The organism is Sporosarcina saromensis (assembly GCF_033253735.1).
In the GTDB taxonomy this organism is placed as follows: Bacteria; Bacillota; Bacilli; order Bacillales_A; family Planococcaceae; genus Sporosarcina; species Sporosarcina saromensis.
The window spans coordinates 1-57,671 of record NZ_JAUBDI010000020.1; the positions used below are offsets into that span (position 1 = coordinate 1).

Sequence of the window (57,671 nt, forward strand, 5' to 3'; positions counted from 1 at the left end):
CTTGCTGGCATCATTTAAGATGTCAATTTTGAATCCGAAGATTCGAGTTGTTCGTTCACCGACAAGTCGGCTTCAGAACTTTATTTGTTGACGTTTTGCTGTTCAGTTTTCAAGGTTCATGTTTGGTCGCTTCGTTCAGAAGCAACTTTTATATAATACCATGTTGCTCATTTCGATGTCAACAACTTTTTTAAAAAAGTTTTTTAACCTGTTTTCAAGTCGTTTTCGTTTATCGGAAGTGCAACGTTATCTAATATACCACCGGTTCTTTTTGATTGCAATACTTTTTATCAAAAATAATTTCATTTGATTCTAAGAGGAGGTTGAAGCCGCACAAAACTAGAACCTATGCGGCTTCAACAGTATTATTCTTTAGATCTCATTTGTGGGAACAGGAGCACATCACGAATAGATTGTGCGTTCGTCAATAACATTACAAGACGATCGATCCCTATTCCAAGTCCACCTGTTGGCGGTAGACCGTATTCCAGCGCCTCAATGAAATCTTCATCCATTTCATGCGCTTCATCGTTTCCTTGCTCCTTCTCGACAAGCTGCGCTTCAAATCGTGCACGCTGATCGATTGGATCGTTTAATTCAGTAAATGCGTTTGCATGTTCACGTCGTACAATGAACAATTCAAAGCGATCTGTGAAGCGAGCATCTTCTGGATTTTTCTTTGCAAGTGGAGAAATCTCTACCGGATGTCCATAGATGAACGTTGGTTGAACAAGTTGTTCTTCTACTTTTTGTTCAAAGAATTCATTTAGAACATGTCCAACTTCCATCATAGCCGTTACTTCAACACCATGTTCTTTTGCAAGTGCATGGGCTTCTTCTTTCGTCATCTCTTGCCAGAAGTCTGCGCCTGTGAATTCTTTAACAGCATCTGCCATATGCATGCGTTTCCAGCCTGGTGATAAATCAATAATGTCTTCACCGTACTGTACTTGCGTCGTTCCAAGCACATCTTGAGCCATGTAGGAAATCATGTTTTCCGTTAGTTCCATAATATCGTTGTAATCTGCATACGCTTCATATAACTCCATCATTGTGAATTCAGGGTTATGGCGCGTAGAGATTCCTTCGTTACGGAATACACGACCGACTTCATACACCTTCTCAAGTCCACCAACGATTAGGCGTTTCAAATGGAGCTCGATTGCGATTCGCATGTAAAGCGTCATATCCAATGCATTGTGATGTGTAATGAAAGGACGCGCTGTTGCACCGCCTGCAATTGAATGAAGCATTGGTGTTTCAACTTCCAAAAATCCTTGTCCATCCAAATAACGACGCATCGATTGGATGATTCGGCTTCTTGTAATGAAAGTATCCTTGCTCTCTTCTGAAGAGATTAGGTCCAAATAGCGTTGACGATACCGTTGTTCAATATCTTTTAAGCCATGGAATTTATCCGGTAACGGGCGAAGTGCTTTTGTCAGGAAAGTAAATTCCGTTGCTTTAATAGAAAGTTCGCCAACTTTCGTTTTAAAGACATTTCCTTTCACACCGACGATGTCACCTAAATCTGCACTGTTGAACAAAGCATATGCTTCTTCTCCGATTGCATCTTGACGTACGTAGATTTGAACTTGGCCACCGAGGTCCTGGATGTGTGCAAATCCAGCCTTCCCTTTGCCTCGCTTCGTCATAATACGGCCTGCAATTTTCACTTCATGCACCGTTTCGTCCAATTCTTCTTTCGTTAAGCCCTCATAAGCTTCACGGATTTCATTGGAAAGATGCGTCCGTTCAAATCTTGAACCGAATGGATCAAGTCCGTTTTCGCGTAATTCATCCATCTTCTGGCGTCTCACCAAAAGCTGGTCGTTCAATTCATCCAAATGGGACATTTCCTTCACTCCTTCATCAGTTATCCCTCACGCCCGCTGGCATGGTTCTATTGTACACAAACTCCTTATGTAAAAAAAGCCGCCACGTACATGACGACTTGTACTAAGACAATACGTACCCTATCCAATTGGCTGTTCTTCATCTAGCCACAGAGCTAGTTTTCAGCATTACCATGAACGTCTTTTAATTATACAGGGATGAATGTCGAGACCGTTCATTTCCCTACACGCAAGAAATTGTCGACATCCGATACCTCTTGCCAACGCATAACGCCACTGCCATCCACTTCAATAGGTACTAAGGTAGGTGCAATTTCCAATAGAGGCACAAGAACAAACGCACGTTCGCGCATGCGCGGATGCGGCACGATTAAGTTCTCTGATTCAATATTGTCGTTATTATACAGTAAAATGTCAAGGTCAACAGTCCGAGGACCCCATCTAATAATTCTCTCACGACCTAGTCCATTTTCGATTTCTTGACACACTGCCAATAAATCGTGTGCATCCAATGTAGTTTCCAAACAGACAACTATATTGAGAAAATCTGCTTGGTCCGTATAGCCGACAGGTTTTGTTTCGTAAACAGAAGACACCTTCACAACATGTATTTCAGCATGCCCATGAAGTGTACTGACAGCTTCAGTCAAATGGTGCAACCGGTCACCTATATTAGAACCGATTGAAAGGTAGGAGACGTTCACACAAATTGCCCCCTTGTAATGTCTACAGATACAGATGCATAATGACCGCGAATCGGCGGATCGGGTTTGATAAGCACAACGCGCACACCTCGTACTTGCGCGGCAAATTGACTAAGAATCACGTCTGCGATGTTTTCAGCGACCGTTTCAATCAACTTCCTCGGCTCCCCTTCGACAACGTCACGACATAGATCGAACACCTCAGCGTAGTTGACGGTCTTTGCCAGATCATCTGTCTTACCTGCATCCGCCAAATCGACCGCTAACGAGACGTTCGCCCGAAAACGCTGCCCTAACACTGTTTCTTCCTTTAAAGCTCCATGGTATCCGTAAAACTCCATTTCATTCACATGAATATAGTCCACTACACATTCACCCGCTTTCTAGTCAATTCACACCTACAGCAACTTTGGCTGATAGAACATCCATCATTTTTACCATGCGTGAAACCTCTTTCACATCATGTACGCGCATAATATGACACCCATGATCGATACCATAGCAAACTGTAGCGCCTGTTCCTTCCATTCGTTCATCGACCGGCAAATCCAAAATTTTTCCGATCATCGACTTGCGTGAAGTCCCAAGCAAGACAGGATACCCCATATTCGAAATTCGACGTAAACCTTGCATCGTTAATACATTTTGCTCAACACTTTTCGCAAAACCGATTCCTGGATCTAACCAAATATCCCCTTCAGGCACACCTGCATTCCTTGCAATGTTCACACTTTCTTGTAAATCTGCAAGCACTTCCTCCATAAAATCTCCGCTATATTCAGCTCTCTCACGGTTATGCATAAGAATAATAGGTGCACCATACGCAGCCGCCACATCCGCAATACGCGGCTCACGTTTCGCGCCCCATACATCATTAATGATTCGAGCGCCCGCTTTTAACGCCTCTTCCGCTACCCCCGCTTTATACGTATCGATTGAAATGACACAATCTAGTTCACGAGCCAATGCTTCAATGACTGGGACAGTTCTTTCCAACTCTTCCTCCAGCGGAACAGGAGCATGACCCGGTCGAGTCGACTCTCCGCCAATATCAATAATTTTCGCGCCATCTCGCAACATTTGTTGAGCGTGTAAAAGCGCTGCATCGATTTGCCCGTATTTTCCTCCATCTGAAAACGAATCCGGCGTAACATTCAAGATTCCCATTACAACCGTTTCCCGATGAAAATCAATTGTCGTCTGACCGAAACGATACGTGTCTCTCGCTTTCATTAATTCCATCACGTTAACCTTCTTTCCTATCAGCAATCGCCTGAACATATCGTTCATGCAGTTTGTTAGTATAAACACCCGATGCACCCGGCAATGGTGTGTCTCCTATTTGAAACAAAGGCACAAGTTCTTGGACTGCATTCGATATGAACACCTCATCCGCTTGCTCCACAACACTTTTTGGGAAGAAACCTTCATGTACCCGCATACCGGCTTCCTCAGCAATCGCCAACACAAACGTGCGCGTAATTCCGGGTAAGATGCCTGTTTCAATGGCAGGCGTATATAACACGCCATCTTTTATCCAAAATACATTTGAAGTAATCCCTTCTGCCACATAGCCTTCTGCAGTGACAAAAATTCCTTCCTGTTCTTTTAGCGACGGTAATTCCAATCGTCCCTTTACATTGTTCATGTAATTATGCGATTTGTGCCGCACACTACTTTCCGGAAGATTGCGCGGAGTTTCAAGCCACACACCCTTCTTCGGTGTCCCTCTCTCTACTTGGGGCAACTCTTTACGGAATAAAATGACGTTTGGTGAGTCATATCGTGAAGGGGCAAGTCCAATTTCGTGGGTCCCAGCCGAGATATTCAGACGGAAATACCCGTCGCGATCAGCTGACAAAGCTGTTAGCCTTTGAACTGCCGCACGAATCTCTTCAGTCGTATAAGGCATTGAAATGCGGTACTCTTCTAACGCGCGGGCTAGTCGTTCCATATGTTCCTCGAATAAAAACACATGCCCGTCATACGTCCTAAACGTTTCGAAAAAGCCAATTCCATATAAAAAACCGTGATCAAACGGTGAAATGAGCAATTCTTCTGCCCGCTTGTATTCACCGTTCATCCAACAGTATTGCATGGGGAAAACCTACCTTTCACGCCTTATCAACCTATGCTTTTTCAGCCATTTCTTTCGCTTGCCAAAGTGCTTTCGCTTTGTTCAACGACTCCACATATTCTGCTCGCGGATTAGAATCAGCAACTAATCCCGCCCCCGCTTGAATATGCGCAACACCGTCTTTGATATAAGCAGATCGAATGACGATATTCAATTCTAAATCACCGTTAAAACCGATCCAACCGATAGAACCGGTATACAAACCTCTACGTGTCGGTTCCAACTCTTCAATAATCTCCATCGTCCGCAGTTTCGGTGAACCCGTAATGGATCCGCCCGGAAATACCCCTTTAATAATTGCAGCAGTAGACAAGTCAGGCGCAGCGGTTCCTCGGACATTTGAAACGAGATGCATGACGTGTGAATACCGTTCGATTACCATGAATTCATCCGTTTCGACGGTTTCTGGAACACAAACTTTACCGAAATCCTCAAGCTCTTGCTCAACAAGCATAATGTGTTCGCCTTTTTCCTTCTCGTTTGACAGAAGTTCCTGTTCAAGCGCTTGATCTTCCTGCAAAGATGCACCTCTAGGACGGGTACCACCAATCGGGCGCGTGCTCAATTCATTGCCTCGTTTTTTCAGCAATAATTCGGGAGAACCCGAGACAACCGCAAACTCTTTCGCTCCAATGGACGCCATATAAGGGGACGGGTTAAATGAACGCAATGCTTCGTACATAGCAAGCGGTTCAACCTCTAGCGCTTTTGATTGGCGGACGGAAAGATTCACTTGATTGACTTCTTGCAACTCAATGTAGCGTTGAACGTCCCGAACCATTTGTTCAAATTGAGGACCTGTTACTGAAACGTCAATATTTTCGGGTCTGTTGAATTCTACAGCAGTACCACCCGCTTCATGGACACGTTTTTTCTCACCGATTGCAGCAGCTTGCAACCACTCCGCTTCCACTACTTCAGGATTTAGTCCGCGTTCAGGTAACGTCATGAACGTCACGACTTCATCTTCAACGTCCAATACTGCCCAACGGTCAAACAAACAGAAGAATAGATCAGGAGTGTCGAGGTCATCTTTCGCAATCTCGGGAATTGGCTCATATGTTCTCGCATAGTCATAGCTTACGAAACCAATGACACCACCTTGGTAATCTGGTAGTTCTGGAAGGTAATCCACATTCATCGAACGGACGAAATCAGCTACCAGTTCAAGCGGTTCACCCGTTCTCACTTCCGTCGCCCCATCCCGCCATACCAACTCAAGTGATTGCCCATCTGTACTTTTCATCGTTACAAGGGGGTCTACACCAGCAATACATAACTTCCCGACGCGCCCACTTTCCAATAGCACATGCTCTTCACTCGTTTGGGCAAGTTCTTTATACGCATAAAAGAATTGCTCTTTTGTCATATTTGCTTTCTTGTAATCCGGAAACACACGCTTCATATCGTTTTCCCCCACATCTCGTAATATCATTATCTTACTATCTGAAGAACTGTTTAGGCTACAAAAAACGACATGTGCAATGATTCCCATATACAAAAAAGAGAGCACTTAGGCTCCCTCTTTCTACTTATTCTTCTTCGAATTGATAAAGTGGTGTACTTAAGTACCGTTCACCATTGGAAGGGAGCACAGCAACAACCGTTTTCCCTTTTCCGAGTTGTTCTGCAACTTGTAGTGCTGCAAAAATTGCTGCGCCGGATGAAACACCACCCAAAATCCCTTCTTCGCGAGCTGCCCGTCTTGCTAGATCATACGCATCTTCGTTGGACACTTGAATAATCTCGTCGTACACATCCGTATCAAGAACTTTAGGCACAAAACCTGCACCAATCCCTTGTATCTTATGTGGTCCTGGTTGACCACCTGACAATACCGGTGAATCTGCGGGCTCAACAGCAACAATTTTCACCCCTGGAAAACGTTCTTTCAACACCGAACCGACTCCTGTTATAGTGCCCCCTGTGCCGATTCCAGCAATAAATGCATTGACTTGGTCGAATGCATCTGCAATTTCCGGTCCCGTCGTCAAGCGGTGTACTTCCGGATTATGTTCATTGTTAAATTGCTGCGGCATGAACCAACCGTTTTGCGCGGACAGCTCCTCCGCTTTCGCAATGGCCCCTTTCATCCCTTCAGCACCAGGTGTCAATACAAGATCAGCACCATATGCACGAAGAAGATTGCGTCGCTCCATGCTCATAGTGTCTGGCATGACGAGTACAGCTTTGTACCCTTTTGCCGCCGCAATCATAGCGAGACCAATCCCCGTATTGCCGCTCGTCGGCTCAATAATCGTGCTTCCTTCTTTCAAATCGCCCGTCTTTTCAGCAGCTTCAATCATCGCAAGCGCAATGCGGTCTTTCACACTGGAACCCGGATTGAAGTATTCCAATTTCAAATAAATATCTGCACTATCTGCGTTCCCCATACGATTCAATTTCACGAGTGGCGTTTTACCGACAAGATCCGCTACTGTATTTCCGACTCTACTCATGCATATCCTCTCCCAATTCCTACTTATTTGATATGTTTTATAGTATTAATTGTATACCGCTTTTGTGATACGTGTCAAACGATACCTACATACATTATTTCCGATTTCCCTATCTCGATTCGGCAACTCTGTACCCCTTCAACCTTCAAAAAATAAAAAACTGTCTTGACCCAACATGTTTAGTAGGTCGAGACAGTCATCAGTTACTTTCCATAATACCATTCTGCGTCAAATTCTTTCCAAAACGCTTCAGGATTCACCGTTTGAGGCAATTGTTCAAGCGCTAGTTCTCTTCGGATATGTTCTTCCACTTCTTTGAAGTCGAATGATCTCCCTTTAATAATTTCATTCACTTGAATGAGCGCATATGTACCATCTTGAAGATGTACTAATTTACCGACTTTGCCCTCTTTCGTCTTAACAGCAGCTTCATAGATTGCAGGATCGATCGTTTCTGTGTCTGCATTAATGTAGCCAATGTCACCACCTAGACTTGCGGAAGCTAGATCGGTTGACAGTTCCTTCGCCAAAGCGTCAAAGCTGGAGCCTTTCGCTATTTCATCCAATGCTTGTTCTGCCTCTTTTTTCGTCGGCACAATAATGACCGATGTCCGGTAAGCGGTTAATATGTTAAACAGCGATTCGTTCTCCTTATAAAAAGACCGCACCGCATCGTCTTCTATGAGGACATCATGTGTAAGCACTTTGTCTAAAATAAGCGAGGAACGGATTCGTTGTCGCGTTTGCTCGATGTCCAAACCGGAATGGGAGCGCCCGTCAACAGACGTGATGAGGGCGAGTTCCAAGTCAATTTCCTTATCCGTCACGTCGATGCCGTATTTCTCTGCCGCCGTTTCCATCACTTTATGGTTCACAAGTTCGAGTAACACTTCCCGACCGACTTCCTTTTCCATCGCTGTCATCCATTGTTCCCTCGTAATCGGGTCACCCGCGACCGAAGCAACCACTTCTTCCGGTTGCTTCGATTTATTTGGGATTAACCATCCAATGAACCACAAGAGGTTGCAGACAAAAAGAATTGCAATTAAAACGAGCAATGGCTTCGCTTTTAACTTCCTTCTTTGAGGCGCCATCTCCTGGGCGTTAGGATTTCGACTGTATTTCATCGATAAAACCTTCTAATTCTTCTTGAGGGAACAAGTATCGTTCATTACAAAAATGGCATTCCGCTTCGGCTTGCCCATCCTCATCGATCATCTCTCGAATTTCCTGTTCGCCAAGACCGATAATTGCGTTGCCAAAACGCTCTTTGGAGCAGTTACATTGGAAAGAGACATCCATTTTGTCGAGAACTTCCACGTTGCCTGCACCAAGTACTTCTTCCAATACTTGCTCAGGCGTTAAACCGCGGTTGATCATACTGGAAATCGGTTCGATAGAAGCAAGCTTTTCTTCAAGCTGACTAATCGTTTCCTCGGTAGCCCCTGGCATTACTTGAATGATGAATCCACCCGCTGCCTTTATTGTATTATCCGGATTCACGAGTACACCTAGCGCTACAGCAGAAGGCACTTGTTCAGACACAACGAAGTATTGTGTGAAGTCCTCTGCAATTTCTCCAGAAACAATCGGAACTTGTCCTGTAAAATAATCCCGGAGACCAAGATCTTTCACGACTGTAATCATACCTTCCGTCCCGACAGCACGACGGACGTCCAACTTCCCTTTTTCATTTAAATCAAAGTGCGTTTGTGGATAAGTAATGTATCCTCTCACTTCTCCACGCGCATTCGCATCGACGACAATCGGTCCAGCTGGTCCGTTCCCTTCGACTTTCACCGTCAGCTTATCGTTCCCTTTCATCATGACACCCATCATCAATCCAGCGGTCATCGTTCTGCCTAACGCAGCAGCCGCAGTTGGCCAAACGTTATGTCTTTTCTGCGCTTCCGCAACCGTTTCTGTCGAATCGACTGCATATGCACGAATCGTCCCATCAAAAGCCAATGCTTTTAGTAAATAATCACTCATTCATTTCTACTCCTTTTAAACGTTTCTTTCGTAAATTAAGTGCAATCCTTTTAACGTAAGGAAGTTATCGACAATATCGATCACTTCTGTTTCACTAGCAATCAGCTCCGCCAATCCACCTGTCGCAATAACAGTCGGCTCAACCTTACTGTGTGCCTTCATCCGATTAACAATACCTTCAACAAGCCCTACATACCCATATACAATCCCCGCTTGCATAGCAGAAACTGTATTCTTCCCAATAATATGATCCGGACGCGTCAATTCAACACGTGGCAACTTGGACGCCCTGTCAAATAGAGCCTCCATGGAAATACCAATACCAGGTGCGATCGAGCCTCCCATGTATTCACCTTTTTCATTCACATAACAAAATGTTGTAGCCGTTCCAAAATCCACGATAATGAGCGAATTGCCGTACTCATGGATCGCCGCTACCGCATTCACAATCCGGTCAGCTCCAACTTCACGCGGGTTCTCGTATTTAATATTCAAGCCTGTTTTCACACCTGGCCCCACAACGAGCGGACGCATATTAAAATACTTCCGACACATCTGCTCAAGCGGAAACATAACAGGCGGAACAACAGAAGAAATAATAATGCCTTTAATATCCTCAAATTTTAGTCCGACGTGAGAGAAAAGCGCCTTTACAGACATCGCATACTCATCTTCCGTCTTTTGTCGATACGTTTCCATGCGCCAATGATATTTCAGCGCGCCATGTTCATATACACCAAGGACGATATTCGTATTACCCGTATCCAATACTAAGATCATTTTCATTTCCTCGCTAACATTCGTCATTTTCCAAAACATCATAACATAATACAAAAGCGGAGGGTGGCGTCTAGGCTCGACAGGCGCTGGAAGAAATGAAAAAAAGGCGCTCTTTGCCTTTATTTTATTTCTGAAGCGACCCGAGAGACTGCCACCCGGAGTCTGGATGACACAAAAGCGGAGGCAGCCTGGTAGACCCGACAAGCGCTGGCCGACTAAGTTCGTCACGTCCTGTGACAACGTCGGCACTAGCACATCCTGTGCGTCGGAAGAATTGAATAAAAGGCGCTCTTTGCCTTTTAATTCAAGTGCGAAGCGACTCGAGGGGCTGGCCGCCGCAGCTGGATGATACAAAAGCGGAGGGTGGCGTCTAGGCTTTACACATTAAAAAACAGCCGACTGCCTTTAAAAAGCAGCCGACCGTCGCAAGTCATTTTATTCGGATCAATCTCTTCGCTGTTCATCGATCGGAGGAAGCGTCGTGTCGCCTTCATTCTCCTTTGGCAGATCGCCAGTCGATGGATCAGTTGGAGCACCCGTAGAATCAGGGTTTACTTCATCTTTCACTTCAGATTCTTCATCTGCTTTTGCAGCTGCACCATTGCCATTTTGCTCATAAGCACGTACCGGCAATGTACCATGATCTTTCAAGTGATTGATTTGTTCAGCATCCAACGTCTCAACTTCAAGAAGTGTATTTGCGATCAAGTCAAGAAGCTCACGGTTTTCCGTCAGGATTGTTCTTGTACGCTCATACTGTTCCTTAATAATACGTTGCATCTCTTGATCAATTTCGTACGCAATCGACTCAGAGTAGTTTTGTTCGGAATTAAAGTCTCTTCCAAGGAACACATTTCCACCTTGCGCCTGACCAAATTGCATCGGTCCGAGCTTATCACTCATCCCATATTCCGTTACCATGGAACGAGCAATGCCCGTAGCACGTTGGAAGTCATTATGTGCCCCAGTTGATACTTCGCCAAGAACGATTTCTTCCGCAACACGCCCGCCGAGTAAGCCGGCAACTTTATCGAGAAGCTCAGGCTTCGTCATGAAGTAACGGTCTTCTTTCGGAAGCATGACTGCATATCCACCCGCCTGGCCGCGAGGTACAATTGTAACTTTATGGACGATTTCGGCATCATCCAACATAAGACCAACTACGACGTGTCCCGCTTCGTGGAACGCTACAATATTTCTTTCTTTCTTTGAAATAACTCGTGTCGTCTTAGCCGGACCTGCGATGACGCGATCTGTCGCTTCATCGATATCTGCCATATCGATTTTCGCTTTTCCTCGTCTTGCCGCAACAAGTGCCGCTTCGTTCAGTAGGTTTTCAAGGTCTGCACCCGAGAAACCTGGTGTACGTTGTGCTAACGCCTTCATGTTGACAGTATCGTCAAGAGGCTTATTGCGCGCATGCACTTTGAGTACCGCTTCACGTCCTTTTACATCCGGACGACCGACCGTAATTTGACGGTCAAAACGTCCTGGACGAAGAAGTGCAGGGTCTAGAATATCCGGACGGTTCGTAGCTGCAACGATGATAATCCCTTCATTGCCATCGAATCCATCCATTTCAACTAATAGTTGGTTCAACGTCTGTTCACGCTCATCGTGTCCGCCACCGAGACCAGCGCCACGTTGACGACCCACTGCATCGATCTCATCGATAAAGATGATACATGGAGCATTCTTTTTCGCATTTTCAAACAAGTCACGCACACGGGACGCACCGACCCCGACGAACATCTCAACGAAATCCGAACCGGAAATCGAGAAGAACGGAACGCCGGCTTCACCAGCAACTGCTCGCGCCAAAAGTGTCTTACCTGTACCCGGAGGACCTACTAACAAAATACCTTTTGGAATACGAGCCCCAAGTTCAGCAAACTTACGTGAATCCTTTAGGAAGTCAACTACTTCTTCAAGCTCTTGCTTCTCTTCATCCGCACCCGCTACATCCGTGAATCGGACTTTCTTGCGGTCATCCGAGTGAAGCTTAGCCTTACTCTTACCAAAGTTCATGACACGGCCGCCACCGCCGCCTTGCGCTTGATTTAACAAGAAGAAGAACAGGATGATAATAATGATAAAAGGAACTAACCCTGTGAAAAAGGCTACCCATGCACTGGTTTCAGGCATTTTTTCAACAACGATTTCGGGGTTGTTCGATTCACCGATTGCTTCTAGCTTCTCCATAAGCGTTGTATCGTTATGCAGGACATTCGTAGTGAATTTCTCCCCTTCTTTTGCCCCTTTCATAACACCTTCAACTGTCAGAACGCCAGCGTCCGGTTGCAACGTCATAGACGCAATATCGCCTTTTTCTAACGCATCGTAAAATTGATCGTACCGAATCACTTCCGTCTTCGGATTCGGATTATTTAGTGAACTGAATATCCCCATTATTGCAAGGAAAATCAATCCGTATAATAGAAAGTATCGAAGTATACGATTCATCCCAAGCCTCCTCATTTCTTCAACAGAAAACTATTGTAAATCTTATCATATAACGAATTCACACTTCAAAGGAAATGCCTTTCTTGCTAAGGTCTGTTACTAGTGGTAATACATGCTAACCGCGCTACCAACCCACTTATCAAGCAATTTTTTATCACATGAGGAAGCTTTCCAACAGCCTTCAGAAGAAGAGGACTGCAAGTGAATTAGAAAGAATAGATTTCCTTTTTCAATACGCCGATGTATGGCAAGTTACGATACTTTTCAGCATAATCCAGTCCGTATCCGACAACAAATGCATCTGGGACGAGGAATCCGACATAATCCGCTTTTAAATCGACTTTACGTCCAGTTGGTTTATCAAGTAATGTGACGATTTTAATGGATTTTGCCTTGCGGTATTTGAATAGGTCAACTAAATAGTTCAATGTCTTCCCACTATCAATGATATCTTCAATAATGAGTACATCGCGACCTTCCACACTTGTGTTTAAATCTTTAACAATTTTCACTTCACCTGAAGATACGGTTGCATTTCCGTAGCTTGAAACATCCATGAAATCGAGTTCGATGTATGTGTCAATTCGTTTAATAAGATCGCTCATGAAAGGTAATGCACCTTTTAACACACCTACCGCAAGCGGAAACTTGTCTTGATAGTCAGTAGTCAACTGTGCACCAAGCTCAGCGATTTTTTCTTGAATGTTTTCTTCTGTAATGAGTATTTCTTCGATATCCTTTTGTAACATCGAAAACCCTCTTTTCTTCATAGGATTTTTTTACAACTCTTTGAATCTCAATATGTACCGATCCTGTTCTGTTTTGTGTTTTTTGAACTGGATGCCATATCGTACGCCTGGAATAGCGCAAACTTCATCATTCGCTGTAGTAATGACAGGCAACATATGCCGTTTTTCAGCACTGATTTTTTCATCAATAAAGATTCTGGACAATCGTTTTGGAGCCTTCATGCCTGGCAGTAGCATGCGATCACCTTCCCGTTTGCTTCTGACTCGTAAAGGCAAATCATTTTCTTGAAGCGAGAAATAGCGTTCATTGTCGTCTACTGCATCAATATTATCGACATCGTCCCAATTCAATAGCCAGTTCCCCCATCTTTGCCACACGCCTTTTTCTAAAGCTACATCCGTGAGTACGAAAGGCTCCTGCCCTTTAACAATGAAAACTTGCTCGTACTCCCGCACGAAACGATATCCTTTCGGGAGGTCTATGGAAACAGTTCCTTGGACGTCCGACAGATGAAATTGAATTAGATTCAATAGTGCTATATTCAACTCAATGGGACTACTTTCCCCATCATAAATATACTTCAATACTAGTGGAATAAAGCGCTTTTGTAAAGCAGTGTGCATGGCACCAAACCGTTTAACGGAAAAGGTTGGAAGCCCTTCTGCTGTAAAGGAAACATGCGCTGCAACTTGTTGCTTCACCAAGCTGTTTAACAAGTTTTCATCGTCTTGTAGGTCAGATGTCATTTTTACGACATTGACAGCTGCTGTAGGTGTTTCCGAGAGGATCTTCGGAATAATATGATGGCGGTATCGGTTCCGTAAGTATGCATCACTTTCATTGCTCGGGTCTTCTCGAAATGCTATCCCATGTTTTTCAACAAACTCTAACAGGTCACGCTTCATCACAGAGAGAAAAGGTCGAATGACCGTTCCACTTTCCATTTGTCTACTTGGACGAATTCCAATAGGCAAACTTCCTTTTGCCAACTGCATTAACACCGTCTCCAGTTGATCTTCCGCATGATGAGCGGTTGCCAATAAAGGATACTGTTCCTTTTGCATAATCTCTTCAAAAAACTTATACCTGCCTACTCTGCAAACGTCTTGTACATTACCGCCTTCCTCTTCAAGTACGGCTGGTACTGGCACACGTCCACCGAAGAAAGGTATCCCAAGTTGCTCACATAAGCCTTGTACAAAACGGCCATCTTCAGCAGACTCTTCTCCGCGTAACATATGATCGACATGGGCGGCTGCCACTGTCACGTTCCACCTCTCGCGATGGACTGCCAGAAAAAGTAAAAGGGCAACAGAATCCACCCCGCCCGAGCAGGCGACGAGGATTCGTTGACCGGAAGTTAGTAATGCATGTTTTGCAATAAAATCGTATACAGACTTCTCTAACTCACTCATTTTCCGACCTCCATTTCCCTTATTCTACCCTATAACCTTTTCCCGGGAAATAAATCGATTTGTCGGTTTTATTGTCATCCACTTTGGCAAGACGTGGTCCATCTTCATGACGAGAACTGTTCGGTCGTCTGCAACTACACCAAATCGTCGCTCCATTTCAGACATAATCCGGTCCGCCAACTGCTCACAGCCAAGATGTTCGTACTTCTCCAAAATGGCATACAATGCGTCTTCCTGCTTCTCAATCGTATGCTTTGAACTGAATAGGCCATCCGTCAACATCACAACAATATCACCAGCTTTTAGCTCTTCGTTTTTCGCTTCAACAGAAAATGAAGGGAGAAACCCAACAGGCACTGACTTGCTATCGAGACGTAGAAAATCGGGTCCACGCATAATATACGTACTCATCGAGCCAGCTTTCCAAGACCAGAGCCGTCCATCCTGTAAATCAATTAACGCAAGATCCAACGTAGCATACATATCATCCAACCCGTTTAAAGACATCATGTAATGCAACGTATGCATCGCCGTTTCGGGGTCCATCTTACGATCCAAACATTCCCGCATAAGGCGGATGACTTTCCTACTTTCTCGATAAGCGTTCATATCATGTCCCATTCCGTCGGATAGTAATACCGCCGTTAAACCATCATGAATCGGAAATACCTCATATGCATCTCCTGCATGGAATGTCCCCCCTCCGGCAGTAGCGACAATGCCGTATTCCAATGTGAAACGGACAGACGAACAGAACATTAATTGCAAATGCGGAAATGGATCTTGTTGAAAAACCGACTTCTCCACTTTGAACGGTTCACGGTATACTTCCTCAAGCAATGGTAAAATGAGTCTCTCCGCCACTGTCATATCCGTTTCAAAGTCTGACCGCTTCTCCGGTATAGAACAAACAATCCGATAGGCCCCTCTCTCATCTGACAAGATGTCAATTTGATAATATTCAATCCCTTGAGCTTGCATATGCTTCCCAAGTTCTTCTTCCGCGCGATGGTTGACCGTCAGCTCCCCTTTAATATCTTTCATGATTTTCTCTAAATGATTGCTCATATCACGTAATTGCAATGCCAACATTTTCCGGCCGTGCTGTAACTGCCCCATAAGCAAGTGGTTTGTAGCCTGCTCCTCAAGCTCGGTAATCAAACCTGAAAAGCGGATACATTTATATTTAATCTTCTCTTCCACACGATGACGTGCCGCTTTCTTGGTGGCTGAGTACGTTGACTCCCACTCATAGAGAAGCCTCGACATTCCTGCTTCATTGTCCTCCCAACATTTCGAATAACGGAAACACGATTGACAAATGGACGGTATTTCTTGAGCTGCAAGTGTATCATCCGATTCAAATCGATCATTCACAAGTGTCGACATGAACTCTGCAAACTGCTGAAAGTCAGATAACTGCTCGTCCAATCGGTCAGTCAACCACTTTTGACGCTTCACAGAAATATCCGGCTGATCAGGCTTCATCACAAGACCAATTGGCTCCACTTTCTTTGTTGGGATAAAGAAAAAAACGAACGTCGCTAACCCAATTGTCGCAAAATGAGAAATATCCAACGGTAACGTCAAGTCATATAGAAGGAAAAAGACAGACACTGCATACCCCCCAGTAGCAATGCCTAGCTTTCCTAATCGCCTCATCGCACCTGCAAAAAAACCGGTCATACCGTACACGGCCATCATTCCTGTGAAGGACAATTCAGCAACACCTGCAATAGCCGCAATCATCATTGCAATTGTCGTCGAAAAAGGGAGACCTCCTGCCAACGCTGCCAAAAGGATTGTCAAATGAAGGAGAAAACCTGAAATTGAAATCGGTCCAATCATTAAACTACCCATACCCGTCGTAGCCATAATGCCAACAATACAAACGGCCCCTAATCGCTCAGGCGTCCACTGTCCATATAAAATACGCTCCCGATGCGGAAATGCGACAAACAAGAAAAATGTCATGAATAATGCCAAAACAGCTTCAAACCCAATTGTCAGCTGCACATCCACCGGCGTACTTCCGCTATGCATCACAAACTGCCATAACACTTGCACAACGATAATCGCACCCGCCACCGCTAACGGAATCGACTTCCTCGTCCACGGATGCTTACTAACAACATTAAACAACAGCAACTGCAATAAATGAATAACAGCTTGTCCCACACCTAGAAGCGCTCCACCAGCCATTCCCCCAATGAACACAAACACTAAATACTTCCGAAAGCGCAACTGCGCCAACGCCCAGATTGGTAAGAAAAACGGCACCGCCGCATCAAACAACACCGCTTGCGACAAGAAAAACGATCCAAGCAAGAAAAAAGTAGCCATCAACACATACGTCTTCCGCTTCCCCGCCACTTCCAACGCATGACGAATCTGCTGGCCCATAGGCCTCTCCATATTGCCAATCATCTTCATCTCCACATTCCCCCTATGTCTACTTGTCCACGAGTATACATAAGTCAACGTAAAGAATTTGTCTCTTCCTGACAACTCACTCACAAAATCTTTCGACTCATTCCGAAGTCTTTCTTTTTTTAAAACAGTAGTTGACAGACCACGTCGAGCCATGTAATATGATTATTGTCGTTCAGAAAAAGTGGCCAAGCCCTTCCAAGAACAACACGGCGGCGTAGCTCAGCTGGCTAGAGCGTACGGTTCATACCCGTAAGGTCGGGGGTTCGATCCCCTCTGCCGCCATTATAGAAATGCGGAAACGGCCGTTTAGGCCCGACAGGCATAAGACAACCCGGCGTGTGGCGCTTTTTGCCACTTAGCCGGGTTTCCTTATGACCCGAGGGACTGGCCGTTGCAGCTAGACATTAGAAAAGCGAAGAGCGTCGTTTAGCCTCGACAGGTGCTGGCCGACTAAGTGCGCCACGTCCTGTGGCAACGTCGGCACTAGTACATCCTGTACGTCGGAAGCCTGAGGCTAAAGGCGCTCTTTGCCTTTAACCTCAGGCTGAAGCATCCCGAGGGACTGGCCGTTGCAGCTGGACACTAGAAAAGCGGAAACTGCGACCTGAAACAATTAGGTCGCAGTTTTTTTTAATATGTAACTCTATCATTCCACTGTTATAAGGTCTTTAATTTGTCAAGATCCATTTGGCGCGATTTAATTTCCTATGGATTACCGTGATTGCCCGCGAAACAAAATTCAAACTCCTCATATTCGCTTCAAACCCGGCATATTCAAACGAAACAACGCATACTTACTCGAAACGCGGCATAATCCCTCCGATTTCCGCATACCCCCTCCAAACACAGCATATTCTCCCATAACGCCGCATTTCGAACTGCACATTCCACCGTGATAAGATCGTTAATTTGCCAAAACCCATTTGGCGCGATTTAATTTCCTATGGATTACCCTGATTGCCCACGAAACAAAATTCAAACTCCGCATATTCGCTTCAAACGGCGCATATCCCAATCAAAACACCGCATACTTACTCGAAACGCGGCATAATCCCTCCGATTTCCGCATACCCCCTCCAAACACAGCATTCTCTCCGAAAACGCCGCATTTCGAACTGCACATTCCCCTGTTAGTAAGATCTTTAATTTGCCAAAACCCATTTGGCGCGATTTAATTTCCTATGGATTACCGTGATTGCCCGCGAAACAAAATTCAAACTCCGCATATTCGCTTCAAACCCGGCATATCCAATCAAAACACCGCATACTTAATCGAAACGCGGCATAATCCCACCGATTTCCGCATAACCCCTCCAAACACAGCATATTCTCCGAAAACGCCGCATTTCGAACTGCACACTCCACTGTTATCAAGATCGTTAATTTGCCAAAACCCATTTGGCGCGATTTAATTTCCTATGGATTACCCTGATTGCCCACGAAACAAAATTCAAACTCCGCATATTCGCTTCAAACGCGGCATATCCAATCGAAACAACGCATACTTACTCGAAACGCGGCATAATCCCACCGATTTCCGCATAACCCCTCCAAACACAGCATACTCTCCCAAAACGCCGCATTTCGAATATAACAATCAACACCTCTAGTATTTTCTAAGCTTCTATAGACTCGCGCCATTAGCTAGTTCGCATGACTGTATCAAAAAGATTGTTTAACAGTAAGCTATCACCAGAAAAAGATTACAGAGATTTCCAGGTATATGCTGTTTTAGATAGAAGTATGCGGCGCTCTCCAGCTAAATGCTGCAATTTACAAAAGTATGCGCCGATCTGCCGAAGTATGCTCCGTTACACAGAAATATGCCGCATTCTCCCGGTATATGCCGTGATCAGTCAAAGTATCCTTGGTCAACAAAGCGCTTCATGTACAAACGCCCTCTATTCCGTTTTCAATCAGAAGTTCCTAACGTTTCTTTCAAACAATTCCGCTCTAGTCGACGCAAAAAAGCGATCCACCATCTAGAAAGATGTCGGATCGCTTTACATAGTCATAGATTATACATTTTCACTAATTGAAACAGCCAGCAAGTTATCCTCTTCTTGCGCCACGGCCACCGCGTTTAGATTCTGTTGCTCTTTTTAATGAAGTCAGGCGTTCTTCACTGTCTTTCATGAATTTAGCCATTTTTTGCTCAAAATTCTCGGGACGCTCAGTGTGGCTCGGACGGCCACCACCATGACGAGGACGTTGAGGGCGTTGAGGGCGCTCAGCTTCTGGTTTCGCTTTTCTGATCGATAACCCGATTTTACCATCTGTGCCGACATTCATCACTTTCACTTCAACCATGTCGCCAACTTTTAGGTGGTCGTTAATATCTTTAACATAATTGTCCGCCACTTCACTAATATGGACCAGACCAGTTGAACCGCTCGGTAGTTCGACGAACGCACCGAAATTTGTGATCCCTGTAACTTTACCCTGTAACTTGCTGCCTACTTCAATTGACATAAAAAAATTGCTCCTCCTTAAGATTTAAACGACTTCATACAGAAGCCTTTTTACCATATCACGAGTCCTGCAAAAAGCAGAATCCTTACTTTCATTATAGCCAACAAAAAAAGAGTGTCAATAAGACTACTCTTTTCCGTCATCTTTTTCGTCGTTTTTCTTCTTTTTTTCAGGTAATGAAAAGATGATTTCATTTTTATCAGATAAAAAATACTCTTTACGAGCTAGCTTTGCAATATACTCTTCGTCATCGAGTTTAACAAGTTGTCGTTTAAGAAGCGCTTGTTCATCTTTCACTTCTTCCAACTTTGCTAACGTCTCCACTTTTTCCTGTTCCTTCTTTTCCAACGTCTGCTGTTGCTGGATGTACATATTCGTTAAGCCACCAAATACGACAAATGCAACTAACGCATAAAGAAACATTTTTTTACGGAGCCGCTTCTTTTGCTTGTTTCTCCACATTTCTTTCTTTTGCAACGAGCGGACATATTCAGTTTCAATTGATGCAACGGTCGTGGATGATTTCCTTTTCCTTTGCTCCATGTCTACACTCCCTCTCATTACAGCTTGACTTTGCGATAAGTCTATTAATTATACACTATTCATCGCGAGTTTGAAAGAGGGAGCTATAGACCTTTTTATAAACATAGATGAATGGCGTTGCCAGCACCATCACGATTCTGACGACCAACCTGAACAGTGCACGAATAATTCGTACAACCAAAAGGATGACGAACACGATGGGTCTGATGATAAGCATGTTGACAATACGCCCAAAAAATCGGAACGGCCGATGAAAAATTGACGCATACAGAAGCATCCCACTTACTTGAGCAAACGGATCATACATCCTCCATGCACCGTCCCGCACGACGAAAAGAACGTAAAAAGAAGCACAACCGATTAAAATCCACCCAATTACTTCAATGAGCACCGAATACTTACGAATCATCGACTTCTTCCCGACCTTGTCGATGCCCGTTCCGATCAAATCCATAATCGCTCCGGCTCCGATGCCTGTCCCAATCATTGCAAGTAAACTAAGAAACTGGACGGAGAGACTCATCCAAATAATTTATGGAGGAAATTACGTGAACCTGTCTCTTCTTCGTCGTATTGCATCGTTGCAATTGTCCCTTCTAACGTCAGAAGCCCTTTGTCTACATCCAAATGGACGATGCGCAGCTCCTCCCCCCGAATTTGCAACACCCCTTGAGATGTGCGGACAATGAATTCTTCTTGGTCGAACCGGTCAATCGTTTTTACAGATGTAAGATCCATTCGTTTTCTGTTTCGCATCGTGACGACATGGTCACCCGATGGAATTGCGTATGTTGGACTATCCGTCTGGATTTGCATACTATTCCTCCTTCGCTTGTACGTTCAATGCCATCTTATGCGTGTAATTAAAAAAACATGACAGGAAAAATCCCGTCATGCTACTCATTTCTTTTAAACTTCCCGTTAAACGATTAAATCGTGCGTATATCCTGAAAAATACAGGACCAATCCAATAACCGATAAACCAAACCCAATGTAAAATGGCCATGGGTTATCTTCCTTCTCCTTGTCAAACGTCCGGTATGTAAGCATACAAAAAACGAGTGAAAGTACCGGTATGAACCCATAAGCTGGACCAAATGTAAAGGACACGCCACCTAGCACCATGGCGAGCAAGCCATAGGGATTCTGCTTTGGAAGACTCTCCAAATACGCTTTATCCGTTTCGCTCATTTCCTCATCCGTACGCATCCATCCTTTTAACTTCTGCCTACACCTGTTCAATCGTCTTGAAGTTGCCAAATCCTTCATGACGACCCATTACTCCTCATCGTCAATGAACTCCGGCTCCACCTTTTCGAGCTTTTCTTCCTTCAAAATCGTATACATCATCGCTGAGTCTTCTTTCTTCGTCGACTCCTTCAATGCCTCGACCTTCGCAGTAACAATCTTTTGACCAAATCGGATCGCCAATTCGTCCCCCGGTTTTACGACCGATGACGCTTTTGACACTTTACCGTTAATGGTAATCCGGCCTTGATCGGCTACTTGTTTTGCCAATGTACGTCTTTTGATTAACCGTGACACTTTTAAAAATTTATCTAATCTCATTTCTTTTCCCTTCCCTTCGCTTGTTGCCAATAATCTTCTAATTCATCGAGCGTATAAGCAGAAAACTCGCCCTTTCCTTCCTTCACGCTTTGCTCGACAAACGAGAAACGGCGCTTGAATTTCGCATTCGCATGCGCCATCGCTTCCTCTGGCGACAATTTTAAAAACCTCGACAAATTGACGAGCGTAAAGAGCACATCCCCTAACTCATCCGTCTGGCTCTCTTTCGTTCCATTCTCCACTTCGTCCTTAAATTCCTGCCACTCTTCCTCAAATTTCTCAAAAGCCCCTTCAATACTCGGCCAATCGAACCCGACTTTGGCGGCCTCTTTTTGATAATTAAAGGAAGTAAGCAACGACGAACTATGGCGTGTCTGCCCATCCAGTAGCGAATCGACTTGTGGCTTCTCTGTTTGCTTAATCTCCTGCCAATTCTTCAACACTTCATCCGAATTGTCCACGCCCAGATCTCCGAACACATGCGGATGGCGACGAATCATCTTCTCACCAATCGACTGCAACACATCTTCCATCGCAAAGAACCCGTCATCCTCGCCAATTTGCGCATGTAAAAACACTTGTAGCAGGACATCCCCTAGCTCCTCGATGATGCCTTCATCGTCCTGCTGATCAATCGCTTCCAGCAACTCATGCGCTTCCTCTATTAAATAGCGCTTCAACGATTCGTGCGTCTGTTCACGATCCCAAGGACAGCCATCCGGCGCACGCAGCGCTGCGATAATCTCACGGAACGTCGACCATTCCTTTAGTCGTCCGTCACGCTCTGCGACAGGTGGCACATACACAGTCGTCAAATTATCAATACTCGCTTCACGGTCCAGCTCAAATAGCGGCACCGTCCGCAACTTTTCCTTCGAAGAACCCGCAGCAGTCACAATCGTTACGGGATGATCGAACGCATACTTCTCCATCAGCGACAGCTTCACCTCTGAAGCGACAAATGCATCATACACTTGTCCAATCAGCACATGTTGCGTCATCTTCACATCGTCACGCTTCAAGTCCGTACCGTCCAACAATTGAAACCCTTCAATTGGGTCAATTCGCAAAGCCCCAAAAATCGGGTCAAGAAAGCTGTTGCCGCCTGCAATTTCAAGTTGCACTAGTCCCTCCCGTTCTTTCTCAATCAACAACTGCACCGTACGTTCCGCAACAAGCGGATGCCCCGGCACAGCATACATAACGGGTTGCTCCTTCGCTAACGCAACTAACCGTTCCGTAATTTCTTCGTACACTTGCTCAAAAGCGTCATTTTTTTCGTAAATCGCGTCAAAGCTTTCGATTTGTAAGCCTTCCGCCCGCAGTTCATTAATAACAGGATGCTGATCTGTCCTTACAAATACTCGCTCCGCCGCTTTCAGCTTGCGATACGTTCCAATGGATAGCTGGTCTAAGTCACCTGCACCAAGCCCAATAATCGTTAATAGATTCATATAGTCACCTTCTATGTTTAGTCAGCATTAATTGCACACGTGCTAATCTTTTTCCGAACGGCAGTAAATACCATTCCTTTTCAGCCATTATACGCGATTTCATGACAATCAACAGGAATACGGCTGCACCTAAAATGACTGCTGTTAACGCGCTTACTGTCGCACCAATCCGGGATGATAATTGATCGAAGAAAACCTCGTCCGCTACAAATAACCACGGAATAATAATTGCTAGCATCCCAATCGTTGAAACCAATAGCCATCCATAAAAACGAAGCGGTGCAAGCTTTACAGGTAAGACTCTTCTAAAATAAAACAGCAGTCCACAAGCAATTACCGCAAAGCCGATATTCCCTGCAATCGCAGCACCCGTCACGTTTAAAACGGGGATCAATAATTGGTTCGCTACAATCTTTACTACTAGTCCCACGATGAGCAGTAACGTAGGAACCTTCACTTTCCCCGCACCTTGCAACATCGCCGTTAGCGGCAATATTAGCGACAACCAAAAAATTTGCAAAGAGAAAATCATTAGCGTACCCGACCCATCGCGCGTTTCGAAAAGCATTTCATTCACATACGGCAAGACGAGCGCAAGCCCCACAGCCGCCGCCCAGCCGAATAAAAACGCCGTCCGGAATGTGAGCGAGATGAACGGTTCTGCACCTCGCCCCTCTTTTTTCGCCGCATGATGGGCAATAAGCGGTACAATCGCTAACGCCAACGTGGAGGCGATTAAAATCCCCATTTGCACAAGCGGCTGTCCACGGTCATATACGCCTTTCATTTCCATAGCCGTATCTGATGCAAACCCGTTCGCCAGTAAGGTATTATACACCGTAAACGAATCTGCCATTTGGAACAGCAATAGAATGAGCGAGCTAGCACTGACACTTAAGCTCACGTACGTTAATTCCTTCACGACACGCCACGTATTTATCTTCACTGCTGGTCCCTTAAAGGCGTTTCGGTAATAGAGAGCAAGTATGACAACACCCGCCGCCTGCCCAATGACCGCGCCCCACATCGCAACTTCACCTGCTGTATACAATGAAGCGCCTGCACGGACTGCGAACCATGTCCCCATTAATATAATCGCTACGCGAAGCGCCTGCTCTCCAACATTTGAGACGGCAACCGGCGTCATATACCCTTCCGATTGGAATGCACCTTTTAATACAGCAAGCATTGGCATGACGAGCACAATATATGCGCCTGCACGAAGCAAGGAAACAAGTTCAGGGTCCCCCATTGCATGCGCAAAAGTTGGTGCGAACACCATTAGTACTATAAAAAATGATACCGATAAGACGGATAAATACATAAAGGCAATTCGTTTTACCGCTTTTGATTCACCAAGACTCGTACTTCCCGCCAGCAGCTTCGAAACCGCCACTGCAAAGCCGTACGACGTCCAGACAATGAATATTCCGATGAAAGGATACACTTGCTGATAGATATAGAAGCCTTTATCGCCTACCAGATTTTGAAATGGAATCCGGTATACCGCGGCAAGCAACTTCACGATAATTGCCGAGATCGTCAAGATCGATGCGCCTTTCATGAACGTTTTCATATTCCAATCCGTAGTAGCCATCACTGCGCCTCTTTCGATAGATAATAAGTATTCTCTAGTATACCATCAACAGAAAACAGCCACACCCCCGTTCACAAAACGGAAGCGTGGCTGTTTCATTTCATTTATCCGATACATGAAAGCTGTCTTTCAGTGATCCTCCAACTGTAAAAGCACCTTTATGAACTGTTTGAAGTCGTTAACATGTTTATTTAAAATCGACTCTAAAATATCGAGTTCAAGAGCTTGATAATCATGAACAGCGATGTTGCGGAAACCAACCATATTCATTAATGTTTTTGCAAGATCCGCTTCAATTATAGCTGCTTCTTGTAAAAGCTTAAATGCTTCACGACTTGTTTTTGGAACGCCTAATTTACGCCTGCCCACTACATGCATAGCGAGGTCAATACTTGCTTCACAAGCACGCTGTATATTTAACACGATACTGTCTTGTTTCGTAAAGTCCGTTAAATTTTCAGGATTCCCTTCATACACCTCATGAATACGGATCAGACAGCGCTCAATCGTTGTTATTTTGTTTAAGATGACATCATTCATCCCCAAATACACTTCCCCTCGCCTGAATGTCATTAATAATAGCTGCTCGTTGCTCGTTTAAAGTTGCATACATGCTATAAGCTCGCATTCTTTGACGGATGTATTCATTTTCATCCTCTATATAGATTGGGATGCCATGGGCAAAAATTTGCATCGTGAAAACTGTATCGATATTTCTAATATCAACTAAATCTACTTCTCGCCCACCTATTAAGGCAAGCTCATTGGATAGCAAAAAACGATCATAAGATGATAGTTGCTTGCTGCTGAAATAAGCAAGATCGATATCACTCTCTTCGCGTACCGTGTCTTTTGCAAAAGAGCCAAAAAGGATAATAAAAGCTGGATTGACTTCTTGCTTAACCTTTTCAATGAGTTGTACCATTATTTCATTCGTAAGCATACATATCACCGCCTTATCAACAGTATAAGCATTTTTGGGAAAAACTGCACATCAATATAGTCTTGTCTACCTTATTAAGAACTTCTCTCATCTTTCATGAGCCAAACGGGGCAATAAAACAGCTTTCATCCAATGTATCGATACGTATGAAGTCGTTTGTATGAAAAATATGCAAAGTAGCTAAATGTAAATTGAGATCTATCAAAAGTAATAAAAGATTGATGATTTTACAAAACGAAAAGTTCCTAATTTGAAAACAGCCACACGCCCCGTTTACAAAACGGACGTATGGCTGTTTCATTTCATTTTCCTGAGTAAATAAAGCAAATACGGCGTACCAATCAACGCTACGACCAGTCCACTCGGGATATCTTTTGGCGCAATCAGTATGCGGCCAACGAAATCCGCCGTGACAAGCAACAAACCGCCCAATAAGCCCGAAACAACCAGTAATGGTAAATGGCGGAAACCTACGAGTCTACGTGCGATATGCGGCGCTACAAGTCCTACGAATCCGATTGTCCCGACAATCGCAACACCGGCTGTACTAATTGCCACCCCGACGACCAATGCCCAGACACGTGTCGATTTGACAGATAGACCGAGTCCTGCAGCTACGTCATCACCGAATGTCAATGTATCCAAACTTCGTGTCAAATAGATGGCCGGGCCGAGAAGAAGAGCGACCATCACTAAGGCGAGCTGTACATCGTCCCACCCTTTTCCGTATGTGCTACCGGACAACCAGACGAGTGCAGCGGCAACGGCTAACTTCGCTTTGACGACAAACACCTGTGTAGCGGCTGAGCCGAATGCAGAAATTGCTATCCCCATCAAGGCGACAAGCATCGGCTGAAAGTTATTTTTCCAAGACGTCGTTAAAATGATGACTAGGGCAATTGAAGCGCCTACTACCGCGCCAAGCGGCATATACTGAACAGGGATTGCCGGGAAGACGACTAGTAACAACATCGCTCCAGCGCCACCCATCGACGTGACACCTAACACACTAGCGTCCGCCAACGGATTCCGTAAGACGCCTTGCAATAAAACCCCGGCTAACGCAAGCATGACCCCTACAATGAAAGCTGTCAGCACACGCGGCACGCGGAAGTTCCAAATGACCGGTTTCATCCAGTCCATCGACCATACCGAACCGTTAAATGATAACGCCATCGTCAACACAGCAACAATTAAAGCGGCAATGATTACAATGACAATCGGCAGTTTCACCGGCTTCAGCGTACCGCCCATTTGGCGATCGCCTTTCGTATGCGTTTTAGCCGTCTTCCATGCCAAATACAATAACCAAGGGCCACCGACTAAAGCCGTCATCGCTCCGACCGGTACTTCTTGACCTGGTTGGATCAGTCTGCCTAACACATCTGCTCCGATTAGCATTACACTGCCCCAAAGGAACGATTGAAGGAAAATGTGCAAATGTCCTCTAATACCAAGCATGCGCACAATATGCGGCGCCATTAAACCAATGAAGCCGATTGGTCCAACAACGCTGACAGTTGTCGCTGCAAGAAGAATGGCAGCAGCCCACGCCAGCAATTTTACAACTGGTACATTTTGTCCAAGGGAAGATGCGACATCTTCACCTAATGACAGAATGTCCATCGGTTTTGCCAATGCGAGCGTCATAAGGAACAGAACAACGATCATCGGACCTGCGAACGATACGCCGTTCCAGTTCAATTGCACAAGAGTGCCTGAACCCCATAAAAAGAGTCCGTTCGTTTGATTTTCAAATAACAGCTGTAACGAGCCGGTCATCGATGCGAACAATAACGAGATAATCATTCCCGTCAACGCGACGCGGACCGGTTCCATCTGTTTCCCCGCAAGTGTGACGACAAGTACTGATGAAAGAACTGCACCTGCCAATGCAACGAGGAATGGAAAGTTTCCAAGTACTGACGGAAAAAAAATCATCGAAACGACAACAAAAAAGTATGCACCCGCGTTAATCCCAAGTGTACTCGCAGATGCTAAAGGGTTATTCGTCAACGTTTGCAATACTGCACCTGCAACAGCAAGTGCACCACCTGCTAAAATCCCGATGACTAACCGTGGAAGTCGGAGAGAGAGAACGATATCCTGAATACGTCCCTCTACCCATACCTCTTTTACTAACTGTGAAACGGTATAATCCGCCTGGCCTTGCGTCAAATGAATAAAGGATAAAACGACCAACAGGAAAAGACCGCTGATCCAAACGAACAACGATCTTTTCCCTGACGTATTGCTAGCCATTATTTGTTGACCATCGTATCAACAATTCGATTCAGCATTGTTTCAGCTGAAAGTGGTCCTCCATACAACCAAGTGTCCCCACCTAGGTCAAATAGTCGATCTTCTTTCACGAAGTTCAAGTTTTTCCAAACTGCATTGTCTTTTAATTGGTTCTTATACACATTATCTGCATCTTGAACTGTATAAAGATAGTTAGCATCTTCATATTTCGTCAATCCTTCAACGTTGAACGTACTAGAACCGAACACTTCAAACTGATCGGGTACATGAACGTTTTTCAAACCGATTTTTTCAAGAATTTGAGAAGCCATTGAGTTTGGTGTGAATACCCGAATTTCCGGAGCTTGAGGACCTGAGTAAGCAAGCGTCAGGATGAAATCCTTTGTTTTCAAATCCGCTTTCTCGATTTCAGCTTTCGCTTCTTCATATTTAGCGTCTAAATCCGCCAATACTTTTTCTGCTTCATCTGTTTTATCTACAGCTTTTGCAATTTCGTTGAACGTCGTCGTCATCTCTTGATACAAATCAATTGATTCATCCTCAGGATACGGATTGAAGATGACTGTTGGTGCAATTTTCTCCAAATCTGCAAGCATTGCATCATGACGGAAACTTACACCGATGATCAAGTCCGGCTCAAGTGCAGCAATTGCCTCTAGGTTCGGTTCTTGTCGACCACCGACATCAGCGACATCTTTACTTAACTCCGCATCGATGTTCACCCAGTTATGATATTCCTGAATATCCGCCATTCCTGTCGGCTGGATACCAAGTGCAAGCAAATCTTCCGCATATGTCCATTCAAGGACAACAACTTTTTTAGCAGGCTCATCCAATGTTACTTCACCGTTTGAACCTGTAACCGTCACACTGCTTTCAGCTTTATCGCTTCCTTTGTCTTCATTGTCAGCTTTATTTGTCGAACAGCCGACTAAAAGGATTGCACTTAAAGCCATTAGTAAAAACGTCTTCATATATTTATTCATACTTCATTCCTCCATGCTGATAATCATTATCAATTAGTAGTGTAAGCTGTAAGCAAGTCGTTTGTAAAGTGTTTTTACAAATTAATGATATTCATTCTCAATTAAACGAAAATATGGTATGCTAGTAAGTACTTACGTTGTCATTTCTTTGGATTATCAATGAAACGGAGGCATGTTTCATGCACCCTACGATAAATACGAAAAACCTTTCCATCGGCTATCAGGATCATTTGCTGTTTGAGAATTTGAATTTAACAATCCCTAAAGGGGAAATTACGGTCTTCGTCGGAAGCAACGGTTGTGGGAAGTCCACATTGCTTCGTTCGATTGCCCGGTTATTAAAGCCTTCCGATGGATCCGTTTTACTCGAAGGAAAAGATATTCATTCGATGTCTTCACGCAATGTTGCGAAGAAGATGGGTATCCTTCCTCAAGGCCCTGTATCACCTGAAGGATTGACGGTCCACGATCTCGTGAAGCAAGGTCGCTATCCGCATCAGTCATGGCTTTCCCGTTGGACAGAAGAAGATACGAAGAAGGTCGAAGCGGCGATGGAAGCAACAAAAATCAGCAATTTGCGCGATCAAGCCATTGATACATTATCGGGGGGCCAACGTCAACGTGCTTGGATTGCGATGACACTGGCACAAGATACCGACATCATTTTATTGGACGAACCGACGACGTATCTCGACATGACCCATCAAATTGAGATTTTGGATTTACTGTTCGAATTAAATGAGCAAAAGAACCGGACAATCGTTATGGTGCTGCACGACTTGAACTTGGCATCACGCTATGCACACAATATTGTCGCCATTAAAGACGGCGCGATTTTTGCGCAAGGAAGACCGGAAGATATCATTACCTGCGACCTTGTCCGTTCGGTATTCGGTATGGAGTGCCAAGTTTCGACGGATCCCCTATTCGGAACACCGCATTGTGTGCCATTTGGTCGCGGGCGTTGCATCGTGCCCGCCTTAAGGAGTCATACAGGTGCCTGAGTTGAATGCTGAACAACTAGCCGCATTGGAACGTTTTAATGTATCCATAAGTGATCAGCCAATGGGCCTTATGAAAGTTGAGGATCTATTAACGCATGCAGGGAGTTCGCAAATAATACATTTGATTCAAACACAAATGGGTGCCCCTACAGATGCTGTGGCGCTATCCATTTTTATGCGTAGATACGGTTTCTTCATAGCGGCTCACCTGCATATGCTTAGCAATTTTAACTTGCGATGGACGGGAAGATTAGAGGATATTGCAGTCGAAGTAGGTGAAGGGAACCTATCATTCTCCATCCCTTCCGAACCATTTAGGACGGTACAAGAACGCGAAAACGATATCCGTTTCCTTCTTGAACAGTATGGACATCCGGTCGTGAACTATTTAAGCAAGCGCGCACCTATTTCAAAATTGATTCTTTGGGAAAACATCTGGGGCTACGTCATTTGGATGTACTCGATGCTACTCCAGGAAAATTGTCCATCCGCCCAAGATGATTTGGACATTTTGTTACATGACGCAACTTGGACACCTCAACTACGGCGCTCGCCTTTCAAGCAATTTTTACAAAACGAGCCCGTTCTTGAAGCCATGACGAATTATAAACGGACGACTTGTTGCTTGTATAAGGAATTGCCAAATACCGAGAAATGCCCGTATTGTCCGTTGAATAAAAAATAAAACAGCCCACGAATCAATCAGTATGTGTGGGCTGTTTTTTATTGTTTCTTTTACATGATCTTTTCAAAAAAGGAGAGCGTTAGGTGCACGACACGGAGAGCGTACCTATTGGAGCGCAGAGGTCTAGTTTCAGTTATGGTCTCACCATTATTCTAATCAGTAGAACTTGCTTATGTTATTCACCGTATGAAAACATTTCTTCCCCTATTATCTCCAAATGCTCAAATTGATGCGATTTAATCACGTCTTCTCGTCCATACACATTTCCGCGTTGGTATATGCCTCCATCTAATACATAGACCTCCACAGTTTCATTTAATGGATCTACAATCCAATACTCTGGAACTCCGAATTTTTGATATGCATTGTATTTTTGAATTCTATCATTCCTACTTGTAGACGGTGATAACACCTCTACAATAAGTTCAGGAGCACCTTGGCACCCAAATTTATCGAGCTGATTTTTATTGCATATAATTGAAAGATCTGGTTCAAATACATTATCTGCATTGTCATAATCATCTATTTCAGAAAAACGTACTGTGAACGGAGAGGGAAAGACTCGGCATTTATCACCTTTGAAATACATCCCAAACGCTATCGTCAAAAAAGAGACAACGCCTTGGTGTTTCGTCGTTGGCGATGCAAGCAATACAGGAACGCCATCAAAAATTTCATATCGACTGCCCTCATCCCACGACAAGAAGTCTTGAAAAGTATAATGCTTATTTTCATTCCTTTGAATGCTCATCATATCCTATCCTTTCTACCAGTATTATTTTTTAAAGCTGGAGACACTGTATTCATCAGTACCGTTTTAGTTATTTGTAGTATAGCATGAGAGCTGGTTTAGCGGAAAACAAAATAGTCATAATAGTACGAAGGTTGAATGGTGGTTTAACGTATATGAGTTGAACTTTCAATGCATCTTTACTAGGTTTTTATCTTAAAAAATAAACCACACCGAAAGAGAAAACGCCATTTTCGTTAGATAAATGATTTTCTAGATTACGAAGAAAAGTAATGTATTACATAAAAACAGCCCACCCACCCCGATGCTTCCCGGTGCGTGCAGGCTGTCTTTTATTGTTCCATCTGTTTCGCCAAAAAGTGTGCGGCGGTTTCTGCTGCTTTTTGTTCAGCTTCTCCAATAAAGTGGACTTTAGATAGCAAGTAGACTGCACCGATTGTGTCTCCTCCAGCTACAATCGGAGCGACACAGTAGGATTTCACTTGCTCGACTTGACCGGGCACCCATTCCACTGCTTTTTCTAGTTTTTCCGTGACGATTGTTCGGCCCGATAAAATTTCTTCCACATCCGGAGCTAATTGTCGGTTTAAATAATCCTTTTTTGATAACCCGGATACGGCGATCATCTCATCTCTATCGCTGATGAGTGCGGGTGTTCCAAGTGTTTCGTAAAGTGTTTCTGCGTATTCTCTCGCAAATTGACCGAGTTCGGATATTGGGGAGTACTTTTTAAGAATGACCTCTCCATCCCTGTCGGTAAAGATTTCAAGCGGGTCTCCTTCGCGGATACGGAGGGTCCTTCGAATTTCTTTTGGAATGACCACTCTGCCTAAATCATCAATTCTGCGCACGATCCCTGTTGCTTTCATGCATGATGCCTCACTTTCCCAGTAATTGAATACCGTTTTCCGTTCGAATATAGTATGCATCATGTTTGGACATTTTATGCAACAGAACCTTTAGACGGAACTTGTGCCGCTTGTTTCTTTTAGGGACGCTTGCAAGATCCGCATCATTTCTTCCAACACATCGAAATCTGTTTGCTTTCCAGTAAACCGTTCATCTACCGTCAAGATCAGTCGGCCGTCTTCCATTGTAAAACCGACTGCTTTGCCAAAGCGCATGGAATCCGCGACAATTTTCGCACCATCCGTTTGAGCGGTACCTTCTTTAGAGAGTCGGATTTCAATTATAGAACGTTGCTTTTTGATGGATTCGACGCCTGCCATACGGCCCCACGCCTTTATTCTTCCGATACGTAACAGCAAATCCGCTTCAAGTGGCAGATCTCCGAAACGGTCTGTCATTTCATCGACGAGTTCACTGTAATCCGCTTCGTTTTCAATTGCTTTTACCCGTTTATACATCTGGATTTTTTGGAAACCATCCTTAATATACGTATCCGGCAAGTACGCGTTGATGGGCAATGAAATTTCAACATCCGGAATGTCGGCTTTCACAACGCCTGTCTGTTTCTCTTCAATTGCCTCTTGCAACATTTGCGAATACAAGTCAAATCCAACCGAATCAATGAAGCCATGCTGTTGAGATCCAAGCAAGTTTCCTGCACCACGGATCGATAAATCACGCATTGCAATTTTAAAGCCTGATCCAAGTTCCGTAAATTCCTTAATGGCTTGTAAACGACTTTCCGCCACTTCTGTCAGCACTTTATCCCGTTGGTACAAAAAGTAGCTATACGCAACACGATTCGAACGTCCGACGCGCCCGCGCAGCTGATACAACTGTGACAAGCCCATACGATCTGCATCGTGCACAATGAGCGTGTTGACATTCGGTATATCAATACCCGTTTCAATAATTGTCGTCGTCACAAGGACATCATACTCACCTTCAAGGAAGCTGAGAATGACCGCTTCAAGTGCAGATTCACCCATCTGCCCATGTGCAAAGGCAACGCGTGCTTCAGGTACAAGTTGTTTAATCTCATCAACTTTGCGCGTAATGTCTTCGACTCGATTGTAGAGATAAAACACTTGACCGCCACGTCCCATCTCTCGCTCAATCGCTTCACGCACTAATCCAAAATTGTGCTCCATGACATACGTTTGCACCGGAAAGCGGTTTGCAGGTGGTGTCTCGATGACAGATAGATCCCGAACACCCAACATCGACATATGAAGCGTGCGTGGAATCGGTGTTGCAGTCAAGGTTAGAACATCGACATTTGTTTTCAATTGTTTCAACTTCTCTTTATGGGTCACACCGAATCGTTGCTCTTCATCGACAATTAACAGACCGAGGTCTTTATAAACAACATCTTTGGATAGCAGGCGATGTGTGCCAACGACCACATCAATTGTACCTGCCTTTAAGCCTTTCAATGTTTCTGTCTGCTGTTTTTTTGTACGGAAACGGTTCAACAAAGACACTTCTACAGGAAAGCCTGCAAAACGTTCTTTCATCGTCTCGTAATGTTGCTGGGCTAAAATAGTAGTCGGAACGAGGAATGCGACTTGTTTACCGTCTGAAACAGCCTTGAAAGCTGATCGGATCGCCACTTCGGTTTTCCCATATCCAACATCTCCGCAAAGAAGACGATCCATTGGGCGTTCCCTTTCCATATCCCGCTTCACTTCCATGATTGAACGAAGTTGATCTTCCGTTTCATCATACGGAAAAGCATTTTCAAAGGAGCGTTGTAGATCATCATCTGGAGAGAACGCATAGCCTTTTTCCGCCTCGCGCTTGGCGTATAACTTAATGAGATCATCCGCGATATCTTTGACAGCAGACGATACTTTGTTTTTCGTCTTCTTCCATTCGGCGCCGCCAAGTTTATGCAATTTCGGTTCTTTCTCACCTGAAGCAACATATTTCTGAATCAAATCAATCTGATCAGCAGGGACAAACAGTTTATCTTCCCCACGATAACGGATATCGAGGTAGTCTTTGTGCACCCCATTTACTTCAAGCGTCACGACACCATAATATTTCCCGATTCCGTGATGGACGTGAACGATATTGTCTCCAGGTTTTATCTCTGAATAGCTCTTTATGCGCTCCGCATTCGTCATCTTTTGCGGACGAGCTTTTCGTTTCGGCTTCCCTTTGAACAACTCTGCGTCTGTAATGACCGCTACTCGCTGGAATGGAAGTTCAAATCCGCCGGACAGGTCACCACTAATAATAGATAGAACGCCCTCATCCGATGGTTTGCCATTAACAGTAGCCTCCATCTCGTAATCTCCCAAGATGGATTGGACTTCTTGGATGCGCTCTTCTCCATCCACTACAACGAATATGTTGTATTTCCCTTGTTTCCATCGTTCCATTTCATTTTTCAATAAATGCATCTGCCCGTGGAATTCTTGCATCGGCTTACAGGAAAACGATACGGTCTTTTTTAGAACGATTCCCGGTACATTACGGACAAATAAAGATAAATAACTTTTTGGTTGCTCAAGCATCTTATGCATTTCATCAAACGAGAACGAAATTTTTGCATCATGAACGATCCTGCCATCCTCAAGAAGTGTCAAAAACCACTCCTTCTCTTCATTTTCCATTGCTGAAGCAACTTCTACAATCCGGCCAATTTCATCGAACAAAACAAGTCCATCTGCTGGAAAATAGTCCCCTAAATAGGACGGAACCCGTTCTAAAAACGAAACGTATTTCATCATCCCTTCTGGAATGATACCTGTTTTCAACAAATCGATGTCGCGGGAGATGTTTTCTGTTAATGATTCTTTGGCATGGTCGTTTTTCATCCGTTTCAAGCTCGTTCGCAACGCTTCTTCTAAGTTGGTTGCTATTTGCAGTAAATGAGTCGCATCCCACACGTGCTCTGTAACCGGCAGAATGGTTACTGTGTCCAATTTGTCAGTGGACCGCTGATCATCCGCAGAAAATGTACGAATGGAATCGACGTCCGTATCAAACAGTTCAATGCGGACAGGTTGGTCCATCGTCAACGGAAATATATCTAAAATTCCGCCTCGAAGTGCAAAATCACCAGGTGCCGTCACCATATCTTGACGGGCATACCCCATTTGAATAAGCTTTTGCACCCATTCCTCCACATCGATGGCGTCATCCACTTTTGTCGTGAGCGAATGTGAGAGCCACTGTTCTTTCGCTGGAAGAAGTTTTTTCATCCCTGCGACGGGTGTAATGTAAACGCCTTTTCCAACACGTGCCATATGATTGAGCGTGTCAATCCGGCTAGCTCGTAGCTCATAGCTCGATACAGAAAAATCAGCAGCTACCAATTCCTCTGCTGGATACAAATGCACGAGCGACTCGCCGAGCATTTTCACTAAATCTTCGTATGTACGTTGAGCTTGCAACATATTTGCAGTAATGAGAAGGATCGGTTTGTCCGTACTCTCGTAGGCAGCCTTAAAAAAGACCGCTTTTGCACCGCCTGTGAGTCCTGCCAGCAGTTGACGATCTTGTCCTGTTTGCAAGTCTTTAATGACTTTATGAATCTCTTTTTCTTGTAAAAATAAATTTATGAGCGCATCCAATGATCAATATCCTCGCTTTGCAATAGATGAATGAATTGAAGTGAAAAAAGCTTTGTGCGCCGAAAACGCCAAAGCAGCAGTTCTATTGTAGCCATTTCTTTAATGCATAGTAATCCGGGAACAGCAGAAGTGACTGTTCGCATTCCTCACAAATGCACCGAACGGTCAACGAACCATCTTGATTATATTCAATAAAATGCTCATGTCCATCATGCTCTTGTTCCGTTTGTTGCACTTGCTGAATGACTTCGCCGGCAGATGAAAACGGAATGCTACCGACTTCTGTATTACAATGTCTACATGAATAACGGATCGTCAACTTATCATCAGCCCCTTTTACACAAAGTATAGGCTAAATGATGTGTGATTATTCCTTATGCTTTATTATAGTGATTCATCACATCGAGAAATGGGCTTTTGAGCCAGTCTAGACAAGCTGATGCACTCTTTTTCACCATTTCATCCAGCAGAGGCTGTTCTTCCTTACTGAATGAAGACAAAACGTAATCTGACACTTTCATGCCACCTGTAGGGCGACCGACGCCAATACGAATGCGGTTAAATGTATCCGTTCCAAGATGGGCAATTAATGATTTCATACCATTATGGCCACCTGCACTCCCCTTTTGGCGCAACCGTAATTTCCCAGGCGCAAGGTCAAGATCATCGTAGATTACGACAATTTCATCAGGATGAATATCATAATAATCCATGAGCGGAGCTACACATTCGCCAGAGAGGTTCATGTAAGTGAGAGGCTTGACGAGCAACACTTTCCCTTCAGGACGGTGGATAATCGTATAGGCCCCGTTGAACTTTAGTTGCATAGCAGGTGCATCCATCTGCTTCGCCAGTTCATCAATTACATGAAAGCCGACATTATGACGGGTCATTTCATATTGCTTACCCGGATTCCCGAGTCCAATTATCATTTTCATAAGTTTACTCTTCCTTTGACGGTCTTGATATTCCATACACTACTCAATGCTTTTCAATACAATGTTAAAAAGGGCGCACGGATGAAAACGTGCGCTCCTTAGCTTCTGTGTATTACTCTTTGTCTTGATCGCCAACGACTTCCGGTTCTGCATCAGGTGCTGCTCCATCGGCATCCAGCTCGTCCAACTCTGCTTCCGTTCGTGGCGCAGAAATTAAAACAAGACTGTAGTCATCGTCATTCAGAATTTCAAATTTCGACTGCTCGCGGACATCTCCGACAGTAATCGTTTCACCAATTTTCAAGCCTGAAACGTCAACATCAAATGATTCCGGGATATCTGAAGGCTTCACTTTAATAAGCACTTCAAAGTTTGGCTGTTGTACAATGCCGCCTTCTTTCTCCCCGATGGATTGGCCGACAAGATTAACGGTTACGTTGACTTCAAGCTCTTCTGTCATGTTAATGGCCAAAAAGTCCGCATGGCGGATATCGCCTATTAATGCGTCTTGTTGATAGTCGTTTAACACGACGTTCAATTCCTCGCCGTCTACATCCAGTTTAATGACACCATTTCGTCCTGTTTCGCGCAACGTGAATAGTAAATCACGTTCTTTAATTGCGATTGGTGTAGAATCTGTTTTGTATCCATAAACGACTGATGGAATGTACCCATCTTTTCTTAATGCTGATAAAGCTGATCGCGTTTTAGTTTCTCTTCGTTTCGACTGAATTGCTGTACTCATGTGCGTAGTCACCTTTCCTAAAAAAAGTTATTCTATCTCTTGAAATACCCAAAATCAGACGACGGTAAACTATAGTGCTTGCTTACTCAAACAATGTGCTGACAGATTTCTTTTCAAACACGCGGATGACTGCTTCTCCTAGGAGTTTCGCAATCGATAATTGTTTGATTTTTGGAGATTTTTTGCTTTCTGGTAGTTCGATCGAGTTCGTAATGACCAATTCTTTAATGCGTGAATTGTCGATTCGTTCGATTGCAGGGCCAGATAAGACCGGATGTGTACAGCAAGCATACACTTCCTTAGCGCCACTCTCGATGATCGCGTTCGCTGCGATTGTAATCGTTCCGGCTGTGTCAATAATATCGTCAATGAGGATAGCCGTCTTTCCTTCGACATTACCAACGATACTCATTACTTCGGCAACGTTCGGGCGTGGACGTCGTTTGTCGATGATCGCAATCGGCGCTTTCATACGATCCGCCATTTTTCTTGCACGCGTAACACCACCGTGGTCCGGAGATACGATGACGAGCTCATTCCCCTCTAGACCTTTCCCTTTGAAATATTCAGTAAGGATTGGTTCTGCAACAAGGTGGTCGATTGGAATATCGAAGAAACCTTGAATTTGAGGTGCGTGCAAGTCAATAGCAATGACGCGGTCAGCTCCCGCTTTTTCAAGCAGGTTTGCTACAAGCTTAGCTGTAATCGGTTCACGTGAACGTGCTTTACGGTCTTGGCGCGCATAGCCGTAGTATGGCATAACGACATTGATGGTACGTGCAGAAGCACGCATTAATGCATCAATCATAATTAGTAGTTCCATCAAGTTATCGTTGACAGGATTAGAGGTGGACTGGATGACAAAGACGTCACAGCCTCGGATACTTTCTTCGATGTTAATTTGAATTTCTCCGTCACTGAAACGTTTGACAGAGCACTTGCCGAGTGGACGACCGATTTCGTCTGCCACTTGTTGTGCAAGTGATTCGTTCGATGTTAAAGAGAATATCTTCAGTTTATTGTCAGGATAATGATTAGCCATCATGGCCCCCCTAGTTAGTTATGATTTAGTTTTGTTGCGTATCCTTCTTTATTCTCCTGGCGCGCGCGCGCAATTGCAAGTGAATTTTCTGGTACATCTTTTGTAACCGTCGATCCGGCCGCGACATAAGCGCCTTTACCAACTTTTACAGGTGCAACTAAATTAGAATTGCAGCCGACAAATGCACCATCTTCAATGGTCGTTTGGAATTTATTCTTCCCATCGTAATTCACTGTAATTGTTCCACAACCGATGTTCACATGGGTACCGACTTCCGCATCGCCGATATAGCTTAGGTGAGAAACCTTGCTTCCTTCCCCTAACATCGTCTTTTTCACTTCTACAAAGTTGCCGATTTTAACATTGTCGCTGAGATTGGAATCCGGACGGATATGTGCGAACGGCCCTACTGTCGTACCTGACCCGATTGTACTGTCGCGTACGACTGACGAATGAATGGTTGAATCATTGCCAATTTTACTGTTGCTAATATGACTGTTTGGTCCGATCGTACACTTTTCACCGATTGTTGTGTGACCTTCAATCATCGTACCCGGCTGTAGCACTGTGTCACGCCCAATTTCAGCATCTGCACTAATGTACGTGTTGCTTGGATCAATGATGGTTACGCCATTGCGCATATGTTGTTCAGCAATACGTTGACGCATCACTTTTTCAGCCTCTGCCAATACGACACGGTCATTGACACCAATCGTTTCACTGAAATCATCGGTTACATATGCTGCAATTCGCGCATTCTCAGCTTTTAAGATCCCAATGACGTCGGGTAGGTAGTACTCACCTTGCGCATTGTCATTTTTCACTTTCTTTAGTGCTTCAAAAAGCGCTCGGTTATCAAAACAATACGTCCCAGTATTAATTTCAGTCACATTTCGTTCTTCTGGTGATGCATCCTTATGCTCGATGTTGCGAAGGACGTTCCCTTCCTCATCTCGGATAATACGACCATAACCTGTCGGATTATCTGCATGCGCTGTAAGAATTGTCGCCTTCGCTTTCATTTCGGTATGATGTGTGAGTAATGCTTGCATCGTTTCCGATTTGATAAGCGGTGTATCGCCACAGACGACGAGTGTGACACCATCCAGCTCACCAAGTTGCGCCTCTGCTTGTTGCACAGCATGTGCAGTGCCTAATTGCTCCGCTTGAAGCGCGTACTCGCTTTTCGCTCCTAGTGTTTGTTCCACCATTTCTGCGCCGTGACCGACAATCGAAACGATTTTATCCGCTCCGATTCCAATGATATGGTCGACAACGTGCTCGACCATTGGTTTCCCACAAACAGGATGCAATACTTTATATAAATCGGATTTCATCCGCGTCCCTTGTCCTGCAGCAAGGACGATGGCGTATGTATTCGTCATGTGCTGGCCTCCATCCATAATTTCATTATTGACTATAGCTGAAAATAATAGACATTTCAACTATACCCCCTTGACAAGCTGTCATGATTATTTTAATATGGTTGTTTTCATTTTTCGATTGATGTGCTTACATGACAGTTGGATCCTCACAACAAAGTTAGATCGATGAGGGAGCAATTTTTTGTGAATGGACGGCTCCAACCCAAAAAGCACAGGCCCGAGATTTGAATGTCAAACCCCACGCTGTGCTTTCCATCATGTGCTTTTAGAAGAAAACTTATGCTCCAGCCTCTTCCAAAACCCCTTTTTCTTCAACCATATAATACGCAGACAAAACCGCTTCTTGTACCTTCATCCGTGCTGACGTGTTAATCGGATGCGCAACGTCCCGAAACTCCCCTTCAGGCGTCCGCTTACTAGGCATCGCGACAAACAATCCATCATTCCCCTCAATGACACGGATATCATGCACGACAAACTCACCATCCAACGTAATCGACGCAATCGCCCTCATGCGACCATCCGTCTCCACTTTCCTCAGTCTCACATCTGTTACTTCCATTCTTTTCCCACTCCCTTTTTGTTTACATTGCTCAACAACTATATTCTACAAAAGTAAGCATTTCCCTTTTTTTTTTGAAAAATATTTTTAATAAATTTGAAATATATGTATCGCTTTGAGGATTGGAGGATTTTTGCTTGGAATAAGGGGCTAATTTTTGTTTGGGCAACTGATTTGTAGTGTTTTTTAATGGTGGTGTTAGCAGCAACAGTGTGAGTGGTCGTGAGATTCATTGCACAAACTGGATGAGTTGTGATAAACTGCGGGCGAGCGGGGAAACTAGCTGATAAGCGGTGATAACGGCCGACTAACCGATAATAATGCCTACTTTCCGTCCTAGATGATCGAAGAATTCCATGAAAACGACGAATCGGTGGTAAAGTGGCTTGAAACGGTGGTAACTAGCTGAGTTTCGGTGGTAACTGGCTGTGAATCGGTGGTAACGCGCTGAGTTTCGGTGGTAAACTCGCCTGAATCGGTGGTAACGCGAATGCTCCGTCCAAAGATTGCTACATTGTACTAAAAAACGACGAATCGGTGATAAAGTGGCTCGAAACGGTGATAACTAGCTGAGTTTCGGTGATAAACCCGTCCGAATCGGTGATAACTGCTCGAGAATCGGTGATAAACTCATTAGAATCGGTGATAACGCTTTTCTTAGTGGAGAATGTTGCTCGTTTCTCACGTTAGACATCAAATTATAAAATTTTCACCTAATTAATTTACATATAATGGTCCAGTGGTGATAAACGCTCCACAAGCGGTGATAAACTGCGGATGAGCGGTGATAAATGGGTGACAAGCGGTGATAAATCCTGAAAACGCGGTGATCATGTTAATTGCCGACCAAGGTGATTGCTACATTCTAATGAAAAATGACGAATCGGTGGTAACTGCCTCAGAAACGGTGGTAACGGAAATTCTCCCTCCAAAAATCTGCTAATTTCCATTTAAAATGATAAATTCTCAATCATCATCTAAACATCGGTAATAAAGCAGGCAACAGGACTACATCACATGCAGATATCCATCAATTCCCTCCCCCCTTCAATCCCCCACTCCCAATAAAAAACCCGCTCACGATAAATGAGCGGGTTGCAAATTTTTTATTCGCCTGCTAGTGCAATGACTTCGATTTCGACGGATGCGTCTTTCGGTAGTCTTGCTACTTCTACTGTGGAGCGGGCAGGTGTGTGTGAACCGAATTGTTGCGCGTAAACGTCGTTTAGGGCAGCAAATTGGTTCATGTCTTTAATGAACACAGTTGCTTTAATGACTTGATCCAATGAAGAGCCTGCTTCTTCTAGTACGGCTTTTAGGTTCGCGAATACTTGATTCGTTTGCTCTTCAATTGTGCCTTCGACGAGTAGGCCGTCTGGTGTCATTGGTAGTTGTCCGGATGTATAAACCAATCCGTTTGCTTTTACCGCTTGTGCATAGGGTCCGATTGCTTGAGGTGCGTTTTTTGTCGCTACGTAATTCATGTTAGTTTCCACCCTTCGTAAAATAATTGCCTTCTTCTAGCTCAATGGTGCGGTCTTTCTCGTTCATCGCGCGGAGCTTGACCAACGAGAGGTAGTCATCGACGAGGACTTCTTCTGCATGTTCTGCCTCGACAAGGACAGCGATGCCTGCGAGTTCGCAATCGAATTCCTCCAACAGACTTTTCATGCCAGCCATTGTGCCCCCTGCTTTCATGAAGTCGTCGGTGATGAGTACGCGCTGCCCACTTTTCATGCTCCTTTTAGATAATACCATTGTCTGAATCCTTCGTGTAGAGCCGGATACATAATTTATGCTCACGGTTGAACCTTCTGTCACTTTACTATCCCTGCGTACGACCACGACAGGTACGTTTAAATGCCTAGCAATCGCATGGGCAATTGAAATTCCTTTTGTTGCGACTGTCATGATCACATCTATTTCCGTCTCACTAAAAGCAGATGCAAAGACTTTCCCTATGCGATCCATTATGGAAGGATTGCCTAAGAAATCTGTCATATATAAATAACCGCCCGGCAATAGACGATCTGAACGTCCTAGACTTTCTTTCATGAGGGCCATCACTTCACGAACTTCTGTCTCCGTGACATGCGGTATGTACTTTACTCCACCCGCCGCACCTGAAACGGTGATTAGTTTACCCGTGCCGTTCTCTTCAAAGGTTTCCTTGACGATGGTCAAGTCTTCACTTATCGAGGACTTAGCTGCATGATAGCGCTCAGAAAAGAAAGTGAGCGGTATGAGGGAATGTGGATGTTCCAACAGATGACGTGTCATATCGACAAGCCGTTCGCTCCTTTTCCACTTCATAATTAACAACCCCTACATCCGAATATTTTATTCGTACATTATCACGAATGTACGTTTTTAATCAAGAAGAAACCGTTCTCCTGTCATTCTGACGGCATGAACTTCTTTGCAGAAGCCTTTTAAACCGTTATATACTCTTGAAACTCTCGCTTCCTGTTTCACAAAACCGAATACCGTCGGACCACTGCCACTCATTAATACGGCATCTGCCCCGAAGCGTTCCATCTTTTCTTTCAGATCAACGACTTGCGGGTGGATTTTCATCGTCACTGGCTCTAGAACATTGCCGAGAGAAGCACACATTTTGGCGTAATCCCCTGCATGCAGCGCCTCTAACATGCCTGCTGTGTCAGGATGTTGAATGGTTGCAACGTCAAGGTTCCGGTAAATGTCGGCTGTGGAAACGGAAATGGTCGGTTTCGCCAAGATGACCCAACAATTTGGCGGTGCTGGCAGGTGTTCAATTTTTTCGCCTCTGCCTTTTGCTAACGCAGTACCACCATGCACACAGAAGGACACATCGGAACCGATTTTTGCACCGATATCTGCCAGTTCATCCGCACTTAAGCCAAGCTTCCATAGTCGATTCAGCCCGCGCAATGTTGCTGCTGCATCGGAACTGCCACCTGCGAGTCCTGCTGCAACGGGTATTTTTTTGTCGAGTGTAATTTCGACACCACTACGGACATTGAATTTCCGTCTTAGCAAATCTGCCGCTTGATAAGCCAAATTCTTTCGGTCATTCGGCACAAATCGCTCGGATACTTTAATGGTAATCTTATTGTCCTGTGTAGGTCGAAGCCAAACGCGGTCTGCTAAGTCAACGGTCGTCATAATCATCTCAACTTCATGGAAACCATCGTCGCGTTTATGTAGTACATCGAGTGTCAGGTTAATTTTTGCTGGCGCTTTCTCATATAACATCCAGCCCCCTCCATTCCAGGTTGTCATTGTTCACTATTTTACCATAGCGAGGAGGGTTTGAACCGCGAAATCTTCTTGAAGGCCATAAAAAATGGAAAAGAGCTACATGAACGACAGATACGACGTTCCATGTAACCCTTCCCTTGTCAGTCATCATTTGGATAATAGGTGCTCTTAGCGGTTCGTTTTTTCGTTCGCTAGTCCACGGTTTGCCATTTCAATCGCATGTTTCACCATGTTTCCTGCATCCCGGGACTTGATGCCTCCCCAACCTTCTCGCTGAACAACATCGTAAAAGCCAAGCTCCTTAGCGATCTCTTCTTTCAAGTGCTCAGACATTGTACTTCGTTTTCTAGCCATCCGGCTTCTCCTCCTTGTTGACTGACACTACTAGTATGTCCGCCCATACACAAAAAACACTTAAGCTTATCCAAGTAGGATCGCTTAAGCGTTTTAAATAAAAAAACAATACAAGATTGCTGAAACGGTTATTTGATGATGAACGCTGTCGCGTCTCCGTCATCCAATACAGTTATTTCGACAGCTTCAGTCAAAATATCTGCGTAGCTGTAAGACACCCTCTCAAAAGCATTTTCGTCCTGGTCCAGTTCAACAACAAAAACCGCACGATACGTTTCACGAAGGACACCGGCACGTTCGATTGTCTTCTTACGGCCGCCATTTGCACGTACATGCAAACGTTTACCTAGGTGATCATCCAATGACTTCTTAATGTCCGCTAATGTTTTTGGCACGTCGCTTACACCTCACTAAATACCAGTATAACACTGTTAAAAAGTTCTGTCAATTGAAACGGTAATTTTAACTGCGAACCCTTCAGTTTGTCAATTCTTTTTTTGCTTTTTTCGACAACTGGTTTTAGTTTTCTGCCTTATTTTCGTCACGACATGCGGAATTCAGGATATAATGCATTTGCCAACGCACCAAATTCTTGGATTGTTAACGTCTCGCCTCTTCTGCCTGGATCCATCCCAATTTGTTCGAAAGCTTGCAAGATCTGTTCTTTTTTCGCTTTGCCGTTTGGTAAGGATGCCTGCAAATTGTTCAGCAGTGTCTTTCTTCTTTGGACAAATGAGCCTCTCGCCACTTGGAATAGAAAATCTTCATCTATCACTTCCACTGGCACCTGTTCTTTCCTTGTTAACGTCAACACAGCTGATTCAACATTCGGCTGCGGCACAAAAACGGTTTTCGGGACAATCATTGAAACTTCTGCATCCATGTAATACTGGACCGCAATTGATAAAGATCCATAAGCCTTCGTACTTGGAGAAGCCGTTATACGATCTGCCACTTCCTTTTGCATCATAATAACCATTGCGCGAATCGGTACTCGATCGAGAAGGAACTTCATAATAATTGGAGTTGTTACGTAATACGGTAAGTTCGCGACAACTACAAGGTCATCGTAACCACTGAATTGCTCCTCAACGACTTTATTCAAATCGGCCTCTAGAACGTCCTGGTTAATGACCGTTACATTATCGTAAGGAGATAACGTATCCTCCAATACAGGCAGCAATCGCCCATCGATTTCAAATGCCACTACTTTCTTTGCCGCTCTTGCGATATGTTCTGTCAAAGCACCAATTCCCGGCCCGATTTCAATAACGCCTGTACGTTCTGTTAAATCTGCATGCGACACAATATTACGCAAAATATTTGAGTCGATTAGGAAGTTTTGTCCTAAGCTTTTTTTGAATGAAAAACCGTATTTCTCTAAAATTTCTCTCGTCCGGATTGGTGTTGCAATGTCTTTATTCATGAGCTTCCTCCTCTTGCAGAGCTTGTAATGCTTCCTTTAACTGCTGTGGCGTAATCCGAAACATTTCGAGTCGCTTTTTCAACCCTTTACCGTTCACTTGTCCAATTTGAAAATACTCACTTAGCCGATCACGGTTTCTTTTCGCTTCAGGGTGTCCAATTAATTTATTTTCAATTAAAAATACCAATGGAATTTCTTCCACCGATTCTCCGTCCAATGAATAGACCGCTTCAAGCGCCTCTTTAATATGCTGATCGCTCGCATGTTCAATGCCTAGCCCTTGTCCGTTTTTAGCAATGGTCTTCGATTTGTGTAAGAACGCGTGTTTAACGTCAGGAATACGCTCTTCGATAATTGCCCGTATTCTTCTGCCAGGAAAATCTGGGTCGGTAAATACGATGACGCCACGGGTCTCATGCGCAAGTTGAATTTGTTGCAATGTTTTTTCGTCTATTGCCGACCCGTTCGTCTCGATAGTATCTGCACCTATCGCGCGTTTTATGGCGATTGTATCCGATTTTCCTTCCACAACGATAATTTCTTTTATTTTCACGTGTATCCTCTTTTCATCTCATACGGTCTATAGTAATAGTACGTGTTGCAGCGGTACTTGTACAGAAGGCGAACTCGTAGTACGCATACATAGAAAAAAACCGTAGGACCGATGAAGCCCCACGGTAAATACGGTAGACAGTATAGTCAAGTTAGTCGATAATTTTCACTTTCACTTGTCGGCGTCCAAAATTATAGGCTGCAGACTTTGTTGGTACGTGAAGATCAATTCTCTTCCCTTTAATCGCACCGCCAGTATCACCTGCAATTGCATAGCCGTACCCTTCAACCCAAACTTTTGAGCCAAGTGGAATAACACTTGGATCGACAGCAATGACTTTCAGGTTCGGATTCTCACGTAAATTAATGCCTGTTGCCGTTTTACCGGTACATCCATTGCAATATGCTGTATAGGCTGTAGCAGTTACATAAAATTCTTTACCACCTGAAGGTGCTGAATCACCCCGTGAAACCGTTACCGGCTTTTTGTTCGAAGCTTGGGCAACCATCACTTTTGAACCAACTGACACAATCTTTTTCTGTGGCTCCTCAAGTACTTTCTCACTTAACAATGTACGAGAAACTTCTTTACCATTTTCTTTAATCACTTCAAACTTGCGTTGTACGGAGCCTTTCTTACCTTCTTGGACGACTTTCTCGCGTCCTTTTAATAGTTTGGCATCACTTTGTGTTACAACCGCAAAGTTTGTTGGTTCTTCCACTACATCGGTGACCTTTTCTACCCGCACGATTTCAATGACCGATCCAGGCGTAACGATGCCGTCTGCCTCCTGTTTCAGTTTATCGTGTTCATTCAGTTGAATGTTCTCTCTCTTTAAAAAGTCAGCGACCGTAGTCGAAGTTGACCATATCTTCTTTTCACTTCCGCCATCGACAAGCGTCACTTGAAAAGCTTTTTGAATGGAAATGGTTTGATCATCGTCAAGATTAGCTTGTAGACTTGGTTGTACTTCATCGTTTTCTTCAAGTGTAATGTCGGCGACAGCTAATATATCGCTAACTTTCGATTCCGTTGTCCAAACCTTTTTCGTCTCTTGATCGATTTGTATCTCTACTTGTTTTGCCTGTTCCCACCTGATCGATAAACCTTCTTCGATTGGTGTATTCACTGAGGGTGAAACTAAATCGTGGTCAGCTACTTCAATTTCCTGATCGGATAGAAGCTGCCCAACTGTATGTGCAGATGTTTTTAATTCGGTTTTCTCATCGTTCACTTCCAAAGTGACCGACTTCTTTGTGCCCTCGTAAAGGACGAGTGAAATGACTGAAACAAATAATGCGAATGCAATGGCTGTTATCGCTATTTGTTTACTCCTCAATGACCTATAGAACAGATTTTCCATGGTGCTTTTTATCATGAAAAAACTCCTCCTTCATCACTCGGCTGATTATAAAGCTTCCTTTTCGACGTGTCAATAGATTAGAATTTTCACCGAACAATATACTTTCCGTAAAAACCGGTACCATTTCACATATGTAAGGAACACCTGTCAACAAGCAAAACCGCTCATACAGTTGGTTACAGCTTTATCAATCACTTAGAAATCCGAAATATTTTCAACGCATTTTCTGTCGTACATTTTACAACTTCTTCTATAGAAATTTCCTTTAGTCTTGCAATCTCTTCCGCCACTAACGTAACGAGAGCTGGCTCATTCCTTTTTCCACGATGTGGGTGGGGAGCCAAGTATGGAGCGTCCGTTTCGATTAATAAATGATCAAGCGAAATTTCAGTAGCCACTTGTTTTGGCATTTTTGCATTTTTAAACGTAACAGGGCCGCCTAAAGAAATCAAAAAATTCATCTCAATGCATTCCTTAGCTGTTTCTACGCTTCCTCCATAACAATGCATAATGCCACCTGTCAAATGCGCTTCTTCTTCCTTCAAGATTCGCACAACATCAGCGGTCGCATCCCGATTGTGAATGATAACGGGTAAGTTCACTTTTTGAGCGAGTCGAATTTGCTTTCTGAACAACGCTTGCTGAACATCTTTTGGTGACTTGTCCCAATAGTAGTCGAGTCCAGTCTCACCAATCCCTACAACTTTAGGGTGTGCTGATAGCTCTTCTATCCATTGCAAGTCTTCATCTGTACAATCTATCGCATCGACGGGATGCCAGCCGATAACAGCATAAATGAATGGGTACTGTTCAGCTAACACCATCGCCTTTTCAATAGTAGGTCGATCAAAGCCGACAACAACCATTTTATGGACCCCTGCTTCAACTGCCCGCTCAATCACTTCTTTAACGTCTTCTTCGTATTGGTCTGCGTTTAAATGAACGTGTGTATCAATCAACATTCCAATTCTCTCCTCATAGCATTCATTGTATTTCAGTCGTTTGTTACTTTTGTTACAAAAATATGTCTGAATGATTAAAAATTAAAGACGACGCCTCATATGAAACGCCGTCTCCTCTTTTTACTTCACTTTCGCACCATTTTCCAGTGACTGATCAACCGTTGCTAACTTTAAGACACCGTTTGACGAGCCTGCTAGGATCATTCCTTGTGAAAGTTCTCCACGTAATTTCACAGGTTTCAAGTTCGCGACGACAATTACTTTTTGCCCAACTAATGCTTCAGGTTCGTAATGTTCAGCAATTCCTGAAACGACTTGTCGTTGTTCATATCCTAAATCCACTTGGAGTTTCAACAACTTGTCCGCCTTAGGAATGTGATCACATGCTGTTACCGTAGCGACTCGTAAATCGACTTTCATAAAGTCATCAATTGTAATTTCTTCTACTTGCTCTACTTCTTTTGTTTGTTCTACAGGTTTGTCTTCCTGTTTTTCTTTCGGTGCAGTAATCGCCATTTGTTCACGAATGTAAATGATTTCAACTTCTGGATCTAGTCGTGGGAAAATCGGAACCCCTTTTTCCACAACTTTTGTTCCTTCAGGGATGCTCTCAAACTTGTTTAATGTATCCCATGTTAGCAACGACGCATCCAATCCTAACTGCTCCATAATTTGAACAGGTGATTTTGTCATAAACGGTTGTAACAGTACAGCGATTTGCTGAAGAGATGTTGCTAAATGTGCCATGACGGACGCTAATTTTCCTTTATCCGCTTCATCCTTTGCAAGCACCCATGGGGATGTTTCATCGATATATTTATTCGTACGGGAAATAATTGACCACAATTCAGAAAGGACAACACTGAATTGCATTTTCTCCATCGCTTCTTCGTACTTTTCAATTGCTTGCTGTGTAAACGTTCGTAACGTACTGTCGAACTCCGTTTGCTCCAAACCTTTTGTCGGAATTACTCCATCAAAGTATTTATTGATCATCGAAATCGTTCGGTTCAATAGGTTACCAAGATCATTCGCTAAATCGTAATTTGTCCGTTCAACAAAGGACTCAGGTGAAAATGTACCGTCTTGACCGAACGGCAATTCACGCAGTAGGAAGTAACGCGTCGCATCTAGTCCGTAGCGTTCTACAAGCATCTCAGGATATACGACATTTCCTTTGGACTTGGACATCTTCCCGTCTTTCATCATTATAAAGCCATGTGCGAACACTTTTTTAGGTAGCGGTAAGTCAAGCGCCATTAAGAAAATCGGCCAGTAAATTGTATGGAAACGAACGATATCTTTTCCAACAACATGGACATCTGCCGGCCAATACTTTTGGTAAAGCTCGTCGTGATCAGATCCGTACCCAAGGGCCGTAATATAGTTTGTCAACGCGTCAACCCAAACGTAAATGACGTGCTTCGGATCCCCAGGAACCTTTATGCCCCAGTCGAACGACATACGTGAAACCGATAAGTCCTCCAGGCCTGGCTTGATAAAGTTATTGATCATTTCGTTCTTACGTGACTCCGGTTCAATAAATGAAGGATTGTCTTCATAATACTGCAACAGACGGTCTGCGTATTTCTTCATATTAAAGAAATACGATTCCTCAGCAACCCGTTGTACCGGTCGATGGCAATCCGGGCAATTCCCCTCTTCAAGCTGCGCTTCCGTAAAGTAAGACTCACAAGGAACACATTTCCACCCTTCGTATTCCCCTTTGTAAATATCTCCATTATCAAGAAACTTTTTGAAGATTTTTTCGACCGCTGCTTTGTGTCGCTCTTCTGTCGTTCGAATGAGATCGTCATAAGAGATATCCATCGTCTTCCATAGGCTTACAGCAATATCTGCAATCCGATCGACATACTGTTGAGGAGGTAGCCCTTCTTCTTCGGCTTTCTCTTGAATTTTTTGTCCATGCTCATCCATACCCGTCAGAAAACGCACATCATATCCACGCAAACGCTTGTAACGAGCCATCGCATCCGATGCTACTGTTGTGTAGGCAGTACCAATATGAAATTTCCCACTTGGATAATAAATGGGTGTTGTAATATAAAATGTTTTTTGCTGTTCCGTCACGAAAATACCTCCAGTGTTTCAATCTATACTAACCATTTTAGCTAAATTTCAACAAAAGTGCTATGTAGACAAAAATTTATAATGAAAAAATAAAAGATTACAACATAAAGAATAGCATGCAAATGTATGAATTCAAAGTATTTCTCTTCCTTTATTTTTATTCACAACAATGAATATACCTTATGAAACAACTCCTAGACAACTACCAAAGTTTTATCAACTCCTAACTAAAGAATTGCATTATATAAAAAATCTATTATTCTCGACATAATTTTAAGTTAGAAATATTGACGTTAATTGGAAGACTTGGTATGATGTTAAGAAGACAAGAGAATAATGTCGAAAATTGACGAAAATTAAATCGTTTAGGGGGAATTCTTGTCATGAAATCAACAGGTATCGTAAGAAAAGTCGACGAATTAGGTCGTGTGGTCATTCCAATCGAGCTTCGTCGCACACTAGGAATTGAACAAAAAGACGCTTTGGAAATTTATGTTGATGATGATAAAATCATCCTCAAAAAGTACATGCCTAACATGACATGTTCGATTACAGGCGAAGTATCCGATGATAACTTACGTCTTATCGATGGTAAGTTGATTTTGAGCCCAGAAGGCGCAAAACAACTTATTAAAGAAATCGAAGACAAGATTCTTTAATATTATTCAACGAATAATAATTTAAATCCAGAACAAATAATTGTTCTGGATTTTTTTTATTCCTTTAATTTTACATGGTATGCTTGATACACATCTCTTTTTGCCATTTCTCGTTCTAACGCTACTAAACGGATTGCTTCTTTGGACGAAATGTCTTCCTTTTCCATTATTAATTCCACATGGGATTGGATACTAATATCTTTCCACCAACTATCCTGCGCTTCTTCTATTACATTGCTATTCCCTTCAATGACAAGGCAAAACTCACCCCTCACTTCGTTTGTTTCCACCCAAGTAACAGCCTCGGCTAATGTACCACGAAGGAATTCTTCATATCTTTTTGTTAATTCTCTCGCCAAAACAACCTTTCGTTCAGGGCCAAAAGCTGCTTCAAAAGCACGGATCGTTTCTTTTAATCGATGGGGCGCTTCATAAAACAATAATGTTTCTTCTTTCTGCTTCAATATCTTTAATTGTTCCGCCCGCTCTTTCTTTTGTCTTGAGAGGAACCCATAGAAAGAAAATGGCTGTGTCGGAAGACCTGAGGCAACTAATGCACTGATAGCAGCATTCGCACCGGGTACAGGAACAACATCAAATCCTGCCTCAATTGCTTTCACCGAAATATCTAGACCGGGATCTGAAATACAAGGCATCCCTGCGTCACTAACGAGAGCGACTGTTTTACCTTCTGCCAATAACGACAAGATTTTCTCTCCACCTTTTTGGAGATTGTGTTCATGATAACTAATCAGTGATGTTTTAATATCAAAATGGTTACACAGTTTAATGGTGTTTCTTGTGTCTTCAGCCGCTATGAAATCTGCTTCGCCCAAGATTCTTATTGCACGATAAGTCATATCCTCTAAGTTGCCAATCGGGGTACCGACTAAGTATAATTTAGCTCCATTCGCTATAGCACTCTGCTGGGCTCTCATCGACAATGCCCCTTTCCTTTAGAATGTATTGCTCTTTTGCTTTACGCGTTAACTGTTTAAAATGGTATTCCATTTGCATTGCTTCCCGCTTTGTCGCATAGTGCTCGAAGTAAATGCAACGAACAGGTCGTTTAGCGCGTGTGTACTTGGCTCCTTTGCCTTCATTATGCATACGTAAGCGTTTTTCTAAATCATTTGTATACCCTGCATAATAAGATCCATCGTTGCATTCCAGCACATAAAATAGATGCTCAAGCTTCTTGTCCATACAATAGAAGCCTCACTTCTTCTGTATATTCACCGTCTTGCCCGTATACATACAAAGGAGGTAAAATCTTTAAATCTGGCTTTCCGTCCTTAATTCCCTCGATCAGTAACGTATTTGCCTCTTTTCCTTCTTTCGGATACACAAAACGGATTCTTTTCGGTTCCAATCGGTTGGCCCGCATGAGCGTGACAAGGTCAAGAAGCCTTCCAGGACGATGGACGAATGCCGCTTTGCCTCCTTGCTTTAATAATTCACTTGCTGATTGGACAGCTTGTTCAAGTGTTAGTCGAATTTCATGTCTTGCAATCGCAACATGTTCTTTCACGTTTTTCTCACTTGCTTCAATTGCAGGGAAGTAAGGAGGATTGCACGTGACGGTATCGTATTTTTCATAACCGATTTTGCTGGCTATGCCAATGACGTCATCATTCACGATTTGAATACGATTGTCCAATTCATTATACGCAACACTGCGACTGGCCATATCCGCTAATCGTTCTTGTAATTCGACCGCGATTATGTCCGCGTTTGTACGTGCACTTAAGAACAAAGTAATTGCGCCATTTCCAGCACACAAGTCCACAATTTTTCCTGACCTTATCGGGACGTATGCAAATTTCGCAAGCAAAACCGCATCCAAGGAAAATGAAAATACGGAGGGACTTTGAATAATTCGCAGCTTCTCCGCCAATAAATAATCAAGCCTTTCATCGTCTTTTAATACAATCTCCATCTTCGTACTCCTTTAAATAGAAAAAAAGCCGATGCCTACAATATATAGGATCGGCTCTTCTCAAGCATTTTGTTTACTCAAGAAGGATAAGCAGAATAAGCAATCTTCTCCTTTACGACTACTACCATAATGGACATTGCATACATGGTATCCTTCGTTATAAATACGCGCCAGATTGTCCACGCCTTCACCAATATCCATCCTACGCGGTTTTTCAGGCGGCAATTGCTCGTCAACTAGTTGAGCTTTTTCCGTTATTTCCTCTAGTCGCGTACGCAGATGATGGTTTTCGAGTTGAAGTGAATGGTTCTCTTCCGTCATCTTCGCGACAAATCCTATGAGTTCGCGGAATTGGTCGTGCATTGTTTCCAGCTGTTGCTCAAATTCCATCACTCTATCGAGAAAGTTCCCTTCTTTCAACCTGTTCACCCCATCATTTCGTCAATTGAGCTACCGATTTTTTCTGACTCTCTAATTCTTCCCAAGAATACTCCAAAACTTGCTCCTGATCCGTTAAACTCACTTGTAGAACCCTTTCCAATAAGTTCAACCCTACAACTTTCCCTAAACCTTCAGGCGTCTGTACTTTTTCGCCAATGTCAGGCATGAGGGATTTAGCCTCTTCATACTCGTCATTTTCGTATTTCAAACAGCACATGAGACGCCCGCATAATCCAGAGATTTTGGATGGATTTAGTGATAAATTTTGGTCCTTTGCCATCTTAATGGAAACGGGTTCGAAATCTCCTAAAAATGTTGAACAGCATAGCATACGACCACAAGGGCCAATACCGCCTAGCATTTTTGCTTCATCCCTTACACCAATTTGACGTAATTCAATACGTGTCCGGAATATAGCTGCAAGGTCTTTCACAAGGTTCCGGAAATCGACTCGTCCTTCTGCAGTGAAATAAAAGACGATTTTATTCCGATCAAACGTGTACTCTACATCTACGAGCTTCATATCCAACTCGTGTTCTTTTATTTTCTCAACACATTTAGAAAAAGCGAGCTCCGCATCCGCTCGATTCTCTTCCACTTGAGCATGATCGTCTTTATTCGCTTTTCGGATAATTTTTTTCAGTGGTAAGACGACATCGCTCTCATCCACTTCCCTCACATGGCTTGCAACTTTACCATATTCGATCCCTCGAGCTGTTTCAACGATTACATAATCATCAATAGCGAGTGAATAATCGAGTGGGTCGAAATAATATATTTTACCCGCTTTTTTAAAGCGGACTCCTACAACATTAAACAAGCATTAACCCCTCCTGCAAATTGAGCACCAGTTGTTCCATTAAAAGTGTCCGGTTCATATTACCGTACAATTTCTTCTTCGCCTGTAAAATGGATTCCATGTTTTCCGATAGTCGATTGTAAGTCATTTTCATAGAAAGTGTTCGTAAGTGTTGTTGGTGATCAGGAAATGTCAGTTCTGCCTGTAATCCTGCTTTTAACGACACGATATCACGGTAGGCATAGAGTAGCAAATCTAGCCCGAGCTCCATGTCTTCTTTTTCTTTCATGACCGGCAACCAGTCGGATTGGATGAATAAAAGTGCTTCATTCACATGGCGATCTGCTGCTTCCATCAATTTTAACACTGTCTTTCGCAAGAGTGCAAACTGATCATTCTCTGCGAGTTCTTTCGCTTTTTCACTATCAGCCGTCAACATCGTCACGGTCGCTGCCATAGAAGGAGTGATGCCGGTTTCTACCAGTTTGGCCATCATTTCTTCTCGATTTGGCGGAAGAAATGGAATGCGCTGACAACGTGATTGGATAGTCGGTAAAATAGAATGATAGGCTTCTGTCAGTAATATTGCCGTCACATCGCCTTCTGGTTCTTCGAGGAATTTTAGTAATGTGTTGGCTGCTGCGGCATTCATCCGGTCAGCCCGTGCAATAATGTAGATTTTACGTCCAGGTTCGTAGCCTTTCTTCGTCATTTTCATAATTAACGAAGACATTTGCTCTTTTTTAATATCTTGTCCATCTGGTTCAATTATTGTGACATTGGGATGAATTCGCGCTTGGACCCGTTTACATGCATTGCATGTTTCACATGGAACAGCGTTTTGGGGGCGTTCACACAGGAGCAGTTTCCCGAAATGGATGGCTGCTTCCTCTTTGCCCGTCCCTTTTTCCCCATCAAAAAGGTAAGCATGGCCAATCCGTTTATGAAGAAACGTCGATTCCAAACGGTCAATAACCGCCTTTTGCCGTTGTTTAATAGAACTTACCATGCCTTACCTCCTTCTACCGAGTCGTCAATTACATGTATAGATTAACGAGAAGTCCTTTGATTTCTCCTATTTTCCCTAACAAGTCGACAGAGCTTCGTTCTTCATCCAACAAAGCCTCTGCTAGTTCAATCAGCTTTTCATCAATTGTACGGACGATTTTTAGACGTCTTCCTTCGCCGTATTGATTCCACGTATGGGATTGTTTTAATCCTAATCCTGATTCCACAGTTTCTTGTAAAAAACGACGAACAAGCATTTTAAACTTCGCCATGTCCCGTAAGTTACGCGAACGTGCCAACCGATCTCCCGCTGAAGAAATATCGCCTAACAGTCGTGTAATCTGCTCACCATGTAAGCGTTCTTCTTGTTTAAGGACCATTTGGCCGAACCGGTTTGTACTTTGAGGCGAGCGCAAAGGATCATTGCGCATCTTATCCAGTCCGGCGCGATAGTCACCATTTACTTTCATGCTATTACCACCTTATTCCATCAAAAATGATGAAATTGTTCAATTGGCAGGACAAATACCGTAGCGCCGCCGACTTCCACTTCTACTGGGTAAGGAATATAGGAATCCGCATTACCACCCATCGGCGATACAGGAGCGACCATCTGATCACGGGAACGACAATTTTCACGAATTAAGTCCAAAGCTTTCGGAACGAGGCTGTCATCCGTTCCAATAAGAAATGTCGTATTTCCCGAACGTAGAAACCCTCCAGTACTGGCTAATTTCGTAGCTCGAAAATCATTTTTGGTTAACGCTGCTGATAACCGGTTGCTGTCTTGGTCTTGGACAACTGCTACAATCAATTTCACGGTACCCTCTCCTTTAGCTTTTCTTTAGTAGTGTATGAGTCTCTTGCTTTATTTGTAACAAATTACGCATTTCCAGCCATTATTCACCTGTGTAAGAGACGTATGATGTGGTCGTACATCACATGCATCCACAAGTAAATTCACAGGCTGCTTACTTCATTATATCACGAATTGCCGCTAGAAATGAGTTGAGAACTTATAATTTTCCAAACATTTTCAGTTACTTCAGATAATGGTGCGCTAGCGTCTATTTGCACAATCCGATCTGGGAATCGCCTTTGTACTTCTTCATACCCCGCATATACATCACGATGGAATTGTAAAGTTTCGTTGTCTAATCGATTTTGCTCTCGATCATCATTCCGCTCAATTCTTTTTAAACCTTCTTCAGGGTGAATAGCGAAGAAAATCGTCAAATCAGGCATCGTATCTTCGATGGCAAACGCATTTATCGCCATCACTTCATCCATTCCTAGTCCTCTTGCATACCCTTGATAGGCCAACGAACTGTCCACAAACCGATCGCAAAGCACAATTTTTCCTGCTTCAATCGCAGGCATGACTTTTTCAACGAGATGTTGTCGACGGGCTGCCGCATAGAGAAGTGCTTCTGTTCTGCCATCCATCTCCTGATGCTCGTTGTCGAGTATGATCGCACGGATTTTTTCCGAAATACGTATCCCACCCGGCTCACGTGTTAACAAAACGGCTTCCCCGACACTTTCCAGTCGTTTATATATTTCTGCAATGACAGTCGTTTTTCCTGCACCTTCTGGACCTTCAAATGTAATAAACGTACCTTTATTCATCTTTTTTCCTCCGAGTCTATTTTCATTACGGCAATTTTGCCTTCTGACAAGCGATCAGCCCCTTGAACCCTCGCTCCCATCTCTACTAATTCCAATAAGGCATTCATATGACTCGCCGTTATTTTTTCACCTGTCAGCAATAACGGTATACCAGGAGGATACGGAATGAGGGAAGATGCCGCCACACGACCTGATGCCTCCTCGATGTGAATCCATTCATGCCCTATCTTTTTTATGGATGAGGGAGATTTGTCTAAAGTTGAAATGCCAGTCGGCCAAGCTGGAAGTGCTGTCGGCAGTGTGACTTGTAGTTCTTTACCCAATAACGGTACTGCCGCATGCATTTTTTTCAACCAACGTTGCAGGGGGAACTTCGTTTCCTGTAGCGTGAGCGGTAAAATGATGAGAACTTGATACGGATCTGCAAGCTCTACATACATACCGACCGTTTCAAATGCACGCTGCAGTTGGAACCCTGAGTACCCACCTGAGCGCACTAACAATTTCAACGGGTCATCCGTTTCTACCACTTCATACGAGGTCTGTCTCTTTACTTCATCTATGAACGTTTGGCGCAATGCCATGAACTCTAAATGATCTTCTTTTGTAAATGAAGCGATATAAGCTCTTGCATCGTCAAGAGAGGCCAGCACTAAATAAGATGGACTGCTCGATTGCAGCATCCGCAAATAATGGGCAATGTTTTTTTCATCAATAAAATCTGAACGGACATGTAGAAAGGATCCCATAGTCATCGCCGGCAACGTTTTATGTGCAGATTGCA

The 57,671-nt window shown here is 43.8% G+C and carries 59 protein-coding genes and 1 tRNA gene (1 of these 60 running past the window's edge); 4 read left to right on the forward strand and 56 right to left on the reverse strand.

Annotated features, from left to right (window positions below):
* Positions 1-365 precede the first annotated feature (365 nt).
* The 14 genes from lysS to QT711_RS15875 all read right to left on the reverse strand — a co-directional run bounded on the left by lysS (position 366) and on the right by QT711_RS15875 (position 16,989).
* The gene (lysS, locus tag QT711_RS15810) at positions 366-1,856 is read right to left on the reverse strand and encodes a lysine--tRNA ligase (protein WP_317945848.1); all 1,491 of its coding nucleotides are present in this window, start codon (positions 1,854-1,856) and stop codon (positions 366-368) included.
* Positions 1,857-2,071: 215 nt separating this feature from the next.
* A complete protein-coding gene (gene folK / locus QT711_RS15815; protein WP_317945850.1) occupies positions 2,072-2,560 on the reverse strand; it encodes a 2-amino-4-hydroxy-6-hydroxymethyldihydropteridine diphosphokinase in 489 nt (162 codons plus the stop codon).
* Positions 2,557-2,925 carry a dihydroneopterin aldolase gene (gene folB, locus QT711_RS15820; protein WP_317945852.1) on the reverse strand — a complete coding sequence of 123 codons (369 nt, stop codon included), beginning with the start codon at positions 2,923-2,925 and terminating at the stop codon, positions 2,557-2,559. The genes folK and folB overlap by 4 nt, the downstream gene beginning before the upstream one ends.
* Positions 2,926-2,947: 22 nt before the next feature.
* Positions 2,948-3,793 (reverse strand): dihydropteroate synthase, encoded by an 846-nt coding sequence (gene folP / locus QT711_RS15825; protein ID WP_398296278.1) that lies wholly within the window; start codon positions 3,791-3,793, stop codon positions 2,948-2,950.
* A 13-nt stretch (positions 3,794-3,806) separates the two neighbouring features.
* Complete coding sequence (pabC, locus tag QT711_RS15830; RefSeq protein ID WP_317945856.1) at positions 3,807-4,643, reverse strand: aminodeoxychorismate lyase; 837 nt, start codon at positions 4,641-4,643, stop codon at positions 3,807-3,809.
* Positions 4,644-4,689: 46 nt separating this feature from the next.
* Positions 4,690-6,102, reverse strand: a complete 1,413-nt coding sequence (locus QT711_RS15835; protein ID WP_317945858.1) for an anthranilate synthase component I family protein — start codon at positions 6,100-6,102, stop codon at positions 4,690-4,692.
* A gap of 127 nt (positions 6,103-6,229) precedes the next feature.
* Positions 6,230-7,156 (reverse strand): cysteine synthase A, encoded by a 927-nt coding sequence (gene cysK, locus QT711_RS15840; RefSeq protein ID WP_317945859.1) that lies wholly within the window; start codon positions 7,154-7,156, stop codon positions 6,230-6,232.
* A gap of 203 nt (positions 7,157-7,359) precedes the next feature.
* Entirely contained in the window at positions 7,360-8,283 is a 924-nt protein-coding gene (locus tag QT711_RS15845) for a peptidylprolyl isomerase (protein WP_317945861.1), read from the reverse strand.
* A complete protein-coding gene (gene hslO / locus QT711_RS15850; RefSeq protein ID WP_317945863.1) occupies positions 8,261-9,148 on the reverse strand; it encodes an Hsp33 family molecular chaperone HslO in 888 nt (295 codons plus the stop codon). Before hslO ends, QT711_RS15845 begins: the two co-directional genes overlap by 23 nt.
* Before the next feature lie 15 nt (positions 9,149-9,163).
* Positions 9,164-9,928 carry a type III pantothenate kinase gene (locus QT711_RS15855; protein ID WP_317945963.1) on the reverse strand — a complete coding sequence of 255 codons (765 nt, stop codon included), beginning with the start codon at positions 9,926-9,928 and terminating at the stop codon, positions 9,164-9,166.
* A gap of 444 nt (positions 9,929-10,372) precedes the next feature.
* Complete coding sequence (gene ftsH, locus QT711_RS15860; RefSeq protein WP_317945865.1) at positions 10,373-12,391, reverse strand: ATP-dependent zinc metalloprotease FtsH; 2,019 nt, start codon at positions 12,389-12,391, stop codon at positions 10,373-10,375.
* Positions 12,392-12,597: 206 nt separating this feature from the next.
* The gene (hpt, locus tag QT711_RS15865) at positions 12,598-13,140 is read right to left on the reverse strand and encodes a hypoxanthine phosphoribosyltransferase (protein WP_317945867.1); all 543 of its coding nucleotides are present in this window, start codon (positions 13,138-13,140) and stop codon (positions 12,598-12,600) included.
* Positions 13,141-13,170: 30 nt separating this feature from the next.
* The gene (tilS, locus tag QT711_RS15870) at positions 13,171-14,556 is read right to left on the reverse strand and encodes a tRNA lysidine(34) synthetase TilS (protein WP_317945868.1); all 1,386 of its coding nucleotides are present in this window, start codon (positions 14,554-14,556) and stop codon (positions 13,171-13,173) included.
* Positions 14,557-14,580: 24 nt separating this feature from the next.
* Positions 14,581-16,989, reverse strand: a complete 2,409-nt coding sequence (locus tag QT711_RS15875; protein ID WP_317945869.1) for a SpoIIE family protein phosphatase — start codon at positions 16,987-16,989, stop codon at positions 14,581-14,583.
* 208 nt (positions 16,990-17,197) lie between these two features.
* On the opposite strand from QT711_RS15875, the gene QT711_RS15880 reads away from it, so the two are divergent.
* Positions 17,198-17,271: transfer RNA gene (locus tag QT711_RS15880), tRNA-Met, on the forward strand.
* A gap of 1,770 nt (positions 17,272-19,041) precedes the next feature.
* Here the strand turns inward: QT711_RS15880 and QT711_RS15885 are convergent.
* The 12 genes from QT711_RS15885 to QT711_RS15940 all read right to left on the reverse strand — a co-directional run bounded on the left by QT711_RS15885 (position 19,042) and on the right by QT711_RS15940 (position 28,815).
* On the reverse strand, positions 19,042-19,461 hold the full coding sequence (locus tag QT711_RS15885; protein WP_317945870.1) for a S1 domain-containing RNA-binding protein: 420 nt from the start codon (positions 19,459-19,461) through the stop codon (positions 19,042-19,044).
* A gap of 126 nt (positions 19,462-19,587) precedes the next feature.
* Positions 19,588-20,004 carry an FtsB family cell division protein gene (locus QT711_RS15890; RefSeq protein ID WP_317945872.1) on the reverse strand — a complete coding sequence of 139 codons (417 nt, stop codon included), beginning with the start codon at positions 20,002-20,004 and terminating at the stop codon, positions 19,588-19,590.
* 55 nt (positions 20,005-20,059) lie between these two features.
* Positions 20,060-20,527, reverse strand: a complete 468-nt coding sequence (gene yabQ, locus QT711_RS15895; protein WP_398296264.1) for a spore cortex biosynthesis protein YabQ — start codon at positions 20,525-20,527, stop codon at positions 20,060-20,062.
* Positions 20,524-20,820, reverse strand: coding sequence for a sporulation protein YabP (gene yabP / locus QT711_RS15900; RefSeq protein WP_317945876.1), 297 nt, complete (start codon positions 20,818-20,820; stop codon positions 20,524-20,526). The genes yabQ and yabP overlap by 4 nt, the downstream gene beginning before the upstream one ends.
* A 105-nt stretch (positions 20,821-20,925) precedes the next feature.
* Positions 20,926-21,273 (reverse strand): cell division protein FtsK, encoded by a 348-nt coding sequence (locus tag QT711_RS15905; protein ID WP_317945878.1) that lies wholly within the window; start codon positions 21,271-21,273, stop codon positions 20,926-20,928.
* Positions 21,274-21,282: 9 nt separating this feature from the next.
* Positions 21,283-21,573 carry an RNA-binding S4 domain-containing protein gene (locus QT711_RS15910; RefSeq protein ID WP_317945880.1) on the reverse strand — a complete coding sequence of 97 codons (291 nt, stop codon included), beginning with the start codon at positions 21,571-21,573 and terminating at the stop codon, positions 21,283-21,285.
* Entirely contained in the window at positions 21,570-23,027 is a 1,458-nt protein-coding gene (locus QT711_RS15915) for a bifunctional methyltransferase/pyrophosphohydrolase YabN (protein WP_317945882.1), read from the reverse strand. The genes QT711_RS15910 and QT711_RS15915 overlap by 4 nt, the downstream gene beginning before the upstream one ends.
* A 4-nt stretch (positions 23,028-23,031) precedes the next feature.
* A complete protein-coding gene (locus QT711_RS15920) occupies positions 23,032-24,624 on the reverse strand; it encodes a putative polysaccharide biosynthesis protein (RefSeq protein ID WP_317945884.1) in 1,593 nt (530 codons plus the stop codon).
* Between the two features lie 129 nt (positions 24,625-24,753).
* Entirely contained in the window at positions 24,754-25,164 is a 411-nt protein-coding gene (gene hepT, locus QT711_RS15925; protein ID WP_317945965.1) for a type VII toxin-antitoxin system HepT family RNase toxin, read from the reverse strand.
* Positions 25,157-25,567: a type VII toxin-antitoxin system MntA family adenylyltransferase antitoxin gene (gene mntA, locus QT711_RS15930; RefSeq protein ID WP_317945886.1), complete on the reverse strand. Its 411-nt coding sequence runs from the start codon at positions 25,565-25,567 to the stop codon at positions 25,157-25,159. The genes hepT and mntA overlap by 8 nt, the downstream gene beginning before the upstream one ends.
* A gap of 297 nt (positions 25,568-25,864) precedes the next feature.
* Positions 25,865-27,829 carry an iron ABC transporter permease gene (locus tag QT711_RS15935; RefSeq protein ID WP_317945888.1) on the reverse strand — a complete coding sequence of 655 codons (1,965 nt, stop codon included), beginning with the start codon at positions 27,827-27,829 and terminating at the stop codon, positions 25,865-25,867.
* Positions 27,829-28,815, reverse strand: a complete 987-nt coding sequence (locus tag QT711_RS15940; protein WP_317945889.1) for an ABC transporter substrate-binding protein — start codon at positions 28,813-28,815, stop codon at positions 27,829-27,831. Before QT711_RS15940 ends, QT711_RS15935 begins: the two co-directional genes overlap by 1 nt.
* Positions 28,816-28,994: 179 nt before the next feature.
* On the opposite strand from QT711_RS15940, the gene QT711_RS15945 reads away from it, so the two are divergent.
* Together QT711_RS15945 and QT711_RS15950 are read left to right on the forward strand one after the other, a co-directional pair.
* Positions 28,995-29,819: an ABC transporter ATP-binding protein gene (locus QT711_RS15945; RefSeq protein WP_317945890.1), complete on the forward strand. Its 825-nt coding sequence runs from the start codon at positions 28,995-28,997 to the stop codon at positions 29,817-29,819.
* On the forward strand, positions 29,812-30,504 hold the full coding sequence (locus tag QT711_RS15950) for a hypothetical protein (protein WP_317945892.1): 693 nt from the start codon (positions 29,812-29,814) through the stop codon (positions 30,502-30,504). The genes QT711_RS15945 and QT711_RS15950 overlap by 8 nt, the downstream gene beginning before the upstream one ends.
* 175 nt (positions 30,505-30,679) lie before the next feature.
* Here QT711_RS15950 and QT711_RS15955 read toward each other — a convergent pair whose 3' ends face one another.
* The 20 genes from QT711_RS15955 to metG all read right to left on the reverse strand — a co-directional run bounded on the left by QT711_RS15955 (position 30,680) and on the right by metG (position 50,412).
* The gene (locus tag QT711_RS15955) at positions 30,680-31,255 is read right to left on the reverse strand and encodes a Uma2 family endonuclease (protein WP_317945893.1); all 576 of its coding nucleotides are present in this window, start codon (positions 31,253-31,255) and stop codon (positions 30,680-30,682) included.
* Between the two features lie 332 nt (positions 31,256-31,587).
* Positions 31,588-32,124 carry a stage V sporulation protein T gene (spoVT, locus tag QT711_RS15960; RefSeq protein ID WP_317945894.1) on the reverse strand — a complete coding sequence of 179 codons (537 nt, stop codon included), beginning with the start codon at positions 32,122-32,124 and terminating at the stop codon, positions 31,588-31,590.
* A 90-nt stretch (positions 32,125-32,214) separates the two neighbouring features.
* Positions 32,215-35,748, reverse strand: a complete 3,534-nt coding sequence (mfd, locus tag QT711_RS15965; RefSeq protein WP_317945895.1) for a transcription-repair coupling factor — start codon at positions 35,746-35,748, stop codon at positions 32,215-32,217.
* A gap of 82 nt (positions 35,749-35,830) precedes the next feature.
* Positions 35,831-36,067 carry an anti-sigma-F factor Fin gene (locus tag QT711_RS15970; protein WP_317945896.1) on the reverse strand — a complete coding sequence of 79 codons (237 nt, stop codon included), beginning with the start codon at positions 36,065-36,067 and terminating at the stop codon, positions 35,831-35,833.
* 55 nt (positions 36,068-36,122) lie between these two features.
* Positions 36,123-36,686: an aminoacyl-tRNA hydrolase gene (pth, locus tag QT711_RS15975; RefSeq protein WP_317945897.1), complete on the reverse strand. Its 564-nt coding sequence runs from the start codon at positions 36,684-36,686 to the stop codon at positions 36,123-36,125.
* 112 nt (positions 36,687-36,798) lie between these two features.
* Entirely contained in the window at positions 36,799-37,431 is a 633-nt protein-coding gene (locus QT711_RS15980; RefSeq protein WP_317945899.1) for a 50S ribosomal protein L25/general stress protein Ctc, read from the reverse strand.
* An 82-nt stretch (positions 37,432-37,513) separates the two neighbouring features.
* Positions 37,514-38,473, reverse strand: a complete 960-nt coding sequence (locus QT711_RS15985; RefSeq protein ID WP_317945901.1) for a ribose-phosphate diphosphokinase — start codon at positions 38,471-38,473, stop codon at positions 37,514-37,516.
* A 14-nt stretch (positions 38,474-38,487) separates the two neighbouring features.
* Positions 38,488-39,858 (reverse strand): bifunctional UDP-N-acetylglucosamine diphosphorylase/glucosamine-1-phosphate N-acetyltransferase GlmU, encoded by a 1,371-nt coding sequence (gene glmU, locus QT711_RS15990; protein ID WP_317945903.1) that lies wholly within the window; start codon positions 39,856-39,858, stop codon positions 38,488-38,490.
* Between the two features lie 277 nt (positions 39,859-40,135).
* Positions 40,136-40,420 carry a septation regulator SpoVG gene (gene spoVG / locus QT711_RS15995; RefSeq protein WP_317945905.1) on the reverse strand — a complete coding sequence of 95 codons (285 nt, stop codon included), beginning with the start codon at positions 40,418-40,420 and terminating at the stop codon, positions 40,136-40,138.
* A 565-nt stretch (positions 40,421-40,985) separates the two neighbouring features.
* On the reverse strand, positions 40,986-41,114 hold the full coding sequence (locus QT711_RS16000; protein ID WP_317945907.1) for a hypothetical protein: 129 nt from the start codon (positions 41,112-41,114) through the stop codon (positions 40,986-40,988).
* A 412-nt stretch (positions 41,115-41,526) separates the two neighbouring features.
* A complete protein-coding gene (locus QT711_RS16005) occupies positions 41,527-41,904 on the reverse strand; it encodes a RidA family protein (protein WP_317945908.1) in 378 nt (125 codons plus the stop codon).
* Between the two features lies 1 nt (position 41,905).
* The gene (gene purR, locus QT711_RS16010) at positions 41,906-42,733 is read right to left on the reverse strand and encodes a pur operon repressor (RefSeq protein WP_317945910.1); all 828 of its coding nucleotides are present in this window, start codon (positions 42,731-42,733) and stop codon (positions 41,906-41,908) included.
* A gap of 57 nt (positions 42,734-42,790) precedes the next feature.
* On the reverse strand, positions 42,791-43,657 hold the full coding sequence (gene ispE, locus QT711_RS16015) for a 4-(cytidine 5'-diphospho)-2-C-methyl-D-erythritol kinase (protein WP_317945912.1): 867 nt from the start codon (positions 43,655-43,657) through the stop codon (positions 42,791-42,793).
* A gap of 174 nt (positions 43,658-43,831) precedes the next feature.
* Entirely contained in the window at positions 43,832-44,017 is a 186-nt protein-coding gene (locus QT711_RS16020; protein ID WP_317945914.1) for a small, acid-soluble spore protein, alpha/beta type, read from the reverse strand.
* Between the two features lie 128 nt (positions 44,018-44,145).
* Positions 44,146-44,412 carry a biofilm formation stimulator Veg gene (gene veg / locus QT711_RS16025; RefSeq protein WP_317945916.1) on the reverse strand — a complete coding sequence of 89 codons (267 nt, stop codon included), beginning with the start codon at positions 44,410-44,412 and terminating at the stop codon, positions 44,146-44,148.
* Positions 44,413-44,558: 146 nt separating this feature from the next.
* A complete protein-coding gene (gene rsmA, locus QT711_RS16030; RefSeq protein WP_317945918.1) occupies positions 44,559-45,443 on the reverse strand; it encodes a 16S rRNA (adenine(1518)-N(6)/adenine(1519)-N(6))-dimethyltransferase RsmA in 885 nt (294 codons plus the stop codon).
* Positions 45,436-45,996 (reverse strand): ribonuclease M5, encoded by a 561-nt coding sequence (gene rnmV, locus QT711_RS16035; RefSeq protein ID WP_317945920.1) that lies wholly within the window; start codon positions 45,994-45,996, stop codon positions 45,436-45,438. The genes rsmA and rnmV overlap by 8 nt, the downstream gene beginning before the upstream one ends.
* Positions 45,997-46,147: 151 nt before the next feature.
* Positions 46,148-47,374: a ubiquitin-like domain-containing protein gene (locus QT711_RS16040; protein WP_317945922.1), complete on the reverse strand. Its 1,227-nt coding sequence runs from the start codon at positions 47,372-47,374 to the stop codon at positions 46,148-46,150.
* A 176-nt stretch (positions 47,375-47,550) separates the two neighbouring features.
* Positions 47,551-48,321, reverse strand: a complete 771-nt coding sequence (locus QT711_RS16045; RefSeq protein ID WP_317945924.1) for a TatD family hydrolase — start codon at positions 48,319-48,321, stop codon at positions 47,551-47,553.
* Between the two features lie 120 nt (positions 48,322-48,441).
* The gene (gene metG, locus QT711_RS16050; protein WP_317945926.1) at positions 48,442-50,412 is read right to left on the reverse strand and encodes a methionine--tRNA ligase; all 1,971 of its coding nucleotides are present in this window, start codon (positions 50,410-50,412) and stop codon (positions 48,442-48,444) included.
* Positions 50,413-50,795: 383 nt separating this feature from the next.
* Here metG and QT711_RS16055 point away from each other — a divergent pair, with 383 nt between their 5' ends.
* On the forward strand, positions 50,796-51,071 hold the full coding sequence (locus tag QT711_RS16055; protein ID WP_317945928.1) for an AbrB/MazE/SpoVT family DNA-binding domain-containing protein: 276 nt from the start codon (positions 50,796-50,798) through the stop codon (positions 51,069-51,071).
* 56 nt (positions 51,072-51,127) lie between these two features.
* On the opposite strand, the gene rsmI is transcribed toward QT711_RS16055, so the two are convergent.
* The 10 genes from rsmI to QT711_RS16105 all read right to left on the reverse strand — a co-directional run.
* On the reverse strand, positions 51,128-52,009 hold the full coding sequence (gene rsmI / locus QT711_RS16060) for a 16S rRNA (cytidine(1402)-2'-O)-methyltransferase (RefSeq protein ID WP_317945930.1): 882 nt from the start codon (positions 52,007-52,009) through the stop codon (positions 51,128-51,130).
* Positions 51,972-52,277, reverse strand: a complete 306-nt coding sequence (locus QT711_RS16065; protein ID WP_317945932.1) for a GIY-YIG nuclease family protein — start codon at positions 52,275-52,277, stop codon at positions 51,972-51,974. Before QT711_RS16065 ends, rsmI begins: the two co-directional genes overlap by 38 nt.
* Positions 52,261-53,010: a tRNA1(Val) (adenine(37)-N6)-methyltransferase gene (locus QT711_RS16070; protein ID WP_317945934.1), complete on the reverse strand. Its 750-nt coding sequence runs from the start codon at positions 53,008-53,010 to the stop codon at positions 52,261-52,263. The genes QT711_RS16065 and QT711_RS16070 overlap by 17 nt, the downstream gene beginning before the upstream one ends.
* A 60-nt stretch (positions 53,011-53,070) precedes the next feature.
* The gene (gene yabA, locus QT711_RS16075) at positions 53,071-53,430 is read right to left on the reverse strand and encodes a DNA replication initiation control protein YabA (protein WP_317945936.1); all 360 of its coding nucleotides are present in this window, start codon (positions 53,428-53,430) and stop codon (positions 53,071-53,073) included.
* 13 nt (positions 53,431-53,443) lie between these two features.
* Positions 53,444-54,271: a PSP1 domain-containing protein gene (locus tag QT711_RS16080; RefSeq protein WP_317945937.1), complete on the reverse strand. Its 828-nt coding sequence runs from the start codon at positions 54,269-54,271 to the stop codon at positions 53,444-53,446.
* Complete coding sequence (holB, locus tag QT711_RS16085) at positions 54,264-55,259, reverse strand: DNA polymerase III subunit delta' (RefSeq protein ID WP_317945939.1); 996 nt, start codon at positions 55,257-55,259, stop codon at positions 54,264-54,266. The genes QT711_RS16080 and holB overlap by 8 nt, the downstream gene beginning before the upstream one ends.
* Positions 55,260-55,287: 28 nt before the next feature.
* On the reverse strand, positions 55,288-55,728 hold the full coding sequence (locus QT711_RS16090) for a YaaR family protein (protein WP_317945941.1): 441 nt from the start codon (positions 55,726-55,728) through the stop codon (positions 55,288-55,290).
* Positions 55,729-55,748: 20 nt separating this feature from the next.
* Positions 55,749-56,078: a cyclic-di-AMP receptor gene (locus tag QT711_RS16095; RefSeq protein WP_317945943.1), complete on the reverse strand. Its 330-nt coding sequence runs from the start codon at positions 56,076-56,078 to the stop codon at positions 55,749-55,751.
* 164 nt (positions 56,079-56,242) lie between these two features.
* Complete coding sequence (gene tmk / locus QT711_RS16100; RefSeq protein WP_317945945.1) at positions 56,243-56,887, reverse strand: dTMP kinase; 645 nt, start codon at positions 56,885-56,887, stop codon at positions 56,243-56,245.
* A protein-coding gene (locus QT711_RS16105; RefSeq protein ID WP_317945947.1) for an aminotransferase class I/II-fold pyridoxal phosphate-dependent enzyme crosses the window boundary here: on the reverse strand, positions 56,884-57,671 show its 3' portion. 655 nt of this gene lie beyond the right edge of the window; only the last 788 of its 1,443 coding nucleotides appear in the window; its start codon lies beyond the right edge, outside the window; its stop codon occupies positions 56,884-56,886. Before QT711_RS16105 ends, tmk begins: the two co-directional genes overlap by 4 nt.

Excerpts from the sequence above, each read along its gene's own strand:
- lysS (WP_317945848.1), bottom strand. The coding sequence starts at position 1,856 with ATGTCCCATTTGGATGAATTGAACGACCAGCTTTTGGTGAGACGCCAG.
- folP (WP_398296278.1), bottom strand. The coding sequence starts at position 3,793 with ATGAAAGCGAGAGACACGTATCGTTTCGGTCAGACGACAATTGATTTT.
- pabC (WP_317945856.1), bottom strand. The coding sequence starts at position 4,643 with ATGAACGGTGAATACAAGCGGGCAGAAGAATTGCTCATTTCACCGTTT.
- QT711_RS15835 (WP_317945858.1), bottom strand. The coding sequence starts at position 6,102 with ATGAAGCGTGTGTTTCCGGATTACAAGAAAGCAAATATGACAAAAGAG.
- cysK (WP_317945859.1), bottom strand. The coding sequence starts at position 7,156 with ATGAGTAGAGTCGGAAATACAGTAGCGGATCTTGTCGGTAAAACGCCA.
- QT711_RS15845 (WP_317945861.1), bottom strand. The coding sequence starts at position 8,283 with ATGAAATACAGTCGAAATCCTAACGCCCAGGAGATGGCGCCTCAAAGA.
- hslO (WP_317945863.1), bottom strand. The coding sequence starts at position 9,148 with ATGAGTGATTATTTACTAAAAGCATTGGCTTTTGATGGGACGATTCGT.
- QT711_RS15855 (WP_317945963.1), bottom strand. The coding sequence starts at position 9,928 with ATGATCTTAGTATTGGATACGGGTAATACGAATATCGTCCTTGGTGTA.
- ftsH (WP_317945865.1), bottom strand. The coding sequence starts at position 12,391 with ATGAATCGTATACTTCGATACTTTCTATTATACGGATTGATTTTCCTT.
- hpt (WP_317945867.1), bottom strand. The coding sequence starts at position 13,140 with ATGTTACAAAAGGATATCGAAGAAATACTCATTACAGAAGAAAACATT.
- tilS (WP_317945868.1), bottom strand. The coding sequence starts at position 14,556 with ATGAGTGAGTTAGAGAAGTCTGTATACGATTTTATTGCAAAACATGCA.
- QT711_RS15875 (WP_317945869.1), bottom strand. The coding sequence starts at position 16,989 with ATGAAGATGATTGGCAATATGGAGAGGCCTATGGGCCAGCAGATTCGT.
- QT711_RS15885 (WP_317945870.1), bottom strand. The coding sequence starts at position 19,461 with ATGTCAATTGAAGTAGGCAGCAAGTTACAGGGTAAAGTTACAGGGATC.
- QT711_RS15890 (WP_317945872.1), bottom strand. The coding sequence starts at position 20,004 with ATGGAGCAAAGGAAAAGGAAATCATCCACGACCGTTGCATCAATTGAA.
- yabQ (WP_398296264.1), bottom strand. The coding sequence starts at position 20,527 with ATGAGTCTCTCCGTCCAGTTTCTTAGTTTACTTGCAATGATTGGGACA.
- yabP (WP_317945876.1), bottom strand. The coding sequence starts at position 20,820 with ATGCAAATCCAGACGGATAGTCCAACATACGCAATTCCATCGGGTGAC.
- QT711_RS15905 (WP_317945878.1), bottom strand. The coding sequence starts at position 21,273 with ATGAAGGATTTGGCAACTTCAAGACGATTGAACAGGTGTAGGCAGAAG.
- QT711_RS15910 (WP_317945880.1), bottom strand. The coding sequence starts at position 21,573 with ATGAGATTAGATAAATTTTTAAAAGTGTCACGGTTAATCAAAAGACGT.
- QT711_RS15915 (WP_317945882.1), bottom strand. The coding sequence starts at position 23,027 with ATGAATCTATTAACGATTATTGGGCTTGGTGCAGGTGACTTAGACCAG.
- QT711_RS15920 (WP_317945884.1), bottom strand. The coding sequence starts at position 24,624 with ATGGCTACTACGGATTGGAATATGAAAACGTTCATGAAAGGCGCATCG.
- hepT (WP_317945965.1), bottom strand. The coding sequence starts at position 25,164 with ATGAATGATGTCATCTTAAACAAAATAACAACGATTGAGCGCTGTCTG.
- mntA (WP_317945886.1), bottom strand. The coding sequence starts at position 25,567 with ATGCTTACGAATGAAATAATGGTACAACTCATTGAAAAGGTTAAGCAA.
- QT711_RS15935 (WP_317945888.1), bottom strand. The coding sequence starts at position 27,829 with ATGGCTAGCAATACGTCAGGGAAAAGATCGTTGTTCGTTTGGATCAGC.
- QT711_RS15940 (WP_317945889.1), bottom strand. The coding sequence starts at position 28,815 with ATGAATAAATATATGAAGACGTTTTTACTAATGGCTTTAAGTGCAATC.
- QT711_RS15945 (WP_317945890.1), top strand. The coding sequence starts at position 28,995 with ATGCACCCTACGATAAATACGAAAAACCTTTCCATCGGCTATCAGGAT.
- QT711_RS15955 (WP_317945893.1), bottom strand. The coding sequence starts at position 31,255 with ATGAGCATTCAAAGGAATGAAAATAAGCATTATACTTTTCAAGACTTC.
- spoVT (WP_317945894.1), bottom strand. The coding sequence starts at position 32,124 with ATGAAAGCAACAGGGATCGTGCGCAGAATTGATGATTTAGGCAGAGTG.
- pth (WP_317945897.1), bottom strand. The coding sequence starts at position 36,686 with ATGAAAATGATAATTGGACTCGGGAATCCGGGTAAGCAATATGAAATG.
- QT711_RS15980 (WP_317945899.1), bottom strand. The coding sequence starts at position 37,431 with ATGAGTACAGCAATTCAGTCGAAACGAAGAGAAACTAAAACGCGATCA.
- QT711_RS15985 (WP_317945901.1), bottom strand. The coding sequence starts at position 38,473 with ATGGCTAATCATTATCCTGACAATAAACTGAAGATATTCTCTTTAACA.
- glmU (WP_317945903.1), bottom strand. The coding sequence starts at position 39,858 with ATGACGAATACATACGCCATCGTCCTTGCTGCAGGACAAGGGACGCGG.
- spoVG (WP_317945905.1), bottom strand. The coding sequence starts at position 40,420 with ATGGAAGTAACAGATGTGAGACTGAGGAAAGTGGAGACGGATGGTCGC.
- QT711_RS16000 (WP_317945907.1), bottom strand. The coding sequence starts at position 41,114 with ATGTCTAACGTGAGAAACGAGCAACATTCTCCACTAAGAAAAGCGTTA.
- QT711_RS16005 (WP_317945908.1), bottom strand. The coding sequence starts at position 41,904 with ATGAATTACGTAGCGACAAAAAACGCACCTCAAGCAATCGGACCCTAT.
- purR (WP_317945910.1), bottom strand. The coding sequence starts at position 42,733 with ATGAAGTGGAAAAGGAGCGAACGGCTTGTCGATATGACACGTCATCTG.
- ispE (WP_317945912.1), bottom strand. The coding sequence starts at position 43,657 with ATGTTATATGAGAAAGCGCCAGCAAAAATTAACCTGACACTCGATGTA.
- QT711_RS16020 (WP_317945914.1), bottom strand. The coding sequence starts at position 44,017 with ATGGCTAGAAAACGAAGTACAATGTCTGAGCACTTGAAAGAAGAGATC.
- rsmA (WP_317945918.1), bottom strand. The coding sequence starts at position 45,443 with ATGAATAAAGACATTGCAACACCAATCCGGACGAGAGAAATTTTAGAG.
- QT711_RS16040 (WP_317945922.1), bottom strand. The coding sequence starts at position 47,374 with ATGATAAAAAGCACCATGGAAAATCTGTTCTATAGGTCATTGAGGAGT.
- QT711_RS16045 (WP_317945924.1), bottom strand. The coding sequence starts at position 48,321 with ATGTTGATTGATACACACGTTCATTTAAACGCAGACCAATACGAAGAA.
- QT711_RS16055 (WP_317945928.1), top strand. The coding sequence starts at position 50,796 with ATGAAATCAACAGGTATCGTAAGAAAAGTCGACGAATTAGGTCGTGTG.
- rsmI (WP_317945930.1), bottom strand. The coding sequence starts at position 52,009 with ATGAGAGCCCAGCAGAGTGCTATAGCGAATGGAGCTAAATTATACTTA.
- QT711_RS16065 (WP_317945932.1), bottom strand. The coding sequence starts at position 52,277 with ATGGACAAGAAGCTTGAGCATCTATTTTATGTGCTGGAATGCAACGAT.
- QT711_RS16070 (WP_317945934.1), bottom strand. The coding sequence starts at position 53,010 with ATGGAGATTGTATTAAAAGACGATGAAAGGCTTGATTATTTATTGGCG.
- holB (WP_317945939.1), bottom strand. The coding sequence starts at position 55,259 with ATGGTAAGTTCTATTAAACAACGGCAAAAGGCGGTTATTGACCGTTTG.
- QT711_RS16090 (WP_317945941.1), bottom strand. The coding sequence starts at position 55,728 with ATGAAAGTAAATGGTGACTATCGCGCCGGACTGGATAAGATGCGCAAT.
- tmk (WP_317945945.1), bottom strand. The coding sequence starts at position 56,887 with ATGAATAAAGGTACGTTTATTACATTTGAAGGTCCAGAAGGTGCAGGA.